The following is a 57,671-nucleotide window of genomic DNA, read 5'->3' on the forward strand; positions in this document are numbered from 1 at the left end:
ACGCACTTGATCGTTTCCAGCTCCTGTGCTTCCATGTGCGATATATTCGGCATCAATACTTTTTGCATATTCAATAATTTCGATTGCTTGAATAATACGTTCTGCGCTTACAGATAAAGGATAGGTGTTGTTCTTCAAAACATTTCCGAAGATTAAATACTTAATCACTTTATCATAATACGAGGCAATAGCGTCGATGTTCTTATAGGTCGACACGCCCATCTTGTAGGCATTTGCTTCAATGGTTTTAATTTCTTCATCAGAAAAACCACCAGTATTTACACTTACCGCGTGCACATCGTATCCAGCTTTACTTAAACTTACTGCGCAATAGGATGTATCTAATCCACCACTATATGCTATGACTAATTTTCCCTTTCTGTCACTTTGTGACATCTTTCCCAAAGGGAAAGCATTATCGGATTTATTCGCTTTTTTCATTCTTTTCTTTTTTTAGGAACATGGATTGCTTAATATTTTTCAATCTGGTCCATACTTTTTTATCATGATTATTCACTGCTGCCTTTGTTGCTTCCTTTTTAGAAGGATCATACAACATACCTGTACACAAGCACATTTTTTGCTCTGTTCTTGTCAAAACATCAAAGTTTTTGCAGGTCTGACAGCCATTCCAAAAGGATTGATCGTCTGTTAATTCTGAAAACGTAACAGGTTTATAACCTAAATCACTATTCATTTTCATAACTGCTAAACCTGTAGTAATACTAAATACTTTAGCCTCCGGAAACTTGGTTCTAGAATGCACAAATATTTTCTGTTTGATCTGCTTAGCTAAGCCAATGTTTCTAAAATCTGGATGTACAATTAATCCAGAATTAGCTACAAATTTGCCATGTCCCCATTGTTCGATATAACAAAAGCCTGCAAATTTATCGCCCTCTAAAGCAATAACAGCATTACCATTTTCCATTTTGGTAATGATGTATTCAGGCTTGCGTTTTGCAATACCAGTTCCTCTAACTTGAGCAGCATCAGCAATAGTATTACAAATAATATCTGCGTAAATACTATGTGATTTATCAGCAATAACAATTTCCATTGTAATTGAATTTTAAATTAAAAAATGTGATAATTTTTGTTTTTGAAAGCAGAACCGGACTCACCTTAGTTCTATAAATAGAAGTACACCCTAAGGGCGACGACGGAAAATTGGACGTATGGTTATCCTGTTACTATTTCTAATAACTGTATTTAAAAAAGAAACTATTTGTGTCGAATTGTTCACTGTCTGAAAAAAAATAAAAACTATTAACTAAAAGCTTAAAGTATGCGTATTAGCGACGTCGTCTGCGTAATAGCAAACTTGTGGGTCTTTCGTTTTTATTTAGTGTTGTAAACATGGTGTAAAACTATAAATTAATTTAATACAAACTAGTAAAATATTCAATTAGTGTGCTTTTTTATGAAATCTTTATTTTTAAGCCTAATAATTATATAAATCTCACTATTAGGCCTTTCTGAGTTGAAAAATTATAAAATATAATCTGTACTTACAAAGTTTGATGCTCTAGATTCTAACAATTCTTTTAAAATAGCATTGTTATAGTCGTTGTCTTTTGAAGCTACAAACGTCCGTATTGAAAAAGAACGTAACGCATCATGCACACTTAACGTTGCTACAGCAGAATCTTTACGCCCTGTAAACGGATATACGTCTGGTCCACGTTGACAAGAACTGTTTAAATTAACACGGCAAACTAAGTTTACTAACGTATCTATTAAAGGCGCCAACGTTTTTACGTCTTGCCCGAATAAACTGACTTGCTGCCCGTAATTAGAAGCAGCCATATCATCTAAAGGTTCTTCAATATCAGTAAAAGGAACAATAGGAATAACAGGTCCAAATTGTTCTTCCTGAAAGACACGCATATCTTTAGACACTGGATATAAAACCGCTGGAAAAATGTAGTTTTCTGTCGTTTCTCCTCCTTTTGCATTAATGATACTAGCTCCTTTTGCAGTCGCGTCATCAATTAACTCTTGTATATAGGCTGGTTTCCCAGGCTCAGGTAATGGTGTTAATTTAGCTCCATCCTCCCAAGGATTACCAAACTTAAGCGCATCCACTTTCGCTGAAAAGCGCTTATTAAACTCTTCTACAATATCTTGATGAACATACAATACTTTTAACGCTGTACAGCGTTGCCCATTAAAAGAGGTTGCCCCCGCGATACACTCGTCTATCGCCAAATCCAAATCGGCATCTTTTAAAACAATTGCTGGATTTTTAGCTTCTAAACCTAAAACCAAACGCAGTCTATTACTTTTTGGATGTTGATTTTGTAATGCATTTGCAGAAGTACTATTTCCTATCAAAGCCAATACATCAACTTTTCCAGACTCCATAATTGGAGAAGCCACAGTACGTCCTCTTCCATAAATAATATTAACGACTCCTTTTGGAAAACTAGTTTGAAATGCTTCTAGTAATGGTGAAATTAATAAAACCCCATGTTTTGCTGGTTTAAAAATGGTTGTATTACCCATAATTAAAGCAGGAATCAATAGTGCAAAAGTTTCATTTAAAGGATAATTATAAGGCCCTAAACACAATACTACACCTAAAGGTCCACGACGAATATGCGCATTTACACCTGCATTTTTTTCAAATTTAGCACTATCGCGGTCCATTTGTTTATAATCTTCAATAGTGTCATAAATGTATTCCACCGTTCTATCAAATTCTTTTTCCGAATCTGGTAAACTTTTCCCTATTTCCCACATTAATAACTTTACAACCTCCTCTCGCTTAGTTTTCATTTGCAATACAAATGTCTCCATACATGCAATACGATCCACCACTTTCATGGTTGGCCATAAACCTTGACCTTTATTATACGCGACACATGCGGCGTCCAAAGCCGCTAATGCTTCCTTTTTACCTAATGTTGGAATACTTCCCAATAAAGTAGGTTTGTAATCTTTAGTAGAAGAAATTGTTGAAAACACTTGTGACGTTTCTCCACTCCAAGGCATTAATTCTCCTCCAACCAAATAGGACGTTTGACTTGTTAATATTGTAATCTGAAATGCTTCTGGAATATTTGAAAAAGGTGTTTTCATTTGTGGACTATTAAAATATTATACAGCTAATTTCATACAAAAAAATAACGTAAACAATTATAAACAAAAGATTTAGATAATTATCACGTATTTAAACTTTTAAATATTTATAACTCATTACTAAAACGTTTTAGCAAAAAAATAATTCATTTTTAAAAAGGAAATACTATACTAAAAACTGAAATAAATCAGGCTTATCATTTAGATAATCTCCATAAAAATTGTGACGTTTCATTTTAGTAATTAATGGTTCAAGGTCGTTTGGAGATTTTAATTCAATTCCAACCACAGCTACATCATTTTCGCGATTTGCTTTTTTAGTATATTCAAAATGAGTAATATCATCTGTATCACCTAAAATATCAACAACAAAATCTCTTAATGCTCCTGAACGTTGCGGAAACTTAACAATAAAATAGTGCTTTAAATCAGCATGTAATAACGCACGTTCTTTAATTTCTGCAGTACGCGTAATATCATTATTACTTCCGCTAATAACACAGACTACATTTTTACCTTTAATTTCTTCTTTAAAATACTCTAAAGCAGATAAGCTTAAAACGCCTGCAGGCTCTGCTACAATCGCTTCTTTATTGTATAAATCTAAAATGGTTTGGCAAATCTTACCTTCATCTACGGTAACTACACGATGTAATGTTTCTTTACAAATGGCGAAATTTAAATCTCCAACACGCTTAACCGCAGCACCATCTACAAAACTATCGATCTCTTCTAACTCGGTGTTTTTATTATTTCTTATTGACGTTAACATCGAAGGTGCGCCTTTTGGCTCTACACCTATAATTTTTGTCTGTGGTGATAACAACTTAAAAACAGAGGATAAACCTGAAGACAAACCTCCACCACCAATAGGTACAAAAACGTAATCTATTGGATGAAACTCCGTTTGATCTATAATCTCTAAACCAACTGTTGCTTGACCTTCAATAACTTTTTTATCATTAAATGGATGGATAAATGCTTTGTTTAAACGCTCACAATCTTCCATTGCTGCATGATAAGCATCATCAAACGTATCGCCTACTAAAACCACCTCTATATAATCTTCTCCAAACATTTTAACCTGTTCCACCTTTTGATTTGGTGTTGGAGACGGCATAAAAATAGTCCCTTTTATTTTTAACAATTTACAAGATAACGCCACACCTTGTGCATGGTTTCCTGCACTTGCACATACAATTCCTTTTTTAGCTTCAGCTTCAGTTAAAGACGACATTTTATTGTAAGCACCTCTAATTTTATAGGAACGTACTTGCTGTAAGTCTTCACGTTTAAACATGATGTTTGCTTCAAATTCCTTTGAATACCGCATGTTTGAAATTAAAGGAGTTACAGTTGCAACTCCTCTTAATTTTTCGGCAGCAGCCTCGACAGCTTCTAAAGTGGGTCTGTATGTTGTTTTGGTTTCTTCCATGTGTGATGAGGTTCTGAACTCAATTCAGGATGACAATATTTTTGTGTTATAAATGAAACACTTCGACTGCGCTCAGTGTGACAAGCTAATTAGCTATTATGCTAAAACTGATGCTTCCGTCTTAACATCCGATTTTATAATCTTCATTGCTGTCATCGCAGCTCTTAATCGTTTTCCGACCGCTTCGATAGGATGATTTCTAATCGCATCGTTTACTGCTATTAATTCGATATTATCAACCCCTGTTGTTGCAGAAAATGATTTACCAATTATATCTGTTTTAACTGTTTTCATGAAATCTGTTAATAACGGTTTACAAGCATGATCAAATAAATAACACCCATATTCTGCTGTATCCGAAATCACTCGGTTCATTTCAAATAATTTTTTTCTAGCAATTGTATTCGCTATTAATGGTAACTCGTGAAGCGACTCGTAATACGCAGAATCTTCAATAATCCCTGCACTTACCATAGTTTCGTAAGCTAACTCTACACCAGACTTTACAAATGCTACTAATAACGTACCGTGATCAAAATACTCTTGCTCAGAAATATGATCTGGTGTTAATGCTGTTTTCTCAAAAGCGGTTTCACCAGTTGCAGCTCTCCATTTTAAAAGATTTACATCATCATTTGCCCAATCTTCCATCATCGTTTCTGAGAAATGACCAGAAATAATATCGTCCATATGTTTTTCGAATAACGGACGCATGATGTCTTTTAATTCTTCTGACAATTGGTATGCTTTTATTTTTGCAGGATTAGACAAACGGTCCATCATGTTTGTAATTCCACCATGTTTTAACGCTTCAGTAATTGTTTCCCAACCAAACTGGATTAATTTTCCAGCATAACCAGGTTCAATACCTTCTGCTACCATTTTATCGAATGATAAAATCGCGCCTGTTTGTAACAAACCACATAAAATGGTTTGCTCACCCATTAAATCACTTTTTACCTCAGCAACAAAAGACGATTCTAACACACCTGCACGATGCCCTCCAGTAGCAGCAGCATAGGCTTTTGCCTGAGCCCAACCTTTATTTCCTGGATCGTTTTCTGGATGTACAGCAATTAATGTTGGCACACCAAAACCACGTTTATATTCTTCTCTAACTTCTGTTCCTGGACACTTTGGAGCGACCATAATAACAGTAATATCCTCTCTTACCTGAGTCCCTTCTTCAACAATATTAAATCCGTGAGAATAACTTAATGTCGCGCCTTTTTTCATTAAAGGCATTATCGCTTTTACTACGTTTGTATGTTGCTTATCTGGTGTTAAATTCAACACTAAATCTGCAGTAGGAATTAACTCGTCATAAGTCCCAACAGTAAATCCGTTAGAATTTGCATTTTTAAAAGACTCGCGTTGCTCGTCAATTGCAACCTGTCTTAATGTGTACGAAATATCCAAACCAGAATCACGCATGTTCAAACCTTGGTTTAAACCTTGTGCGCCGCAACCAACAATTACAATTTTTTTCCCTTTTAATGCATTTACACCATCTTCAAACTCTGAAGCATCCATGAATCTACATTTACCTAATTGATCTAATTGATTTCTTAATGATAATGTGTTAAAGTAATTTGACATTGTATTATTTTTTTTTTGTTGCTTATGCTTGAAAAGCTTCTAGCATCGTTGATATTTTCATTTCTTCTTTAGAGACTGCAATACGTCCTGAACGTGTAAATTGCATGATTCCAAAAACCGTTAATTCTCTATGTAATAATTCGATTTCTTCTTTACGTCCTGATTTTTCAATCACAAAAAACTCACGATTTACTGTGACAATTCTTGCGTTGCTTTCTTTGATTATATTCTGAATTTGACGTTCGTCGAACAATAAAGTCGATCTCATTTTAAAGATGCAAGACTCTTGATAAATAATCTCGTCTTCTGTATGATAATAGGCTTTAATAACCTCGACTTGCTTTTCTATCTGACCAATAATTTTTTTGACATTATCTTCAGTCATATTTATTACAATCGTAAATCTAGACACACTTTCAATTTCTGAAGGAGAGGTGTTTAAACTCTCTATATTGATATGTCTTCTTTGGAATATTGCTGAAATTCTATTCAACAACCCTATATTGTTTTCAGTATAAACCGATACTGTATATAATTGTTTTTCTGCGCTCATATTATTCTAGTCTTACTTCTGAAACTGATGCTCCTGTTGGTATCATCGGGAACACTTTACCTTCTTTTTCTACACAAACCTCTAAAAAATAAGGGCCATCTGTATTTATCATCTTCTCTACTGCATCCTTTAACTCCTCACGTTTTGTTACTTTCTCTGCTGGAATAGAATAGCCTTTTGCTATAGCAACAAAGTCTGGATTTGTCATTTCGGTAGATGCATAACGTCTATCAAAAAATAGTTCTTGCCATTGCCTAACCATACCCAGAAACTCGTTATTTAAAACCACTATTTTAACGCCTGTTTTTTGCTGAAAAATGGTACCTAATTCTTGAATGGTCATTTGATAACCACCATCTCCAGAAATTGAAATGACCTCACGATCCGGAGCTGCCATTTTTGCTCCAATTGCAGCAGGTAGACCAAAGCCCATTGTCCCTAAACCACCAGATGTAATGTTACTTCTAGTTTTATTGAAGTTAGCATAGCGACAAGCGATCATTTGGTGCTGCCCAACATCTGTTACAATAGCTGCATCACCTTTGGTCTGGATATTAATTTCTTTTAAAACCTCAGCCATCGTCAACCCTTCCTTTGTAGGATGTAAATCGTGCTTTATGACCTTTTCATATTCAATAGCATATAAATCCTTGAATTTTTGATGCCATTCTGGATATGTTTTTTCTTCTAAAAGCGGTAATAAGGCGGCTAAGCTTTCTTTAGAATCACCTAAAACAGCCACATCTGTTTTTACATTTTTATCAATTTCGGCTGGATCAATATCAAAATGAATCACTTTTGCTTGTTTTGCATACGTAGATAAACTTCCGGTGACACGATCGTCAAAACGCATTCCGATTGCAATTAATACATCACAATCATTAGTTAATACATTTGGCGCATAATTACCATGCATACCAACCATACCAATGTTTAAAGGATGAGCGGTTGGAATTGCTCCTGCGCCTAAAATAGTCCAAGCAGAAGGGATTCCTGCTTTTTCAACTACTGCTTTAAATTCGGCTTCAGCCTCACCTAAAATAACACCTTGACCCCAAACAATCATTGGTTTTTTTGCTGCATTAATTAATTTTGCAGCAGCTTCAACCGAAGTCTGCTCTAATTTAGGAATAGGAATATAACTTCTGACCCCTTTACATTTTTCGTATTTAAAATCGAACTCTTCAAACTGAGCATCCTTTGTAATGTCTATTAACACAGGTCCTGGACGCCCACTTCTTGCAATATAAAAAGCTTTAGCCATTGCTTCTGGAATCTGAGACGCTTTGGTAACCTGACAATTCCATTTTGTAACTGGCGTAGAAATACCGACGATATCGGTCTCCTGAAAGGCATCACTACCCAATAAATGCGAAGCTACTTGCCCCGTAATGCAGACCATTGGCGTACTGTCTATTTGTGCATCTGCGATACCTGTAATTAAGTTTGTAGCTCCTGGTCCCGACGTTGCTATTGCAACACCAACTTTACCAGAAATACGCGCATAACCTTGTGCCGAATGTGTTGCACCTTGCTCATGACGTGTTAATACATGATGAATTTTGTCCTGATACTTATAAAGCTCGTCATAAACAGGCATGATTGCTCCTCCAGGATAACCATAAAGGATATCAACTCCTTCGGCTAACAAACATCTGATAACTGCTTCGCTACCAGAAATACGCTCTGTAGTTTGCGTTGTGTTTGTTTCTTTTTTTATTGTTTTTGTATCCATATTAATCTTGTTAGGATTATTATATTTTTCTATACAGAGACTCTTCGATACTTATACTGCGCTCAGCACAGGCTTACTCAGAGTAACATTAACTTTAATAATTATAATTTAGTGATTTTAAAACTCGTCAGTCACACATCCTTTTGATGCAGACGATACGGTTTTAGCATATTTATACAACACCCCTCTTTTAAATTTTAAATCTGGTGCTTTCCATGATTGCCTTCTTTTTTGTAATTCTTCTTCTGAAACTTCCAAAACAATACTGTTCGTTTCTGCATCGATAGTAATCATATCGCCATCTTTTACAAAAGCAATAGTTCCACCTTCTTGTGCTTCAGGCGTAATATGTCCAACAACAAAACCATGTGTCCCTCCAGAAAAACGTCCATCTGTAATTAGCGCGACATCTTTACCCAAACCTGCTCCCATAATTGCAGCAGTTGGTTTTAACATTTCTGGCATTCCTGGACCTCCTTTTGGACCTTCATATCTTATGACGACCACATCTCCTTTTTCTACTAATCCATCTCTTATACCATCATTTGCAGCATATTCGCCTTCAAATACTTTTGCTTTTCCGATAAAACTCAACCCTTCTTTTCCTGTAATTTTAGCAACACTTCCTTCGGTTGCTAGATTTCCATAAAGCATTCTTAAATGCCCAGAGATTTTAATAGGTTTCTCGATTGGTTTTATAACGTCTTGACCTTCTTTTAAGTCAGCAACATCTAATAAATTTTCTGCAATTGTTTTTCCTGTAACGGTTAAACAATCCCCATGAATTAAACCTTTCTTTAAAAGGTATTTTAATACTGCAGGAATTCCTCCAACAGCGTGTACATCTTCCATTAAGTATTTTCCGCTAGGTTTTAAATCTGCTAAAAATGGTGTAGTATCGCTTATTTTTTGAAAATCTTTTAAAGTGAAATCAATATCTGCTGCTCTTGCAATTGCTAAAAAGTGAAGCACTGCATTTGTAGAACCTCCTAAAATGGTTACTAAACGAATTGCATTTTCTAATGATTTACGAGTAATAATATCTGATGGCTTGATGTCTTTTTCTAACAACACACGCATCGCTTCTCCTGCTTTTACAGATTCTACTTTTTTAGCATCGCTTAATGCTGGGTTAGACGAGTTAAAAGGCAAGGTCATCCCTAAAGCTTCAATAGCCGAAGCCATTGTGTTTGCGGTGTACATCCCACCACAAGCTCCTGCTCCAGGACACGCTTTTTCAACAATGCTTTGGTATTCTGTCTCTTCCATGGTTCCGGCAACTTTACTTCCCCAAGCTTCAAAAGCAGAGACGACATCTAGTTTTTGTCCGTTATGACAACCAGAATCTATTGTACCACCGTACACTAAAATACTAGGACGATTTAATCTAATCATTGCAATTAATGCACCTGGCATATTCTTATCACAACCTACTACCGTAATTAAACCATCATAACTCATGGCTTGGACTACAGTTTCCATAGAATCTGCAATAATATCACGAGATGGTAATGAGTAGCGCATGCCTGGTGTCCCCATAGAAATACCGTCACTAACACCGATAGTATTAAAAATAAGACCAATAATATCTTCATTTTTTGTCCCTTCTTTTGTCAATTTTGCTAAATCATTTAAATGCATATTACAAGGATTACCTTCGTAACCTGTGCTTGCAATACCAATGATTGGCTTAAAAAAATCTTCTTTAGTTAATCCAATAGCGTGTAACATAGCTTGAGCAGCTGGCTGCGTTGGATCTTGAGTGACTGTTTTACTGTATTTGTTTAATTCCATTTATGGTCTACTTCTATTTAAATAATAATCTAAAGTAGAGGTTTGACATTTCACACCTAGTCTATTTTTAAAACACAGACTAAATTCAGGCTACAAAATAATAACTTAAATAGTTGATAATCAGTATTTTAAATATAATTTATTATGACACCCAAGATGTTTAATTTTATTCAATTTTTATAAAAAAGTATTTATAAATCTTGAGGACAATAAAAAAAGTGAATTAATTGCTTAATAAAACCTTTTTTTCGAGCGCTACAGTTAATTGCTTTGTATCCCTTTGGATGACAAGTTTAACCTTGTCAGGACGATTAGTACTTAGAATCTCACACCATTTTTGATCCGTCACATTTGTAAAATCTAAATCGTTTACACTTAAAATTTTATCATTAATCTTAAGACCTTTTTCTTCCGCTTCTGAATTTTCCGAAATTGAACTGATAAAAATGGATTCATTTTCAAGTCTAATTCCGTAACCATGACCACTAAATATAACTTGGTCATCTGCTACCTTATTTTCAATAAACCATGCTTTACGATCTTTCCAACTTAAAACCACTCTGTAATTTTTTAAAAATCCGGCACCGATAGTCCTTGATCCAAATTGCCCAAAAGACATCAGGGTACTTGGTACCTCAAAGTCGCCTGTTTTAAAATTATCAACAATTGCTCTATAAGAAGTTGACGTTTTTATATCTCCGTATACTCCCGCGACAGTACTCCCGCCATTAGATTTAACATATTTAATAGCAGCGTTTTCTTCTCTTAGTTTTTTAAAATCGTACGAAAAAAGAGAAATACCACCATCATAACCATAGTCTATCATAGTACTATATAATTTTTCCTTACCTAAATAAGCTGTGATTGCAGGTGTCGCGTCGTAACCAATAAAGATTTTAGTGTAAGGCGCAGCCTCTGGAATACTAATCGCGTCAATAGTATTTGCAAATGTAATCTCGTGCTTTACCATATCTATTTCCCAAACAGCATTTCGCATAAAATTAGCACCCAAAAAACCATCTATTCCTGTGCACTTAAAATCTTTTACCGCTTCAATATCAAGCACAGCTGCTCCAGTATCAAAAAAATTAATTCCATTAAAATTTATAGTATCTATTTTAACAAAATTTAAAATTTTAGAGGTATTTCCTAAATCATAAACCTCCTCTTGACCTATAATCTCTAAGTTTAATTCTTCCACCATTCTAGGTGAAATTGCAGTAACTGCTCCAGTATCAAATAATAAACGGTACTCCTTATCTTTAATTAACACCTTAACAAAAATAGCATTACCGTAAGGCTCATATTTAAATGTTGATTTAAACACTTTATCCTCAATACTACCTTTTTTTAGTAGCTTTTTAATATTCTGAGAGCTACAAAAAAAAGAAGATAGAAGCACTAAAAATAAAATAAAAACGGACTTGATACTTTTAAGATACATATACTAACTAGTGTTTAAATCTAATTGAATATTAATAAGATTACCTGATCTGTAATCAATTAGAGTAATTGTTTGGTATGTAAAACAAAACATTAAAAATGGATCGAAGAAATCCTTTAACATATATAAAACAAAAAAACCGATTCAAATTAATGAATCGGTTTTGATGGTGGTGCCACAAAGGTTGATACGAATTAAAAATATGAATAACAACGCGTTAACAGTTTTATTGGCATACTACAATGTTACTAAACCTTTTTTTATTATTAACTGGTGCGCTTTTGCAAAGCGTACCCATTGTTTATTCTTTTTGATCAAACGCTTTGTAAATGCTAAATACAATTAGATAAGCTTTGCAAAAGCTCGTCAGAGTAAGTGTTATATGTCGCGCGAGTTGCAGTTTTCCTATCTTAAATATTCTTGTTAATCAAAAGTCATATACAACTTAAAATGACCTTCTGTTACTTCTACTGTGTCTGAAGCATCCAAGGTATTATATAAGGTGAATGAAAATGTTCCTTCTAACAATTGACTTCTTGTTAATACTTGTGTCCCAAGGTATTGATTTGCATCTGTTGACGATGTTATCTCAAAACTATTACCATTTTGATTTTCAGTAAGTGAGTTATATAGCTCCATGCTTTCTGTAGAATTTGGTTGATAATGTAAACTAACAGCTCCTGTTGTTCCGGTAACTACACTACTACTAATCGCTGTTGGGTAAACACCTATGGGAAAAGAATCATTAAATGTTGCACCTGCTCCATCTCCTCCACACAAATAAAAACGGATAAAATCAAAATACATATTTGGCTGTGATTCGTTATTTAAATTTGGATAAACTCCCATTGCATAATTTAATCCTCCTGTATCTGGATAATAAGCACAATCTGTAGTTATAGAATTACCATAACCTGCTTGTGAATAATCTAAAACCGTAGCCTCAGCTTCCTGTCCATAAACAAACTGCTCTCCATTTATCTTACCTGTTATATAATAAAGATAATCTGAAGTTGCAATTGATACCTCTGTAGCATTACTATCACTACTATCATCACTACTACAACTAATTAATATCACAACACTTAATACTAATAATCCTAACTTTTTTATCATAATTGCTTTATTTTTATTGTTTTTTTATCCTTCATAGTTGGTAAAAGTTTTATGCTTTTTATATAGCATTACAAATATAAAACAAAATTAGACACGCTTTGCGAAAGCTCGCCAGAGTACATGTTATATGTCGCGCGAGTGGGTAATACATACCTGAAGGTCCCATAGAAATCCCATCCGAAACACCAATAGTATTAAATCCTAAACCGACTAAGCCTGCAATTTTACATTCTATTTTAACTTCTCCAGTTAATCCATTGAAATGCATATTATAAGGATTATCATCGTAACCTGTACTTGCAATACTTACTTGTGCTTTCTGCATATCTTAATCTGTCAAGCCTAATGCGTATAACATAGCTTGTAATGCCGGTTGAGATTCGTCTTGTGTTAATCTACTACTGTGCTTGTTTAATTCACTCATTTATGGTCGTCTTCTTTTTAAATATAAATCTAAATTAAAAGTTTGACTTTTTTATTAATGTAAAATTTAAATAGAGACTAAAGTCCATGTTAAAATTAACAAACTAAACACCTCTTAATCAACTATTTATAGGTACACGATTATGATGTTCAAAATATTTTTTTTGTAGAAAAAATTTACGAAATGTTTGAAAACAAAAAAACCGATTCAAATTAATGAATCGGTTTTGATGGTGGTCCCACATGGTCCACATATATACTTACTAAATTTTACTCTATTTTACTCTATTTAAGCACCTTAATCATTGATTTAACTAGGTTTAGCTATTAAACCAAATAAGGCTAAATTAAAGGGAATTAAAAAAATTCGTCCCCTCATTCGTCCCCTACATATCCTTTTTGAACTATATTTGTGTCATGGCTAAAGCAAAATTCATACTTAAAGAACCAAGCGCAAAGGAAGAAACTTTAATCTACTTAGTTTACAACTACCAATATAAAAGATTTAAATATTCTACAGGAGAAAAAATTAATCCTAAATTTTGGAATGCAACTTCACAAAGAGTAAAAGCAACTAAGCAATTTAAAGAGTACCCTGAATTTAATTCAAGATTAGACAAAATTGAAAACGGAATAAATAACACCTTTAGAAAACTTCTAAATGATGGAATTCAGCCATCTAATAATTTATTAAAAGAAGAATTAGAAAACGAATTATCTGATAATTTAGTTAAACCTAAAAAAATCACTTTTTTCGAATTTATTACCAATTACATTGAAGAAAGCAAACTAAACAAATCGACAGGAACTATAAAAGTTTATAATACTACTTTCAAATATTTAAAAACATACGCTAAAAAATATAAGCCTATTGACTTTGAAACAATATCACTCGAATTTTACAACCAATATTTAGGTTATTTAAAACTTGAGAATAACCTATCCTCTAACACAGTTGGAAAACACATAAAGACCATTAAATCATTTTTAAATGAAGCTACTGAAAGAGGGATTAATAAGAACCTAGAATTTAGAAACAAACGCTTTAAAACCCTAAGAGAAGAAGCTGATACCATTTATTTAAATATTGAAGAACTAGAAAAGATTGAAAAATTAAATCTTAAAGCAAACCCAAGGTTAGAAAAAGTAAGAGATTTATTTTTAATAGGATGCTATACAGGATTACGATTTTCTGATTTTACAGAAATAAATCCCGAAAATATAGTTTCAAACAATACTGTTATTCAAGTTAGAACAAAAAAAACAGGACAAAGAGTTTCAATACCATTACATAAAACTGTTAGAAAAATTCTTGAAAAATATAAAAACACCTTGCCTAAAGCTTACACTAACCAAACCATGAATGAATACCTAAAGGAGGTTGTTAGTTTAGCTGGAATAAAAGAATTAATAGAAACCACTATTACAAAAGGAGGTAAAGTAGAAAAAAATGTACTACCAAAATTCAAACTTGTTTCAACTCATACGGCTAGAAGAAGCTTTGCAACAAACCTATATTTAGCAGAAGTACCAAGTATCTCCATAATGAAAATAACAGGACATAAAACAGAACGCTCTTTTTTGCAATACATTAGAGTTACACAAAAAGAAAACGCAGACAAATTACTAACACACCCATTTTTCAACTAATGACTATAACATTCAACCAATTAAAAAAAGACTTTAATTCTCGTTCAAGCACAATCGCAAATCATAGACTTTTTATACAAGATGAAATAAAACAAATTGATTTTTTAATAACATACAAAGACACTTCACAACAAGCACATACACCTTTCAATACAGGTATGGGATTGGGCTTAAATGTAAATAGATACAGTTCCAAAATTAACATTTTAAATGAAATTTACAACGGAGTAAAATATGAATGGGCAACATTCATTACTACTTATGAACATTATTTATATAAAGAAGTAGAAAACGATTTTGAAGTAGGCACTAAACATAAAGAGATGTCGCAAGTTCTTTTTGATGAAGTCAACACTAAACGCAACAAAGCACATATACAGGCTGTGGAATTTGCAAAATATACTTTATGGCTAACTCAAAGTATTGATAAAAATGTTACTAGCGACAAAAAGAAACCCACACTTTCACACAAACAAAAAATGTTAGCACTTCATTATTTAGGATTAGATTTAAGCAAATACGATAATACAAAATCAGCAAAAATACTTTCTCAAATTTTAGACCTAAGCGAAGAAAACACTCGAAAATACATCTCCTACCTATCTGCAGGAAAAAATAATGTTAGAACAAAATCCAACCTTGAAAAACTATCGCAATTATTTGAACAGCAAGATTTTATTGACGTTTCAAACCAAATAAATAACGACATTAAAAAGATGTAAAAAAAAGGTTGTGGTTACCACACCACTTACCATACGCTAGTTCTTGATTCATATTTGCACCATTGTTAAACTAAAATAAAGTAAAATAATGGCAAAAATTGAATTGAATACTTTCGAATTCTCAGATTTCGAAAAAGCTTTTGACAACGCATTTAATAAAGCAATCAAAAGAGCAGTAGAGAACAAATTATTTCCTCCAAAAATTGGAGATATTGATTTGTTCTCGAGAGCAAACACAGCAAAAAAACTTTGCATCTCACTTCCAACACTTCACGACTGGACTTTAGAGGGAATAATTAAAGCCTATCGCATAGGTAGCAGAGTACTATACAAAAAACAAGATATAGAAGATGCTCTAACATTGATTAACCCAAAATTTAGAAAGGAGGGTCTGTCATGTTAAAAAAGAAAAATGATTACTCCGTTATTGTATTCTTAGAAAATGAAAAAAAACCAAAAAAATGGACATTTGTTCATAAACTGAATGGTTTCTCTATGTTTTTATCTAAAAAACACCCCACTTGGCTATACATGAATGTTTATAACAGACGAACAAGTCAATTTATAAAACAATTCAGGAAAGGCGTTTTCGTCCCTCCATTCATTGAGTAGGTTTTTCTTTTTTTTTTAACCTTTAAAATTAAAAACCTTTAAATAGAAACCTTTAATAAATAACCTTTTAATGGTTTTAATAATTGTACAACGATTCAGATTATGATAGTCAAAAACACATATGGTGTTAGTGTTGCTTTTTCAATTGCTAAATACGGAGTTGCACCAAAAAGCGAGTTTACAGGCTCCGCATTACAAAGAAAAAAACAAAAACCTTTAAAAAAATTAAAAGCAAAAAAAAAGGAAAGTAAAGACAAGGTGCGAAAAGAACGCACCTTGTCTAGGCGCTCGAAACAAAAGATTAGAAAAAAAATCACTTGTTTCTCTAGAACCCAAAAAAGACTAAGCTTTGTTACTCTTACTTTTTTAAACAAAGTATCAGATGAAGAAGCTGTAAATGTTTTAAGAAAGTTTATTGATAACGTAAAAAAACGAAGCGAAGATTTTCAATATTTATGGGTAGTAGAAAGGCAAACTAAAAATGACGAGTTTAACGGAAACCCTCATTTTCATATGATAACCAATAAGTATTGGAAAATTGATAAATGGTGGAATTACTGGTTAGCTCTGCAACAAAAAAACGGAATTACACCAAGAAACAAAGAGTTTAAACCCTCTTCCGCCTTTGATGTAAAACAATTAAACACCAATAACATTAAAAGAATATCTTCTTACGTCACTAAGTATGTAACCAAGAATAACGCAAAGTTTAAATGTCAAGTTTGGAATTGCTCTAGAAAAGTATCAGAACTATATACCGATTTTTACACCTCTACGAAGTTTACAGACCAATTTAAGCGACTTAACGCAGTAACCAAGGAGATAACAAACAGCGACCGAAACAACCCCGTTATTGACGTTAAAATGATAGATTTAAACAGAAGTACCTTGCCACTTTACAAAAGGCTTGACGATAAAAACAAAGCAATATAATTATGAAAAAAAATATAGACACAACCAACGGGTTAGGAAATTATTTATATGATATTAGTATAAAAAATATAATTTTCATTACTACAAATGAAAATAAGGTAAATAACAATGCTAAGCTTTATAAAAAATACACTATTGATATTAGAGATATTGAAAATTCTAAATATTATATTGGCGTTTATTCCTATAAGCAAGCCACCGTATTAAATATTATAGACAGTAAAACATCAAAAAATATTCAATTTTTAATTAACTCTAGAGAAGAGTTTGAAGATATTGAAATTGATGATTTAACAAATCATGTAAATAAACAAATAGCAGATTTTGTAGTAGGTTATTTTGAGTAGCAAAAAAAAGAGCCTATTATTTAAATAATAGGCTCCTTTTTTTTCATTGTAATCAGTGCAAATAATTTATTCCTCTTTAAGTTTTCGCAATTCTTCTCTTTTAATTTTATCTAAAACTAACGTAGCTCTTGCCCAACCTATCAGTCCAATAAAAAAGAAAACACCTCCAAGAGTTAAAAAATAAAAAGAATAATTACCAAATTTATCAGCTTGCAATAAAAGAAGATCTATCTTCTTTTTATCACTCTTTCTTTTGATTGATGAAATATCAAATTCTTTCTTTAAAACGATAATAGAATCTAAAGCTTTGTTATAATCTAAAACTATTTTTTGAGCCTTTTTTAAAGTCGACACTGTATTAACAGCTTTAAGACTATCAACTTCCTTAATATTACTAGCAGAGTTACTTCTTAATATTTTAATGTTTTTTTCTAGCTTTGAAATTTCAAAATTTAATAATTCAACATCTTTATTATAATCAATTCTTAAACGATCAATTTCATTTTTTTGTTGTAACGGATAGAACATACTGAGAATAACTAAGATAGTACCATTGATAAACAAAAACTTATATAAGCCCTCTGCACTGGATGATATATAATCAGATACCTGCACCATTATAAAATTGAATTAATTTTCTGTCTATCTATTTCTAATTCATCAATTGCCTGGTCTATTTTATCTAGACTTTCAGTGTTAACCCGCTTAAATTCGATTAAAGCATCTGTTGTCGATTCATCCACCCCATCAATAGAATCACTTCCCAAACTCAATGGGCCCAATAAGGCTGCTAACAAAATTAATGATTTACCGTTTAAAAACTTAAATTCAATTTTACCAGGAGATTGTAAATTTAATTTAATCGAACTAGCATCAATATCTTCACCTAATTGAAACTCACTATTTAATTTCTCAGTTAACTCTGTAATATTATTTATTAAATCTAATAGTGTCTTTATATGAACATCTTCTCTTGTTCCAATATCCAAAACATAATGACTAAAACCATTTTTCAGGAATAATGTTGATACTACTTTATCTATATAAGATTGATAACTTTTAATACTACTTATAGAATGTCTATTTATTTTAACTTGATAAAAAATACTATCCAGATCGTCAACATCCTTGTTTTCTAACCAATTAATTTTTCTTCTTTTATGAAAACTACAATCAGGGTCAACAATATCTGTAAATACATTATCATCTGCAACAACACCAAATGCTAACCTACTAGATCCATCACTTGGGATTATAACAAAGTCATTTCTTCTTAATTCTTTAAAAGCCTTTATTTTATTATAAATAGACGTTATCTTTCCTTTGTCTTTACTGTTCTCACTGTCTAGGCCTTCTTTTTGAGCTATTTTCATTTTAATGTCAAACTCATTCGACACCAATGTACTAATATCATGCATATTAATATAATCCCAACCAATGGCTATAATTTTTTTTTCATAAAAATGCTCAAAGTAAGCACCTCCATCTGTACGAACGAACCAGTAACCTTTCTCAGGAGCAATCTCATTTACTTGATCAAGAATATCATTAAAATCCATAGAAACAATTTATAATAAAAAAGAATATATTTCGATAAATGTACAACGAAATTCTTAAAAGTGACTGATTATCAAATCACATTTTAAAACAAACAACTTCACTAATTCATTTTTCAAATTAAATAATTCGTCCCCTAAATAGTCCCCTGAAACAAAAAAAGCCTCATAAACTAAACGTTTACAAGGCTTTACGATTTTAAAAAGTGGTCCCACCTGGGCTCGAACCAGGGACTTTCTGATTATGAGTCAGATACTCTAACCAGCTGAGTTATAGGACCCGAAATCGGATTGCAATATTACTACTTATTTTAAAGTCTTGCAAGACTTTTTTTAATTACTTAATCTCTTGGCACAACTCTATTAGCACACCGTTGGACGATTTTGGGTGTAAAAAAGCCACTAACTTATTGTCAGCCCCCTTTTTAGGGGTTTCATTAAGCACAATAAAACCTTCAGATTTTAATCGTAAAATTTCTTTTTTTATATCTGTAACAGCAAAAGCAATGTGATGAACCCCCTCACCTTTCTTCTCTAAAAACTTCGCAATTGGACTTTCTGCGGTCGTTGCTTCTAATAATTCGATCTTATTTGGACCTACTTTAAAAAAAGAAGTATTGACGCCTTCACTTTCTATAGATTCGACTTTATAATGAGGTGTACCAAAAAGCTTGGCAAAAAGCGCATTAGATGCCTCTAAATTTTTAACTGCAATACCTATATGTTCTATCTTTTCCATCTATTATTTAATTTAAGGTACAAAAATTGCTTAATTATGCCTTAAAAGTAATATATTCTTGTAATAACAACTATTTTTGCACCATGGAAGAAAGTCAAAGACAAAAAAAAATAGCTTCGGTTTTACAACGTGATTTAGTAGACATCCTTCAAGGTGCTGCTACACAAGGTGGAATGCGCGGTATAATTATATCTGTATCTAAAGTTAGAGTAACGGCAGATTTAACAGATGCTAAAGTATATTTAAGCATATTTCCTAACGACAAAGCTAAAACGCTTTTAGAAGGAATTAGAGCTAACAAACCAATGATTAGACATGAATTGGCACAACGTACAAAAAACCAACTCCGCAGAATGCCGGTATTAGAGTTTTACGTCGATGACAGTTTAGAGCATATTGATAAAATTGAAAAATCATTAAAAGGAGAAGATAATCCTATTCAAAATCCTGATTTACTAGATAATCGTAAAAAAGGATAATTGAATTTCTCGCTTTACATAGCAAAACGCTACATACGCAGCAAAAGCAGCAACAACGCTATTAACTTTATTACAATAATTGCTATTGTGGGTATTGTTTTAGGTGCTGCTTCTTTGTTTATTGTATTATCAGGTTTTGCTGGTTTGCGCGATTTTACTCTAGAATTCTCGAGTATCATAGATCCTGATTTAAAAGCAGAAACAACTATTGGAAAATCCTTTATTTTAAGTGATACTCAAGACCAGCAGTTGCGTGAAATTGATGGTGTAGCTGATTTTTCAAGAATTATTGAAGAGCGTGTCATTGCCTCTTCAGATGGTGTTAACCATCCCGCTTATATCAAAGGTGTAGACGAAAAATATAATAAAATAACGGCAATAGACTCGGTTATTCCTTACGGTAATTGGTTATATTCAGACACTCCTCAAATTGTGGTTGGTTGGGCCATTTCTAATCGTTTATCCGTTTTTGTAAACGATTACAGCAAAATTATCACCTTATCTGTACCAAAACCAGGAAAAGGTCAAGTTACCTCCCAAAGTCAAGCTTTAAACCAAGTCAACACGATAAATGTTGGTATCTATGATATTAATGAAGAATTAAATAACAAATACATCTTCGCTTCTATCAAAACCACTAGGCAACTTTTAAATTATCAGCCCAATCAAATTACCAGTTTAGAATTTAAACTGACAGACACCGCCGACGAAAACACCGTCAAAGCCAAAATTAAAAGTATTTTAGGTGATACCATGGTCATTAAAAATAAAGATCAGCTTAACGATGCCATCTATAAAATGCTAAACACGGAAAATTTAGCGGTATATCTTATTTTTACATTAGTACTCATCATCGCTTTATTTAACGTCATAGGCTCTATAGTCATGATGATTCTAGATAAAAAGAAAACCCTGAGCACCCTTTATAATATAGGAGCTTCAGTAACGGATATTAGAAATATCTTTTTTTACCAAGGCGTTTTAATGACGTTTATTGGAGGCTTTTTAGGTTTAGCCATTGGATATATTATTGTGCAATTACAAGCTAGCTTTAGTCTGATTATGATTACACCAAGCTTACCTTATCCCGTTGCCGTACATTTTAAAAACTTTATTATTGTAATGCTAACCATCTCTGTTTTAGGAATAATTGCTTCAAAAATTGCAGCCTCTAGAATTACAAGAGATTTAGTTAAAACAATTTAATTTTTTTGGCAAGTTGCCTTAACAGGCAAACAGGCTCGCGCAACTCACTCTCTTCGAGGAGCTCAAACACATTGCTTCATCCTTCTTGCACTTACTGTTGTAAATCGTTGCGCTTTGCTTAACGGCGTTATTTACTCTTGTTTTCTTAACCATCCTAAAACGTTATCATTTTTAATAACAAACATTCCGTTTTCTTTTATAAACTCTAAGACTACTCTAGAAGAACTAAAAGGCCCAGGGTTTTGTTGGATAATTTCTATAGCATTATCTAAAACCTTTGATACTATAGCAACATGACCGTATTTATTAAATAGCGAACTATTAAACACCAGTAAGTCATCGCACTTTGGACGTGTTTTACTATTGTTTTTAAACTGAATTAAATTTCGGTCTCTATTTAATGTGCCATCAATTAAGTCTGGATTAAAAAAATCCTTGGCGTGTCCATAAGTATTTGGCATTTGATGCTTTAAAGCCTCGTAATAATAACGCTTAACAAACTCTACACATTGGTATTTAAGTCCATAATTATAGCCCATTTTAGACAAGTGTCTTCCTGAGTTATTAGCTACACCGCCATTATAAAAAACATAGACACCATTTAAACTATCTAGCTTTTGACCAACGGTTTTTGTCATGTTTACATTAACTTTTTTTGACACAAAAAACCCAACTGCTATAATCTGCATGAGAAAAATAAAAAAAAGATGACTTGATTTTAATTTCATTTTGGTGTGTTTGTTTATGTTTCGTGAAGTTTTCAAACTCCCCAATTATAAACTATAAGCAAAAACCAACTCTCTTTAAATAAGAAAGCAGCTATCACTTGATATACTAACGAATACTTTTTCTGGTATTTGTTTTAAAACTTAAAATTTTGAATTTTATCTTACTATTCCGGAAACTGGAAATCTCCAAATAATTCTAAAACCTCATCAAAAGCAGCAAATACATCTACAGACGCATCACTAGTTACCATTTTCATGCGGTGTTCTTTAAAATGCGGAATGCCTTTAAAGTAATTTGTGTAATGACGTCTTGTTTCAAAAACACCAAGAATTTCGCCTTTCCAATCGATAGACATTTGTAAGTGTCTACGCGCCGCTTCTACACGTTCTTGCATCGTAATTGGCCTGTAGTGTTCTCCGGTTTCAAAAAAGTGTTTTACTTGCTTAAAAAACCAAGGATTACCAATAGTTGCACGACCAATCATACAGCCATCCAAACCATATTGATCACGCATTTCCATCGCACGTTCTGGTGTCGTGACATCTCCATTTCCAAACACAGGAATGTTCATACGTGGATTATTTTTAACGGCTGCAATTGGTTTCCAATCGGCATCCCCTTTATACATTTGTGCTCTAGTACGACCATGTATTGCTATGGCTTTACAACCGACATCTTGTAGTCGTTCTGCCACCTCAACAATTCTAATAGAATCATGATCCCAACCTAAACGTGTTTTTACCGTAATAGGAATATTGGTGCGTTTAACCATCTCTGCAGTTAATTGCTCCATTAAACAGATGTCTTTTAAGATCCCTGCACCTGCACCTTTACTAACTACTTTTTTAACAGGACATCCAAAATTGATATCAATAATATCTGGCTTTGACTCTGCTACTATATCAATGGTTTGTAACATACTATCCAAATTAGCTCCAAAGATTTGGATACCTACAGGACGTTCTTTTTCGTAAATATCTAATTTCATAACGCTTTTTGCTGCATTACGTATTAAACCTTCGCTACTAACAAACTCTGTATATACCACATCTGCGCCTTGCTCTTTACACAACGCTCTAAATGGTGGATCTGAAACATCTTCCATTGGTGCTAACAACAACGGGAAGTCTGGAAGTTCTATATTACCTATTTTTACCACAATACAATTTTGATGCAAAATTAGTGTTTTTATATCTAACTACAACACGTACCAAACCTAGCACTGTCAAGGTCTATTTTTTGATAAGCTATTACAATGCATTAAAATTTAGTTACATTTATAAAAAAATAACATGAAAAAAAACCTACTTCTACTTTTCGTCTCTTCTATGTTACTTTTAAATTGTGATGCGATTGACGAGTTAACCAAATTCGATTTAAACTATCAAACCAATTACTCTATTCCGTCAACAACGTTAATCGATACTCCTTTTAGTGTGTTAACTCCTGATGTTACTACAGAATCAGAATCCTCTTTTGAAAACAATGACACGCATAAAGATTTAATTGAAAGCATTAAATTAAGTAGCATTAAACTGACTATTGACGCTCCTGCAGATGGTAATTTTAATTTTTTAAAAGAAATACATGTTTATATTGAAGCAGAAGGTCTGGACGAATTAGAAATTGCAAATCTTTTTGATTTAGAAAATACGGATGCTACAACTCTAAACTTAAACACTACAGGACAAGAATTAAAAGAATTTATTAAAAAAGACAGTTATAGTTTACGCATCACCACTGTAACAGACGAAACCATTAGCGAAACTCACGATATAACCATAGACACTAAATTTAGAGTTGATGCTAAAATTTTAGGCTTATAATTTTATCTTAACTAGAGCCATTGAAAATCCCATTCAACCTTGAGCTTTTTGGTATTACCATAAATACGCATCTTGTTTTAGAATATCTCGCCTTTTTTATTGCGTATCGCTATTATGTGCTTTTAAGGAAAAGTAATACAGATACTATTAATTCAAATAACCGGTTATCCATTATTTTAGGTGCTGCTTTAGGTGCTTTAATAGGTTCGCGCTTAGTTGGCTTTTTAGAAAATCCTTTAATTGAATTATCTTTAAGAAACCTGATCCAATTATTTAATACTAAAACCATAATGGGTGGTTTATTTGGAGGTTTATTAGGTGTGGAATTGGCGAAGAAACTAATTGGCGAAAAGCAATCTTCTGGAGATCTATTTGTCTTCCCTATAATTTTAGGGATTTTTATTGGTCGCGTGGGCTGTTTTCTATCTGGTATTAACGAGTTTACTTATGGTAAGGTGACGTCTTCTGTTTTTGGAATGGATTTAGGTGATGGCCTTATGCGTCATCCCACGTCATTGTATGAACTCGTCTTTTTAACCTTGTTACTTATAACTTTAAGAGCCATAAACAATAGCTTCCAATTAAAAAACGGGGAGTTGTTTAAGATTTTTATGCTCAGTTATTTTGGCTTTAGATTTTGTATTGAGTTTTTAAAACCAAATGTATTTTATACTTTCGGTTTAAGTAGTATTCAACTATTATGTGTAATTTGTTGGTTGTATTACAGTCCGTTTATTGCTAGCCTTTTATTTAGTAGACAGGTGCGTTAGCGATAGAAACGGTATCCTTTTTTGAGGTACGAGAAAAAGATTTAGTGGATAGCGCGACCCTTGTGGTAACGCCCAAATAACATAAAAAATAGAAAATGCCAGTTAGAAATTATACCTATTACGATTTTACTTTAAGCTTGTGTCCTGAGTGTTTAAAACGTGTAGATGCCAAAATTGTTTTTGAAGATGATAATGTTTACATGCTAAAGCGTTGTAAGGAACATGGTAATAGTAAGGTATTAATTGCTGACGATATTGAGTATTATAAAAACATCCGTAACTACAATAAACCTAGCGAAACGCCCTATACTTTTAACACCAAAACCGATTATGGCTGTCCTTATGATTGTGGTTTGTGTCCAGACCATGAGCAGCACAGTTGCTTGACTGTTGTTGAGGTAACGGACCGTTGTAATCTAACCTGCCCGACGTGTTATGCGGGCTCATCACCAACCTATGGTAGACATCGTACTTTAGACGAAGTTAAAGCCATGTTGGACACTATTGTTAGAAATGAAAAGGAACCTGATGTGGTACAAATTTCGGGTGGAGAACCAACCATACATCCACAGTTTTGGGAAATTATGGATTACGCCAAAACGTTGCCGATTAGACATTTAATGTTGAACACCAATGGGATTAAAATTGCTAAAGATTTCGCTTTCGCGGAAAGACTGAAAACCTATGCTCCAGATTTTGAAGTGTATTTACAATTTGATTCGTTTGAAAACAGAGTATTGCGCGAGCTTCGTGGTGCCGATTTAAATGATATCCGTAAACAAGCTATCGAAAACCTGAATACATTAAACCTATCGACAACTTTAGTGGTTACCCTACAAAAAGGATTAAATGACGGCGAAATTGGTAAAATTATTGATTACGCTTTAAAACAGAAATGTGTTAGAGGGGTCACGTTACAACCAACACAAATTGCAGGACGATTGGATAATTTTAATCCAGAAACAGATCGGATGACTATTACTGAAGTCCGTCGAAAAATAATGGAACAAACCACTATTTTTAATGCGGATGACTTGCTTCCTGTACCCTGTAATCCAGATGCTTTGGTTATGGGTTATGCGCTTAAATTAGGTGACGAAGTATTTCCTTTGACGCGTTATATTAATCCAAACGATTTATTAGATAATAGTAAAAACACTATTATTTACGAGCAAGATGAAGCACTACAAGGTAAAATGGTGGAGCTGTTTAGTACAGGAAACTCGGTTGAGGTAGCGGAAGAAAACCTAAAATCTATCCTGTGTTGCCTACCAAATATTGATGCTCCAGAGTTGGGTTACGATAACTTATTTAGAGTGATTATTATGCAGTTTATAGATGCTTATAACTTTGATGTTAGAGCCATTAAAAAATCGTGTGTGCATATTGTGGATAAAGACAATAAAATAATTCCTTTTGAAACCATGAATTTGTTTTATCGTGATGATAAAAAAGCCCGATTAGAAGAACTTAGAAACGAGATGTAATTATGATAACACTTATTTTAGAAGCAACAGGCGGTGGAAATTACAACGGAATAGCTCTGTTTTTTGGAGCCATTATGTTTGGACCAGCCATTTTATTAGCTATAATTGGTTTAGCGATACTTAAAAGCAATAAAAAAGCAGCTAAAGTATTATTTATATTAGCTGTTGTTTATGTTATAGTAAGCTTAGGTATCTGTGGCAGTATGATGTAGCAGTACCCACAATCCATAAAACCCTAAGAATAGCTCTGCAAAAGTTCCGAATTTGTAACCAAACGTTGGGATACCATCTATTGCAAAACTTAACACTCTTCCAAAACCTAATCCAAGCATAAATATCATATTAGTCACTAGTGCCATTTTATGATAACTGGTTTTAAAAACACCTAAAATCCAAAGTATAGAAAACCCAAAATACAAGCCCATAACGGCCTTAAAAAAATTATGCTCATCTACAGTGTCTAAATGAATATCAAACTCTGAGCTTGGATTAAAACCATAAAAAAAAGACACGGGAACAACTATACAAACAGATATGATTAAGTGTATTTTTGTTATTATCTCTTTATTACTAATCTTCATTGTCGTTTATAAGGTAAACATTGATTTTAAGATGGTTTACTCGGAACAAAAGTCTCAATAAAACAAATTGATAATAATTGTAAAATCTAGAGTAATCCCATTGATCTTACACTAGATTATTTCTAGACGAATTTAACAGATTTGTTTATTGTTGATTAGGAAGACTAATTAATCTCTACTATTAATTCTACTACGTTCGCTATGACTTCGATCTTTCTCATTACTTTTTAGCGTACTATTACCAAACTTATAGCTAAAACCTAATTTAATATAACGATTATCTAAATTAGTAAATTGTGAGAAATTTTGATTTAAATAATTTGTAGACGTCTTAAAGTCTGCTTTATTAAATAAATCTGAAGCGATTAAAGATATGGTTCCTTTTTTATTCCAAATGGTTTTAGATATGGCAAGTTCAGATAAAAGCATCCCTTTAATTGTTTGAAGCCCTGATAATCTTTTACTAAGATAAGTTAATGAAAAATTTGTCGATAGACTGTTATCTTTTAAAAAGCTTATGTTAGTATCAAAGGCTGTATAATTACTCCATTGATCTAATGCCACGTTTACATTTTGGACCTTTGTCTCCTCCTTAGAATAGTACATTGCGGTTACAAAATATATAGACAGTTTATCAAATGCGGTAAAATAGGTCTCATAAATGAAATTTAATTCAGTAGTGTTTCCTATATTTTGAGGTGTATAAGTTATAATATTAGTGTCGTTATTTTGGAAACCTAACTCATTAAAATCACCCGTAGATGTTATCAAACTAACTTCAAATGTATGTGTATCATTTAAAATAGTACCTAACTCCAAACGGTTAGTAAATGCAGGTTGTAAATTAGGGTTACCGCTAACAATAATGTTATCATTTAAAAGAAACTGAAACGGATTTAGCGACTGATAATCAGGTCTTGAAATGGTCCTTTTATATTTAGCATACAAGCTTAATTTTTCAGTCGTGTTATGAGTCAAAACTACTGTGGGAAACCAATTTAGATAATTTTGTTTATTATTACTGTTAAGTGATATACCGTTAACATTAGTTTGTTCTGCACGCAACCCTCCGTTAAAAATAAAGTCTCCAAATTGATCTTCATAATCTACATAGGCAGCCAACACCTTTTCATCATAATCAAAAATATTAGAATTAGCAGTGTCTATAACTTCTTGACTACCCTCTATACTAAATCTTACGACATCATTATTAGTTTTTACAAAACCACCTTTAACACCAAGAGATAGCGAAGAATCATCATTAAAAGGAATATAATAATCTGCTTGTGAGCTTATAATGTTAATATCTTGACTAGAGTTGGTTTTAAAAGCAGTATCATAATCAAAAGTATCATCTGCTAAAAAGTAATCACTATTTATATTCTGAACTCGAAAATAATCAAAAGTTGTATAATTGGCATTTACAGATAATTTACTATCGTCTTTAAACTTACTTACGTAATCCGCATCAAAACCTAAATTATCTTTATCATACGTGGATAATGTTTTAGCGTTAAAACTAGATAGCAAATTGTTATTATCATCAGAGATTAACGTTCTGTTATTAGTTTCATAGTTAAAATAAGGGGTTAATACAATCCTTGAAGACAGACTAAAAGTGTTATTATCATTTATAAAATAATCAAAATTTATATTTGCATTATGAGTTTCGAGTCTCTTATTTCTTTTGACATTAGAGGCCCACAATTGCTCTAAAGCATTATCATTGTTTAAATAATTTATCTGATCATTATTTTCACGATTTAGCTTGTCTTTAGAAAAACTATAATTGGCAGATAAACTTATTTTATCTGTCTTATAGAAATTAGAAATTCCAGCTTCGTAATTAGGAAAAACACCTTGTTTATATTTACTAAACACACGTCCTCTGTATCCAATAATTAAATTTTTACTCATTATAATGTTTAATACTACCCCACTTGAGGCCTCATATCTAGCACCAGGTGTTGTAATTAACTCTATAGATTTGATACTATTTGCGGGTGAAGATTCTAGAAGCTGAATAACCTCTTCTCCAGATAAATTTACTTTTTTATCATTAATATAAATTGTTAGGTAACTATTTTTCACTTTGATACCTTCGTCCAAAATAAAGACGGATGGTGTGCTGCGGACAACATCAAGCATGCTGCCTTCTACTAATGCCGTATTTTCGACATTAAAAACTAAACGATCAGCTAGCTTGTTAATTGTTGGTTTTTTGACATTAACAGTTACTTCTGCAAGAGCTTCAGTTGATGTATTTAAAGTTATTACGCCTACATTTGTTATTTGAGTAAGTGAAACTGCTTTATTTACGGGTTCAAAACCTAAATAGGATAGCTTTAAAATATAATCACCGGTTTTTAAATTAGTAATAGCATATTCTCCTTCTTCATTGGTACTTGACCCTGTTATAATTTGGGATTCGTCCGATGTATATAGTATTGCATTGGCATATGCCACAGGCTGATTGTTATCATCTACCACCGTCCCAGAAAGGGTTAAATCCTGAGCATAGCCGACTATAGAGACACAAAAAAGTATTATAAAATTAAAGCGATTCATTAAGGGCAAGTTAAGAATGCAATATAATAATTGTTACACATTAATTGGTGTGGAAAAAACCGCAAATTTATATGCATTTGGATAACTAAGAAAAAAGAAAAAAAGCCCAATAATTACTTTATATTTGCAAGAACCTTGATTTATAAGGTGATTTGACTATGAAAAACATAAGAAATTTTTGCATTATTGCACATATTGACCACGGAAAAAGTACACTTGCTGACCGTTTATTAGATACTACAGGTTCTGTTACTGCAAGAGAACAACAAGCACAGTTGCTAGACAGTATGGATTTAGAGCGCGAACGTGGTATTACCATTAAGTCGCACGCCATCCAAATGGACTATACCTATGAAGGTGAAGACTATATTTTAAACTTAATTGATACTCCTGGCCACGTCGATTTTTCTTATGAAGTGTCCAGATCTATTGCTGCCTGTGAAGGTGCTTTACTTATCGTAGATGCCGCTCAAAGTATACAAGCACAAACTATTTCTAACTTATATCTAGCGTTAGAGAATGATTTAGAAATTATCCCTGTACTTAACAAGGTAGACTTACCAAGTGCAAACCCAGAAGAAGTTACTGATGATATTGTTGAATTATTAGGATGTGATCCTTCAGAAGTGATTCATGCTAGTGGTAAAACTGGATTTGGTGCAGAAGCGATATTAAAAGCTATTATTGAGCGTATTCCAGCTCCAAAAGGAGATCCAGACGCGCCATTACAAGCCTTAATATTTGACTCGGTTTACAATACCTTTAGAGGAATTGAAACTTATTTTAGAGTTTTTAATGGTGAAATTAAAAAAGGACAAAAAATTAAATTTGTCGCTACAGGTAAAGAATATAACGCGGACGAAGTTGGAACACTAAAACTAACACAAGTTGCTAAAAAAAGCGTTAAAACTGGAGATGTAGGGTACTTAATTACAGGTATTAAAACTGCTAAAGAAGTAAAAGTAGGAGATACAATCACAGATTTTGTAAATCCAACAACTAATATTGTAGAAGGTTTTGAAGATGTTAAACCTATGGTATTTGCTGGTATTTATCCAGTAGACACAGAGGATTACGAAGAGCTTAGAAATAGTATGGAAAAGCTACAACTTAATGATGCTTCTCTTGTTTTTGCACCAGAAAGCTCTGCTGCATTAGGCTTTGGTTTCCGTTGTGGATTTTTAGGAATGTTACACATGGAAATTATCCAAGAACGTTTAGAGCGTGAGTTTGATATGACTGTAATTACGACTGTACCTAACGTATCGTACAACGCCTTTACAAATAAGCACCCAGACATACCATTTATTGTAAATAATCCTTCTGATTTACCAGATCCATCAACAGTAAATCGTGTAGAAGAGCCTTATATTAAAGCCACTATAATCACTAAATCAGACTTTGTTGGTAACGTTATGAGTTTGTGTATTGAAAAACGTGGTATGATTGTAAATCAAACGTATTTAACACCAGAACGTGTTGAATTAACTTTTGAAATGCCATTAGCCGAAATTGTATTTGATTTTTACGACCGTTTAAAAACGGTATCTAAAGGGTATGCCTCTTTTGATTACCATCCTTTAGGAATGAAAACATCAAAATTAGTACGTTTAGACGTGTTATTAAATGCACAGCCTGTAGATGCACTATCTGCCTTAATACACGCAGATAATGCACACAACATTGGTAAGAAAATGTGTGAGAAGTTAAAAGAACTTATTCCACGTCAACAATTTGATATTCCAATTCAAGCGGCTATTGGAGCAAAAATTATCGCTAGAGAAACGGTAAAGGCATTACGTAAAGATGTGACCGCAAAATGTTATGGTGGAGATATTTCGCGTAAACGTAAATTATTAGAAAAGCAGAAAAAAGGTAAGAAACGTATGCGTCAAGTAGGTAACGTAGAGATACCTCAAGCAGCATTTATGGCTGTTTTAAAGTTGAATGATTAATTAGATAATTTTAATTTTTAATATAAAAAAACCTTCATTTTATAAATGAAGGTTTTTTTAGTTTTTACACTTTTTTACTGTTCCAACCACTTTCTAAACTCCGAAGTCGTCGCTGTACTTGTCATTACTTTTTCTTTTAAGCCAGTCATTTTAATTAGTAGTCTGTTTTTAAAATGATTCTCTAAATTTTCAATAAAATCTATACTCACAATTTCGCTTCTATTAATTTTAAAAAATTTAGTCGTTTGTAGTTGTTGATAAATAGACCCTAAATTTTGCGAAATGGCATGCCGTTTTCCATTAAAATCTGTTGCAATACAAAAATCTCCTGAGGCTTCAATAGTACTAATATCTACAACATTTAATAACTGAATCCCTTTTGCTTTTTTAATAACAAATCTTTTTTTATAATTATCATGTTCTTCTTTCAACGCCATTTTTAAATCAATAATAGTTTTCTGATTTAAAGTATTATAATCTCCTTGTTTAAAAAGCGATTGGTACTTTTCTATGGCTTTTTTAAAGTCCGTTTGCGTGTATGGTTTTAAGATATATGCAATCCCATTAGTATTAAATGCTTCAAACAAATATGCGTCGTGCGCAGAGCAAAATAGGATTGGTGTATCGATAGATATGTCATTATATAAATCAAAAGAGATCCCATCTAATAACTGAATATCTGATAAAATAAAATCGTATTTATTTTGTGTAAGTAGTACTTTTCCGTCTGCATTGGAACGCGTCCAATCATGCGGTATTGTTTCCTTAAAATAGTCATTTACAAAAGTGACTAATTTTTGGTATGCTGGAATTTCGTCTTCTAAAATTAAAATCTTCATCATTTTAGTTGTCTTCAATTAAATTAATGATTGGAATAGAAATAGAATATTCCTTATCTGTATTAATTATGATAATGGTTTTATCTGACAGTAATTTATAACGTGCTTTTAAATTTTTTAATCCGGTCTCAAACGATTCATTTTTAGATATAATGGCAGATTTAGTATTTATTACTTTAAGCACGTTATCTTCGATTAAAATGGTAGTTTCTATTGGTTGGTCGTTTTTTGGTTTATTATGCTTTACAACGTTTTCTAATAAGGCTTGGATAGCACCCGTTGGGATAAACTTGTTTGAAATATCGGTATTTATTTCGATATTAAAATTATATAGTTTTCTGCTAACTGAATTTCTTCAAATAACTCCATAACCTCAACATCTTTTGTTTTAATAAGATAGCGATAAATTGAAGACAATCTATTAACGTACTCTTTAGCTTTTGTTGCATTCCTATCAATTAAAGCATCTAATGTATTTAGATTATTAAACAAAAAGTGAGGATCTATTTGAGAACGTAATAATTTAAGTTCGTTTTCTTTTTGTTGCTTTTCAATATTAATAATCTCATTTCTACCTTCATAGAATTTTTTTGTAAAAAGTATTCCTAATAATAATCCAATATCATTTGAGGAGGTGTAAATTCCGTTTAAAATAACTCTATCCCATTTTGGTAATTTATCTAATGAATTTCCTCCGCTCCAAAACCCTAAAGTATCTGCAATAGTGCCAAAAAAAGTTAAAACAACTAATGCTAATAGTATAAAAGCAACATACTTTTTTTGAATCAAATATTTAGGAATCAAAAAGTACATGAAAATAAGAATAACAATAAACGAAGTAATAATTGTTGTAGGAATATCTACAATATATTCAATAAGAGCATTGTCACTATTATTATAATCTATAATGTTTAAAATTGAAGACACACTGTAATAAATTATAAGAACAATATAATCTGATTTGTTAAGCTTACTTTTCATAATTTTGATATCACCAATTTACTAATCATTACCATCAATTCTGTTCTCTTCATCTCTTGATGAATTACTTCTACTTTTCTTTTTACCAAATTTAGAACCAAAACTATAGGATAATCTAAGTTGTACATTTTGTCTTGACTCATTACTTTCTACTGCTGCAAGACCGTTTCCGTAATCTATATTACCTATAAATCCTCTGTTTAGCATTTTGTTAAATCCAAGATTTGCTTTAAGTTTATCGTCTAAGAATTTTTTACCAAAAGAAAAATCTAGTTCTGCAAACCAATCGACTTCAATTTGACCTTCTAAAGCACCAGTTCCATAATTACCGCTTAATTCAAAATCGATATCCCAAGGTAACTCGTAACTAGCCTCTAAAAACCAGATAAAATTCCACTTATTTAAATCGACATTATAGGTTGGGGATTGGTAGTCTGTATTAGTTACAATGATACCTGTATACCCTTCTAAACCTTGAGCAAACTCAACCGGAGCATATAATCTAAAATTCCAATTCGCATTATTCTCTACGTTTACTTGTTGCTGTCTAATTTGTGCTGTCGCATTGTCTTGCGAGATTAATTCAAAAATAACATCGTCTGTTTTACTATAACCCACTATAAAAAAAGGTTGGCCATCGTAGGTTAAATTAAACTGATAATTATTAGTATAAGATGGTGTTAAATTAGGGTTTCCTTCTCCTGCCGAAAAAGGATCTAAAAACGTAGCAAAAGAGTTTAAACTACTATAAGAAGGTCTTTGTATTCTATAACTATAAGACAAACTAGCCCCTAAAACATCCGTTAGCTCTCTACTAACTGACGCACTTGGAAATAGCTTTTTAATGGGTCTTTTCTGGACTTGAGAGACTAAACTACCATTGTTTAAAAATGTAGACGTACCGTCTGTATTACTATCTTCATAACGCAATCCTCCTGAAAAGGACCACTTACCTTGCGTTGCACTAATCTTTGAGTACAATGCAAAAATGGTTTCGTCAATAACAAAACGACTACTTTCATCATCTAACAAATCAAAATTACCATTATTGTAAATTAAAGATTCTAAATCGTTATCTGTTTTAACATCCGCATAGCGTGTACCTGCACTTAATTTTAAGTTATCAGAAAACGTTCTGGAATAGTCAACGCGATAGGTTTTAATATTATACGTTCCGTCTTGATTATAGCGTCTATCTGTAAAATCAATAGTACTTCCTGCGACATCAGATAAGGTATTGGTATTAGTGTTTGTAAAATCAACGTAATTAAAATCGACAACCAATTTATTAACCTCGGTTTTATACTCGTAATAAGGATTGATATTAAAGTTAGAGCGGTCTCTATCAAAGTAGTTTTCAGAAAATAGCGTTTCTGTCGTATTGATATCAGAAATTATAGTCTCACTGCTTATTGTTCTTGTAGAGTTTCGGTTATTAAATCTTCCGCCGATTCCAATAGAGTGGTTTTCGTTTAAATAATAATCTAAACTTCCGCTAATCGTAATGTTTTTAGGATCATACGGCTCTTTAGTTACTTGATCATACGTTTCTGTACCAACCGTTCTTACTAAAAACAAATCTTCACGCCATGTTGGTTCCGAATAATTAACACTAGACTGCCAATTTAATTTGTTTTTATAACTCGCTATAGAAAATCCAGAACCCCATTCTAAGCCTTCGTCCTCTCCTATCCAAGATGTCACACTACCATGCGTGCCTAATTGGACGTTTTTCTTTAAAATAATGTTTATAATGGCTCCAGAACCTGATGCTTCATACTCTGCTCCTGGTTGTTCTATTAATTCTATTTTTGAAATATTGTCTGCTGGAAAATCTCTAAGTAATGTTTCAACATCCATATACTCCGTTGTTTTTCCATTAATAAGAATCTTTACTCCTGTTTTTCCTGCTATCGAAATCCCGTTATTAGTCACTAAAACTCCAGGAATTTTACGCATCACATCCTCTAAATTGGTGTTAATCATTTCTGATTTTTCCAAATCTACTATTAGTTTTTCTGCGGTTTGTCTTATTACAGGACGTTTACTTTTAACAACAACCTCATCTAATGTTAGGTTTTCCTCTTCTAAAATAAAGTCAAACGTTTTATTGGATTGAAGCTCAAATTTATCAGATAATTTAGTCTTAAACCCAAGACTCGACACTTCTAAATAATACGTATCTGACGTCGTATTTTTTAAATGATAAACGCCTTCTTTATTAGTAACTACTCCCGTAACAACAGATTTAGTTGCTTGATTATAAAGTATCACATTGGTAAACTCTAGGGGTTGCCCATTTTGATCAGCAATAGTTCCAGAAATATCGTGCTGTGCAATACTAGTAAAAGAGTAAAAAAGAAAGCATAAAATACGTAGTGATTTTAAAGTCATAACTGTTTGATTTTGATTGATAAGCTAAAGATATACTTATCAGTTAATTATAAAAAACAGTTTGTGCTCAATGGGGATAAAAAAGAGATGAATGGGGTATATCTTATACTGTATCTATTTTTTCGACATCTAAAGGTTTTCCTAAATACACTAAATAATACCCTTCTTTTGCGTTTTCAATATCTGTGTTATAAGATGAAATAATATGCAGTTCGCCTTCATCATCTTTAATAAATAAAGGAATGATATCTCTATCTGCATTTGTCGTTTTTATTAAATCTAACAAATGTTCTTTATCAATAATTTCAATTTCCTGAATGCTCGGAAATTTTTTTGTAACCTCTGTTAATCTATTAAAATCATCCTTATGCGAAAATAAACCTTCCTGTGGATTATTATTGTCATCCAGCATTTCTTCAGTCGAGACTAATCTAAAAGCACCATTCTCTCCAAACTGTTTAGAAAACTTAGTAATCGCATACCTATTAATTTCATTATTACCTGTAAGCGCCATTAAATACCCGACATCATTAAGCTCTATATTATCGCTAAGCGTTTCCGAATAAATATTAGTATTAATAGCTTCCAAACCTAACTCTTGCGCTTTATTAATGTTATTTTGATTACTATCAATCAACACCACATGTCTTCCATGAGATTCTAAATAATGACCAATTAATCGTGATACTTTTGAGGCACCAACAATTAAAATCCCATTAGATTCTTTTAAGAAGACGCCCACTAATTTAGCAAAAATTCTGGCGGTCGTTGCATTTAAAAGTACCGTTCCTAAAACGATAACAAATACTAAAGGTGTAATGTACTCGGCTCCTGTTATGCCTTTACTAGCTAATTTTAAGCCAAAAAGAGAAGCAATCCCTGCAGCAACAATACCACGTGGTCCAACCCAACTGATAAATAGTTTTTCGTTAAACTTAAGTTTAGAACCGTGCGTGCTTAAAAACACACCAATAGGTCTGATAATCAAAATTATTACGGCAAAAAGTGCTGCTGTTTTCCAATTATAAATTAATAATAACTCACTATAATTAATATTTGCTGCTAGTAGAATAAACAATATAGAAATCAATAAAACACTCAACGATTCTTTAAAATATAACAAGTCTTTTAAATACGGTGATTTTGAGTTACCCAAAACCATTCCCATAACTACTACCGCAAGCAATCCTGACTCATGTGCAAATACATCAGACAGCACAAAAACACCCAACACAGCTGCTAATGCAAATACATTTAGCAAATAATGTGGCACCCATTTTTTATTAATAATAAAGTTTAAAGCATGCGCAAACGTAAAGCCAAAAGTAGCTCCAAATAGTACAATTTTACCAAACTCAATTAACGCCGTTTTAGTAAACTCGCCTCCAGCATCTACGCTTATAAATTCAAAGACCAATACCGCGACTAAAGCGCCGATAGGATCAATTAAAATCCCTTCCCATTTTAAAACAGTAGAGATATCTTTTTTAAGTGGTATGTTTCTTAAAATAGGAGTAATTACAGTGGGTCCCGTAACAATTATTAATCCAGAAAATAGAAATGCAATTTCCCAAGTCAGACCAAAAATATAATGTGCAGCAGCACCAGCTCCAAAAAAGGTTACTAAAGAACCTAATGAAATAAGTTTTGTAATCACAGGTCCTACATTTTTAATTTCACTCATTTTTAAGGTTAAACCACCTTCAAAAAGAATGATACTTATCGCTAAGGACACAAAATAAAATAAGCTTTCTCCAGGAAACAAGCCCTCTTCACCATTCCAAATGGGTTCTATCCACTTGGTTCCGTCTTCACTTAAAAACTCAGCAGCAATTGGGCCAACTAATAAACCGATTAATATCAAAGGTAAAATAGCAGGTATTTTTAATTTCCATGCCATCCATTGTGCTAGTATCCCTAAAATGATGATTCCTCCTAATTCTAACATTCAGTTTACGTTTTTTGTGAAAATACTAATTCTTTAATTCTACGTCTATATTTTAACCCAAATTTAGAGTAAAAAGTTGAGTTTTGAATCTTAAGCCTCCTTAGCTCTCAATTTTTTTAAACTTAAAAAAAGAGTATCTTACAATTTTTCAAAAACCATTAATAACTCAAGTGTCTTTAAAACCTTTTAAAACTATCGGAATTGGTGTCGCGTTTTCGCCTAACCTAAAAGCAAATCTTTATGAGGCTGCTAGGCTATCCCTATTTTTTGAGGCTAAATTGGTCATGATTCATATTGGAGAGCAGTCTGAAGATAAATTAAAAACTTTAAAAATTATTTTAAACACTTTTAAAAAAGATCATCTTGAGTATGAAGTCGTTTTTAAATCCGGAAATCCTGTAGATGCGATTTTAAGTACATCTCAAGAAAAAAACTTTGATTTACTTATTATTGGTGCAGCCAAACGTGAAAATTTTGTAAAATACTACGTCGGGTCTATTGCTAGAAAAATTACTAGACAAGCTAAATGTAGTTTGTTACTGTTAATAAATCCTTCTATTGAAAGGTTACCGTGTCGACATATTGTAGTTAACGGATTGGAAGATCCTAAAACGGAACAAACCATTGCTTCTGCTTTTTATGTCGCTTCCAAATTAAATGCCGAACAGTTGACTATTGTTGAAGAAATTAAACAAAACGAAATTGATATCAAAGTCGATGATGACAAATCATTAAGACACGCAAACATTATAAAAGCAAGGATTAGTAATCGTGAAACGTCACGAATTAATCATATTATCGAAAATCTACCAAAAGCACATACTAACAATATTGTTATAAAATCGCAACCCATTTTTGGAACTCAAGGATATTCCATTGGCCACTATGCGCAAATTAAACGCGCGGATTTATTAGTGATGAATGCGCCAACAAAAATGACCTTTTGGGATCGCTTATTCCCACACGATATAGAACATATTTTAACCGAACTTCCAACAGACGTCTTAATTATTCAATGAGCCCAAAACAGAATAACATAAAGACCTTTTTTAAAGCATTACCTAAAAATATTTTTTCTGGTTTTGTGGTCAGCCTTATCGCTTTGCCTTTAGGTTTAGGACTGGCTATGGCTAGTGATGCCCCTCCGATTTCTGGTGTAATTGCTGCCGTAATTGGTGGTATTGTGGTTTCTATTTTAGGCGGTAGTAATGTTACTATTGCTGGTCCAGGAAATGGATTAGTGGGTGTTCTTTTAGGCACTATAGCCACCCTAGGACTAGAAAGCGCTTATGCTGCCATAATTTGTTCCGGTGCCTTACTATTAGTATTAGGTTTTTTAAGATTAGGAAAATTAGCAGATTTCTTTCCATCTTCAGCAATACAAGGTATGTTGGCTGCCATTGGATTAATTATTTTAGGAAAACAGTTTCATATTATGCTGGCGCATAGGATAAAACGTGAAGATACTATTGACTATCTTTTTGAGATTCCGTTTACCTTAAATGATGCCATTCATTACCAAAATACAGGCTTAATTTATGCAGCTTTAGCCGGAGTTATTAGTTTTTTAATTATGATATTTTATTCTAAAATCAGAAATAAATATCTACAACTTATTCCGGCACCGATGTGGATTGTTATTCTATCTATAGGTTTTAGTTATTATTTTGAATTAGTAGCGCACGAAGCCAACCCAATCGCTATTAAATACATGATTTCTGGTATACCAGAATTTTCAGAAATCGTCTCTCAAATTCCAACCGTTAACTTTAGTAAAATAGGTACATTTCCATTCTGGACAAGTGTTTTAGCACTAACACTTATTGCGAGTATAGAATCCTTATTAAGTATCAAAGCTGTGGATAAATTAGATCCTGAAAAACGCAGAAGTAATGTTAATCGTGACTTAAAAGCTTTAGGTTTAGCGACTGTAGGAAGTGGCTTTTTAGGAGGTCTTAACGTAGTAACTGTTATTGCAAGAAGCTCTGTTAATGTCAATAATGGCGGTAGTAACAGGTCCTCTAACTTTTTTCACGCTTTATTTTTAGTGATTTTTATTGTACTGTTTAGTACGCAATTAACACGTATTCCGTTGCCCGCTTTAATGGCTATATTGGTTTACACAGGGTATAAATTAGCCTCTCCCGAAAACATTAAAAAGATTTTCAGAATTGGTAAAGAGCAATTAATTATCTTTTTTGTAACATTAATTGTAACTCTAAAAATTGGATTAATCTCTGGTATTTTATCAGGTGTGTTTATTACCTTTATTATACATATTGTTATTAATAAAAACGTCACTTTATTTGCTAAAAACTGGCTAAAACCAAATGTCTTAATGTTTCAAGAAGATGCTCATTATTACGTAAGTGTCAAACATTTTTGTAGCTTTTTAAACTTTTATAAATTAAAAGCAAAACTAGACGCTATTCCAGAAGACGAAGATGTGATCTTAGACTTTTCGTTATGTCAATTTGTAGATCACACCGTCATGGAGAATCTAAATAATTACCAAGAACTGTTTACCAAACGTGGTGGTCATTTTGAAGTGTTAGGATTAGATTTACATGATACTGAATCTGAGCATCCTTTTGCACTGCGTCGCTTATTACCAGTACCAAAACTTATTAAAAATAGCTTAACACGTCGTCAAACGACTATTGAAGAATTGACTACCGATTTTGATTTAAATTACGATTCTAAAAAAGAACGTGAGACCGTATTTTTAAATAACTTCTTATTTTTTAGAACGAAGAAAATCAATTACATATACAACCAAATCCATAATAAAGATAACTCCTTAAACCTATTTGATATCGAATTTTCTGAAGGTGAATTTATTGCCAAAGAAGTCGTGCGTAGTACCATGCTTCATATAAAATTAGATAAAGATATTCCCGAATTTACTTTAGACAGAGAAGGTTTTTTAGAAAAAGTATATGCGTTTGCTGGTTTTAAAGATATTCCTATTAAAAATCATACGGATTTCTCTAATCGCTTTTATTTATTAGGTGAAGATTCTGAAGCTATACAACGCTTTTTTACAAATGAAATTACACACTTTTTTGAAAGTAACCCGTATTATCATATAGAATCTAACGGTAAAGATTTACTAATCTTTGGAAGAGAACGTCTAGCTAGTATTAAAGAAATTAAAGCGCTTTATGACTTCGGAAAACGACTTAAACAAGTGATTTCTTAATAAAACCTTAATATTATAACCCATCTCTTGGTTATTTAGTAATTTGCAGAGCCTTTTTAAATTCAATTTATAATGAAATTACATCCAATACAAGCAGGTCATTTTAAATTAGATGGCGGTGCCATGTTTGGTGTTGTCCCTAAATCTTTATGGATCAGAACCAATCCTGCAGATGCTAATAATATGATAGATATCGCAGCCCGCTGTTTATTAATTGAAGACGGTAATCGTCTGACGTTAATCGATACGGGTATGGGAACCAAACAAAGCGATAAGTTTTATGGTTATTATAACTTATACGGAGATGACACATTAGAAAAATCTTTAAACACTGCTGGTTTTTCTTCAAATGATGTCACAGATGTCTTTTTGACACACCTTCATTTTGACCATTCAGGTGGTGCTTTTAATTATAATAAAGATCGTACAAAGTTAGAATCTGCTTTTAAAAATGCACACTTTTGGAGTAATAAAGACCATTGGAAATGGGCAACAGAACCTAACCGTCGTGAAGTTGCTTCGTTTTTAGAAGAAAATATACTTCCAATGGAACAAAGTGGTCGTTTAAAATTTACAGATATTCCGCAGGATGATATTTTGAAGAACTCAGCATTGGGTTTCGATATCTTTTATGCCAATGGACATACAGACAAACAAATGATTCCTATGATTAATTATAAAGGAAAAACCATTTGTTTTATGGCCGATTTATTGCCAACAGCTGGTCATTTACCATTACCCTTTGTAATGGGTTACGACACAAGGCCACTATTGACCTTAGACGAAAAAGAAAAATTTCTCAATTTAGCTGCAGACCACAATTATTACTTATTTTTGGAGCATGATGCTAATAATGAAATTATCACTGTACAACATACAGAAAAAGGAGTGCGACTAAAAGACACTTTTACCTGTAATGACATTTTTAACTAATTAACTAACTAACTAATCAAAATAAATTATAATGAAGATTACCTACAAACCAATTGTATTGTCTGCTTTCGCAGCATTAGTATTATCTAGTTGTGGTGGAAGTTTATTATCTACACCTATAGAGAATATTGACAATGCACCAATGAAAGAGTCTCCCTTAACGGACATCGAAGCTCACAATTGGGGTCATTTAGACTTAGCAAAAGATACCATTCCAGGTATGAGTATTGATAAGGCTTACACCGAAATAATTAAAGGTAGAAAAGGACAGCAAATTATAGTTGCAGTTATAGATTCTGGAATAGACATTACACACGAAGATTTAGATGGTGTTATTTGGACTAACCAAAAAGAAATTCCTGGAAATGGAATAGATGATGATTATAATGGATATATCGATGATATTCATGGATGGAACTTTTTAGGAGATGCTTATGACGAACAGTTAGAAATGACTCGTATAGCAGCAACATTGGATACAAGTCTTCCAAGATACGCAGAAGCTAACGCAGAATTAGAAGAAGCATATCAAAGTGCTTTAAGTGGAAAAAAACGTTATGATCAAATTTATGCAAAGGTTAGTAGTGCTAACAAAGTCTTAGCTGCACATTTTAAAAAATCTGATTATACACCTGAAGAAGTAAATGCTATAACTACAACAGAAGGATCTGACTTAGCAACAGCAGTTGCTGCAGCTAAATTTATGTATGCTAATGGGATGACCTCTATGCCTGATGCAGAAGAACAAATGAAAGCTGGTGTAGAGTATTTTACAGACCAATTAAACGCAAACCTAAATAAAGAATTTAAAGGACGTAAAACAGGAGATAATCCTGACGATTTTAATGATAAAGTAGGTTATGGTAATGCTAATGTTATGCCAACTAAAAAATCAGAAAGTCATGGGACCCACGTTGCTGGTATTATTGCTGCAGAACGTAATAATGGTTTAGGTGTAAATGGAGTTGCTAACAATGTAAAAATTATGGCAATTAGAGCAGTACCAAATGGAGATGAATACGATAAAGATATTGCACAAGCTATTAGATATGCAGTAAATAATGGTGCTAAAATAATTAATGGTAGTTTTGGAAAAAGCTATTCTATGCATCCAGAATGGGTAAGAGATGCTATCAAATACGCTAGTGATAATGGTGTTATTTTTGTTCATGCTGCAGGTAATGATAGTAAAGATGTTGATACAGCAGCAAACTTTCCTGATGATAATGTAAACGATGTAGAGCTATCAAATACTTACATTCGTGTTGGGTCTTTAGCACCTAAGTATGGTAGTAAAATGGTATCTAGTTTTTCTAACTACGGTAAGAAAAATGTAGATGTATTTGCTCCTGGCTCTGAAGTGTATTCTACAGTTCCAGAAAACGAATACAAATCAATGGGGGGAACAAGTATGGCATCTCCTGCTGTAGCTGGTGTTGCTGCTTTAGTTTGGTCTCAATATCCAAAATTAACAGCTCCTCAGGTAAAACAAATTATAATGGATTCTGGTTTAGTTATTCCTTCTAAAGTCGTTGTTGGTGGAGATGCTAGTAATGTTCAACCATTTGCCAATTTAAGCAAATCTGGTAAAATTGTAAATGCTTACAATGCTTTAATTATAGCATCACAAGTTCCTAAATATTAAACCAATAATTAAAAAAGCCTCAACCTGCTACGTTGAGGCTTTTTTGTTTCAATTTAAATGCAATGAAAAAATTACTTCTTTTAGTTACTGTTTTTAGTTTTTTTACAGCCTGTAAGTCTACTAAACAAACTGTTCCTACTTCAGGAAACACGATGAATTCTAAATCTACTTATTGGCAACAACATGTCGATTATAAAATGGATATTGATATGGATGTTAATACCTATCAATACAAAGGGAAACAAACGTTGGTGTATACCAACAACTCTCCAGATGTTTTAGATCGTGTGTATTACCATTTATACTTTAATGCCTTTCAACCGGGTAGCGAAATGGATGTACGCTCTCGCACCATTGCTGATCCAGACAAACGTGTTGGAGATCGTATTAGTAAATTAGCAACAAATGAAATTGGTTATATCAAAGTAAACAGCTTAAAACAAAACGGTAAAACTTTAAATCACGATACGGTGGGGACCGTTTTAGAAGTAGATTTAGCTAAACCAATCCAACCAGGTGAAAGTGTAACTTTTACCATGGATTTTGACGCACAAGTACCACAACAAATTAGACGTTCTGGACGTGATAATGCTGAAGGTGTAGCATTATCTATGACACAATGGTACCCTAAATTAGCAGAATATGATTTTGAAGGATGGCATACAGATCCATACATTGGACGTGAGTTTCATGGTGTTTGGGGAGATTTTGAAGTTAACTTAACTATTGATAAAAATTACGTTGTTGGAGGTACTGGTTACCAACAAGGAGACGCTGAAATAAAAGGAAACAAAAAAACATTACGTTTTAAAGCACCAAAAGTACATGACTTTACATGGGCTGCAGATCCTGATTATATTCACGATACTATGCAAGTACCTAATGGTCCTATGCTTAACTTTTATTATAAAAAAGATTTACCCGCTGAGAATTTACAGTTTTGGAAAGATTTACAACCTAAAACAGTCCAATTAATGCAGTATTATTCTGAAAACGTTGGTCAGTATCCTTACGATCAATATTCTGTTATACAAGGTGGTGATGGTGGTATGGAGTATGCCATGTGTACATTAATTACAGGTAAACGTAAATTTGGTAGCTTAGTTGGTGTAACAGCACATGAAATGGCACATACATGGTTTCAATTTTTATTAGCTTCAAACGAAGCTAAACACGAATGGATGGACGAAGGTTTTACAAGTTATATTAGCGACTATGCAATGGATGCCATTAATAATACTAAATTAAAAAATCCAGCAGCTAGTGCTTATAATGGCTACTATTATTTAGTGAAATCAGGAAAAGAAAAACCACAAACAACACATGCCGATCGTTACGAAACTAACATGGCTTATGGTATTACAGCTTACAATAAAGGCTCTGTGTTTTTATCTCAATTAGGTTATGTTATCGGAAAAGAAAACTTAAAGAAAACAATTAAAAAATATTTTGATGATTTTTCTTTTAAACACCCAAGACCAATTGACATTATTCGTACTGCAGAAAAAGTTTCTGGTTTAGAATTAGATTGGTACTTAATGGATTGGACACAGACTACTAATACAATCGACTATGCTATTACTTCAACAGAAGAAAATAATAGCATTACAACTGTAAATTTAGAACGTAAAGGTTTAATGCCAATGCCTATAGATATAACAGTAGAATATACCGATGGGACTACAGAGCAATTCTACATACCTTTACAAATGATGCGTGGAGAAAAGCCCGTAGCAACAACTACTAAAATATTAAACGATTGGGCTTGGGCGATACCAACCTACAGTTTTAGCATCAGCAAATCAAAAAGTTTGATTAAATCTATTTCTATAGATCCAAATCAATTAATGGCAGATATTGATAAAACAAACAATACAATAAACTAATTTTAGTTTATACTATAATAAAAAAAGCTACAACTGAGGTTGTGGCTTTTTTATTTTTGAAACAGTTATATTTGAATTAACTTAATTTTTAAAATCCCTTAAATGAAACACATCACAATTGTATTACTCTGTATTATTGCACTTAGCTGTAAAGAAGAAAAGAAACAAATAGCAACTCCAAAAAACACAAAAACAGAAACGACAACCAGCAATCAAAAAAAAATAAAATCGGTTGAAACAGTAGACAAAACGGTAAATATTGCATTTTTAGAGAATGTTAAAAGTTTAAAAAACGACACCTCTAGTAATCCAATAGCAACATTTAAGACAGAAGCCTCTACCTCTGCTAAAGAAATAATACATTTAAATAAAGCCAACATTAGTGCTGCTTTAGATAAAGCCAAAAATTTTAAATATGCTGTTATTACAGTGGAAGACCACACCATAGTAAAATTAGATTTACACGATTGTAAACCGTCTGGTTCTTGGAGTGCTTGTATGCCCAAAGCAGAAGGTTACATTAAAAAAGGAGAGCTAATCTATCAAAATGATTATGCTAATAATATTATCGGTTTGCCTGGTAGACAAGACTGTCAATTGTATTTATTTTAAAACAGTACAAATTTATAATTTCCTTTAATTTGTATATTCGCATTTAATTAGTGTCTGAAGACACTTACGTCCTAAATTTTGCTAAAAATTAGTACTAAAAACTAAGACAAGCGATACTAACAATAGCCCTAATACACTATACCATAATGCCTTTTACTTATAACAAGCATGAGAAGCTAAAAAGCCAGAAAGCAATTGAGAAATTGTTTGTGGAAGGTAATTCCGTTTCGGCTTATCCTTTACGTTTGGTCTATTCAAAAAATGAAGACTCGCTAAAAGTTGGTGTATCTGCTAGTAAACGTAATTTTAAAAAAGCGGTAGACCGTATTCGTGTAAAACGACTACTTAGAGAAGGCTACAGGCTTAATAAAAAACTGTTAATAGACCAGAATATTGGGCAATACACGCTGATGATTTTATATATTAGTAAAGAAATGCCAGATTTTGAGACCATTGACAAAAAAATGAAGGTGCTTTTTAATAAGTTCACAGATCAAATTTCTAAACTATAAAGTAATCAAATTGAGCCATTTCTTTATACACAGAAAAAAAAATATAGCATGAAAAATAGATTTAAACGACGCCTATTAATTCCAATATTTGCCATTACCATATTATTTACTGGAACTGCCTTTAAAAGTGATTTTTTTGAAATTGCAAAGCAAATAGAAATATTTACTACGCTTTTTAAAGAATTGAATATGAATTATGTTGACGATATTAATCCAGCTGACTTAATGGACCACGCCATTAAAAATATGCTTAACGATTTAGATCCTTACACCAAATTTTATAACGAGCAGGATGTAGAAGCAGAACGTATCCGTCGCACAGGAGATTACACAGGTGTTGGTGCCAGAATTAGAACCTTAAAAGACAAATTAGTAGTCATAGAGCCTTATAAAGATTATCCTGCCGATAAAGCAGGTTTAAAAGCGGGTGACGAGATTATTACTGTAGATGGTGTCTCAGTATCTGGTTATGACGGTGATGCCTCAGACCTTTTAAAAGGGACTGCAAACTCTAAGTTAGAAGTCACTTACAAACGTCAAGGAAAAACAAATAACGCCACTGTAACACGCTCTGAAATAGAAATTGATGCTGTACCACACTTTTCAATGATTAATGAAGAAACTGGTTATATTGTACTTCAAAAATTTAATGCTAAAGCTTCTGCTCAAACGGGATATGCTTTAAAAGATTTAAAAACGCAAGGGGCTAAACAAATAATATTAGATCTTAGAGGTAATCCTGGTGGCTTATTAAACGAAGCAGTAAATGTTGTTAACTTATTTGTTCCAAAAGGCCAATTGGTAGTTACTACCAAGTCCAAAGTAAAAAAATATAATAAAACATATTATACTAAAAAAGAACCTATCGATACAAATATTCCTGTAATTGTATTAATTAATGGTCGCAGTGCCTCAGCATCAGAAATTGTTTCTGGTACCCTCCAAGATTTAGACAGAGCTGTTGTTGTAGGTTCTAGAAGTTTTGGAAAAGGATTAGTACAACGTCCTAAAAAATTAACTTACGGAACACAGCTTAAAGTAACTATTTCTAGATATTATACACCTTCTGGACGTTGCATCCAAGCTCTAGATTACTGGAATAGAGATGACAACGGAAATGCAGTACGTGTTAAACAAGAAAACTACAATGTCTTTAAAACCAAAAACGGAAGAAAAGTATTTGATGGTGGTGGTGTTTTTCCTGATGAAGCTATAGAGGTTACTAAAAATACAGCGATTACTGATGCCATACTAAACAGTCAAAGTATCTTTGACTTTGCTACTAAATACTATTACAATCATAAAATAGAAGCTATTAATAAATTTAAGTTATCTGATGCAGATTTTAATGCCTTTAAAAGCTATTTAAACACCACTGGTTTTAAGTTTGAAACCGAAACAGAGAAAGCACTTAAAAAAGCATTAGAAGTCTCTAAAACAGAAAATTTAGACGACGATATTAGCAAAGATTATAAAACATTACTTACTAATTTAGATAACTCTAAAGCTAAAGCAGTAGAAGATAATAAAAAGCAATTAATGAATTTATTAACAGACGAAATTGTTAAACGTTATGTCTACAGAGAAGGTTTGTATGAGTACTATAAAAGTAATAATGAAGAAATAAAAACAGCTACCCAAATTTTATCAAACACTTCAAAATATAACAGATATTTAAACTAAAATCTATATATTTTTTAACCTCTATAATTTTTGGTATATTTAATGCTACTCTCAGGTTATGAAACACTTATTATTTTTAATATTATTTAGTACATCAATGGTTTTTTCGCAAAGCGAATTAACGCATGATGTGTATTTTAATACCGATGAATACGATGTCCCATTAACGGAAGAAAATCGTATTCTACTATTTATCTCCAACTTAGACAGTATTCCCATCCAAAAAATATCTATCTACGGTTTTACAGATGATAGAGGTAGTAATGATTACAATCTAGACCTTTCTCAAAACAGAGCAAATACTATAAAAGAATTATTTTCTGGTTACGGAATTGACGAAAATTTAATAACTAACGTCAATGGTAAAGGTGAAATTTTATTAAAGGTTTTAAACGAAAACGAAGTCCATAAAATTAGAGGACTAAATCGTAAAGTAGAAATTATTGTTACCCCTAAATTACCCGAAGTTACCGTTGAGGAGCAGCCCGAAGAAGATTCTGAAGTTGTAGAACAAGAAGTTATAAAGGAAACTTCTATTGGTCCAAAAACAACGGATGACATTGCTAAAGGCACTATAAAAAAAGGAGATAAAATAACTTTACAAAACATCTATTTTAAAACAAGTTACAGCTATGTAACCTCAGATTCAAAAAAAACATTAGAAAGTTTAGCTAAGCTAATGCTAAAAAACAAACACCTTTATTTTACTATCCAAGGTCACGTGTGTTGTACGCAAATGAGTCGCGATGCCATCGATAAAAAAACTAAAAAACGTAATTTATCAGTAGCTAGAGCAAAATTTATATATGATTATTTAGCACGAAAAGGTGTAGACAAAAAACGTATGAAATACATGGGTATGCGTCGTAAGTTTCCGCTAGGTGGTGCGCCAGAACTTGATAGACGAGTTGAAATTTTAATTACTTACGTTGGTAAAGCAGAGTAGACTTTAAACCATATACTATTATAAAAAAAGGAGGCTTATAACAAGTCTCCTTTTTTTTTTATATGATAATTAGAGTTATAAACAACGATTAACTTAAGTAATCTAAGCAACGGTTTATCATAAGAAACTGCCGCTTATCTAAAATCTTGCATTTAAACCTTGAATAAGTGAAATTAAACAGAGAATTTTTATTTAACCCTAATGGTATTGTATGTTTGCAGTGTAATAACAAAATAGTTTAGCTATAGTATAGCAAAGTTATTAACAAGACATATTTCTAAGTTAGGTTAGTTTGGTTAACCTTCTTATAAAACCGCTTCGTGCCGAAGCGGTTTTTTTATTTTTTATAAATCATCCCAATATGCGGGATACCATCTTCAAGATACTCGTCGCCAATTTCTTTAAATCCTAAATTTCCATAAAAACGTTTCAAATAACATTGCGCAGAAATTTTAATCTCAGTTTGATTATAGTGTGCTTTTACAGCCTCGATAGACGCATTCATAATATCATAACCATACTTATATTGACGTTGTGCTTTATCAACAATGACGCGTCCAATGCTTGCTAATTCAAAATAATCTCCTGGTTTAAAGAGTCGTGTGTAAGCCACAATTTTTTCATCTTTAAAACCAATAACATGTAATGCTTTTTGATCTTTACCGTCAATATCCTGATACACACAGTCTTGTTCGACCACAAAAACTTCGCTTCGTAATTGCAGTACATCATACAATTCTTGTGTCGTTAATTCGGCAAAGGTTTTTACTTTAACTTCTATCATAATTATTAATTAGTCTATTCTTTTAATCTTGTACAATGACATCTTTAACATCATCTTTTCCATATTCTGGTTGGATGTTAACATGGTTAATATCAAATTTATTAAGCAATAAATTTTCCACTTCATGTAATATTTTATCAAATTGTGTTAATGTAATATCATGTTCAAAATCGATATGCGCTTCAAAATGAGTTTCATCTTCATTTAATTGCCATACATGTATATGGTGCACGTTTTTAATTTCTGCGAAAGCGTTAATCTCTTTTACAATTTGATCTATAGGAATCGTCTCTGGTGTAAATAACATTAATACTTTAGTAGACGTTTTTAATAAATCAAAGCCCATCCAAATTAGATAAATAGCTATAGCTAAGGTCAATGCACTATCAATCCAATAGACTTGATAAAATTTCATTAATAAACCACCAATCAATACAGCAACACTTGCTAACATGTCTGTTAATAAGTGTAGATAAGCACTACGCATGTTCATATTAGCTTGGCTATCCTTTTTTAATAATAAGACACTAAAGCCATTAGCTAAAATGCCTAAAATAGATAACCATATAACTAGGTTACTTTGTATTTCTTGCGGATCTTGAACACGTTTAGCAGCCTCGATTATTAATAAAATAGCGACTATTATTAGGGTAGCAGCATTTATAAATGCAGCTAAAATTTCGGCACGTTTAAAACCAAACGTCCGTTGTAAAGACGCCTCTTTTTTTGATAATCTATTAGCAATGTAACTTACAATTAAAGAGAGTACATCACTAAAATTATGTAATGCATCACTTAACAGTGCCAAACTTCCTGATAGTAAACCACCAATAACCTGAGCTACCGTAATGACTATATTTAAAAGTATAGATATAATAAGATTACGACCTTTTAAGTCGTTGTGATTATGCGTGTGACTATGTGCATGATCATGTCCCATTATTAACAGCCAACTGGTATTTTATCCACACGATTTTGATGACGTCCGCCTTCAAATTTAGTTTCTAAAAAAGTATCCACCATTGCTACTGCTTGTTGTACTGACGTATATCGTGCTGGGATACATATAATGTTAGCGTTATTATGTTGTCTAGTTAACTCCGTAATCTCTTTTGTCCAACAAACACCAGCTCTAACTTTTTGATGTTTATTAGCAGTCATAGCAACACCATTGGCGCTACCACAAATTAAAATTCCAAAATCAGCTTTATCATTAGCCACATCGTCTGCAACTGGGTGTACAAAATCTGGGTAATCTACACTGTCATTAGCGTCTGTTCCATAGTTATTAACAATGTAACCCTTTGATTCTAAATGTTTAAGAATAACAAATTTATAATCTGTACCTGCGTGGTCATTTCCTATCGATATTTTCATAGTAGTAGTGTGTTGTTTGTTTAATTTTCAAAGTTAATAATTGATTACAACTATTAATAAGTAATAGGTATTAACTTATTGATAAAATTTAATTTCGTCTTTATTTTAAAAATGAACACGTTACAATCAATTGTTAACTACTCGTGTTTAATTATTAATTACTTGTTAATATCTTCCGATTGTTTTTTAAAACTTTTATTAGGATTATCCAGATAATTTTCTAAACAAAAATTGGTTATTAACAACCAAAAAAGTTAGCACTTATTTTTTGGAGACTTATCATTATAAAAATGATACATACAAACATGAAAAATAAAAATACTTATTAAAAATACATTGTCAACATACGTTATTAACAGTTGTTGATAACCTAAGTATTTTGTTTATTATCAAACAGTTTAGAGTATTAATAACTTGTTAATAGAGTCCTTTAGTAAACATATCAAATCAAAAGCTTAAAAAGTTATACCGCTATTAACACGCAATAATAAGCACTATTTTTTTTTAAAATTTTAAAGAAAGAATAATAGTATATATATAATATGTGGATAACTCTAAAAAAGAGATTTAATAATAGTTTAATATTGATTTAATATTAAAAACGTAGCTTTGTATAAACTTAATAACCAATCTTCTCCTTTTATTAAGATATAAATAACCGAATTTCACTTAACTTAGAGATTCAATAGATTACAAATTAAATGACAAAAAAGAAACACAGGAAACCTTCAAACAATAAGATTTCCAACCTTACAAATACAATTCTTAGTATTTTAAAAAAAGATAGAAACCAAAGCTTTAACTATAAGCAAATTGCTGCCAAATTAGGAGTCAATGACGCTAGTAGTAGAAATCAGATTATCAAACGATTAGCTAAGCTTAAAGCTAATGCCGAAATAGAAGAAGTAGATCGTGGTAAATTTAAAGCGATTGCTAATAACGAATATCATACAGGAATTTTTGATGCTGCACAACGTGGTAACGGTTACGTTATTTGCGATGCTTTTGAGAATGATATATACATAGCCTCTAACAATGTTAATAAAGCATTGAATGGGGATGAAGTAGAATTATACGTTTACAAACGCAGAAAACAAGGAAAGCTCGAAGGTGAGATTACTAATATTATCAAACGTGCTAAAACAGAATACGTTGGTATTATCCAAATACACGAAAAAAAGAATTTTGCTTTTGTAGTAGTGGATGGTAATAAAATGAAAACTGACATTTTTGTGCCTATTAACAAAACATTAAAAGCCGAAGATGGTGATAAAGTGGTTGTTACTATGGAAGAATGGCCAGATAAGGCAGATTCTCCAAACGGTCGCGTGATTAAAGTTTTAGGAAAAGCAGGTGAGCATAATACTGAAATTCATTCCATTTTAGCAGAATATGGTTTGCCATACGAGTTTCCGGAAGACGTAGAAGCCTATGCTAATAACATTGATTTAAACATTCAGCCAGAAGAAATAGCAAAACGACGTGACATGCGTAAAGATTTAACCTTTACGATTGATCCAAGAGATGCTAAAGATTTTGATGATGCCTTATCATTTACCGTTTTAGACAATGGTTTATTTGAGATCGGGATCCATATTGCAGATGTATCGCATTATTTAAAAGAAGGTACCGTTTTAGATGACGAAGCCTATGAGCGTGCAACCTCTGTGTATTTGGTAGATCGTGTCGTACCTATGTTACCAGAGATTTTATCAAACGGAGCATGTTCTTTGCGTCCACTCGAGGAAAAATACACTTTTTCTGCAGTATTTAAATTAAATGATAAAGCAGAAATTAAAGACCAGTGGTTTGGACGTACAGTAACGTACAGTGATGCACGTTTTGCTTATGAAGAAGCTCAGGCAATTATAGAAAATAATATCGGGTTTAATAAAGCTGAAACTATTTCTAATCCAGAAAAGATAGATACTAATATTCCTGCAGAAGTGTCCATAACGGATAAAGCTTATAATACAACACCAGAAATTGCACAGGCTGTTTTAAAATTAGACGAACTGGCTAAAAAAATGCGTGGTAAACGTATGCAATCAGGAGCAATTAGTTTTGATAAAGTAGAGGTTAAATTTACTTTGGATGAAGAAGCTAATCCAATAGGCGTACATTTTAAAACAAGTAAAGATGCTAATAAGTTAATAGAAGAATTTATGCTTCTAGCTAACAAAAAAGTATCAGAGTTTGTATCAAAAATGACACCACCTAGGACGTTTGTATATCGTGTGCATGATGAGCCGGATGAAAGTAAACTAGCGTCTTTACAAGGTGTAGCTGCTAGATTTGGTCATAAATTAGATTTTAAAAGTAAAGCAGGTGTTGCAGCCTCTTTAAACCAGTTATTATCTGATGTACAAGGTAAAAAAGAACAAAATTTAGTAGATACTTTAGCAATTAGAACGATGTCTAAAGCAGAATATACTACCAAAAATATAGGACATTACGGATTAGCATTCGGAGATTACTCTCATTTTACATCACCAATTAGACGTTATCCTGATGTGATGGCACACAGATTGTTACAACGTTATTTAGATGGTGGAAAAAGTGCTAATGCTGAAGAATTTGAAGAGAAATGTAAACATTGTAGTAACATGGAATATTTAGCGACCAAAGCGGAACGCGATTCGACTAAATACATGCAGATTCGATTTATGCAAGATCATCAAGATGAAGAATTTGTTGGTGTTATTTCTGGAGCTACAGATTGGGGAATTTATATCGAAATTATCTCAAACAAATGTGAAGGTATGGTCCGAATTAGAGATGTAAAAGGTGATTATTACGAATTTGATCAAGAACAATATGCTATTATTGGTCGTGATACTAAAACCATGTATCAATTAGGAGACGAAGTGATTGTTAAAGTAAAAAATGCAGATTTAGTAAAACGTCATTTAGATTTTGATTTAATAGGAAAATACGAACCTAAAGAAGTTTCAGAATAATCTATAATGGACATTATTAACGTTCATACTACTATGAATGTGCAAATAAATAATGAAAAATTGTATCAAAGACTTTTAAAGTTGTGGTACAATTTTTCTATTTTGATAATAATTAAGACATCAGAATTATAAGTAAATCTTGTAAGATTTCAGGAACATTTTAACTAATAAACAAATAACCATGATATTAACAACAACAAACTCTATAGAAGGGTTTAGAATAGTAGAGTATAAAGGTATCGTAACGGGCGTAAGTGTTAATACTAGAAAAGCTTCATTTTCCTTTAAAATGGATAAATATTATGCTTCCGTTGAGGCTACAATGAATGATGCTAAAGAAGATGCTTTTCAAAAATTAACAGAAAATGCTAAAAAACTTAACGCAAATGCAGTGGTAGGAATTAAGTTAGATTTAGAAACTAACCCTAATTTAGCTATGACTATGGTTTCCGTAACAGGAACTGCAGTTAATGTGGCTACAGATAAATAATTGTTAATAAGTGTAACATTCCATAAAAAGAATGCTCTTTATTAAAACAAAACCTTTTAAGATGAAAAATTTATTACTTGCAGTTTTCTTTTTAAGTACTACTTTTTTAGTAGCACAGAATCCTATAAATAAAAATGTTGGAGATTTTAATGAAGTAAAAATCTTTGATTTAATTAAAGTTAGCCTGGTTAAATCTGACGAGAATAAAGTTATGATTACTGGCGAAAGTGCTGATGATGTAGAAATTATTATCAAAAATAACTTGCTTAAAGTACGTATGAAGATTGACCGTAGCTTTGACGGAACTAAAACATTTGTAGCTATACATTACACAGATATAAATCTTATTGATGCTAATGAAGGTTCAAAAGTGGTGGGTAACGAGTTGATCACACAAGACAATATTGAGCTTCGTGCACAAGAAGGAGCATCTATCATTGTTGGTTTAGATGTCGATAGAGTAACTGTAAGGGCTGTTTCTGGTGGAATTGTAGAAACTAGAGGTAAAGCCAAGTCTCAGGATATTACGCTTAATACAGGCGGTATTTACGAGGGACGTGATTTTGAAACTAAAAACACGACGGTTAAAGTAAGAGCTGCAGGAGAGGCAGAAGTAAAAGCAAGTAATTCTGTGGATGCACGTATTACTGCAGGTGGAACCATAGATATCTACGGAAACCCTAATACGGTTACCAAAAAACAAACTTTTGGAGGTAAGATTAGAGTAAGAGATAATTAGTAATATCTCATCGAGTATAACTTCAAAAAAGCCTCAAAATATATTTGAGGCTTTTTTTATTTGTAGCTATAGTACTATGTGTTAAGTAAATATTTTCTTTACTTTGTAATAAACTCAACTAAAAATAATGTTCGACGATATACTTACAGCTATTCCTTTTGGTATTATTCTTTCTTTTACCGTAGGACCTGTTTTTTTCGTATTATTAGAAACTAGTGCCACTAAAGGGGCTAGAAGTGCATTAATCTTTGATGCTGGTGTTATTTTTGCCGATATTTTATTTATTCTTGTTGCTTTCTTTAGTACTGAAAAACTGGTTGGTAAAATAGAAAATGATCCTAATTTTATCATTTTTGGTGGGGTATTGTTAGTAGTCTATGGATTAATATCATTTATAAAAACATCTAGATCGTTTCGTTCTATAGTGAAAGAGTATCACAAAGTAGAAATTCAGAAAGATTACGGTAAACTTTTTATAAAAGGGTTTCTACTAAACTTTATTAACATTGGTGTGTTACTAGGATGGTTAGGATTTATAGTTCTTGCTAATAAAATTACAACCTCAGAAAACGGGGTTATAGTGTTTATAACTACTATGATTGTATCTTATTTTGTAACAGATTTATTCAAAATTGTTGCTGCAAAACGTCTAAAAAATAAACTAACACCTAGATTAATTTTTAAAACTAAAAAGATAATAGCTTTAGTTATTTTAGGATTTGGTATTTTAATATTAGCCCAAGGATTTTTTCCAGAAGAAAAAGAAAAGCTTAAAGAAAGATTTGAGCAGATTAATCCATTATAAATAGTTTATTTTTTGAATACTATACAATCTAAAACGTTCGGATTACTACTTCGTGTTTGTATCTCTGTTTTATTACTGGGGGCTTTGTTTAAAATAATGCATTGGCCTTATGCGACTATAGTAATGCTACTATCTATTTCTGGAATTTTAATATTGTATCCGCTTAGATTTTGTTTTATTACAGAAAAATCGACTATGGATTATGTTAAATTAGCACTAGTCGTATTATGGTGTTTAAATTATTTAACAAAGGTATTTCACCTGTATCAACTGCCTCTATTTTTTAATATTGTATTACTGCTACTGTTTATCTGGTGGTTTATTAACGAAGGCGGAACTGCACTTAGTTTTAGAAACATTAAGATTAAAGGTGTTTTAAAACTGTTTTATATGGCTATAGTAATTTTCGCTTTTGGTTGTATTGTATTGGGTGCTGTATTTAAAATCCAACATTGGCCTTACAGTAATTTATTATTTGTGATAGGAGTGACACTCACTTCAATTTTAGTGACTGTAGATCATTTTGTAAGAGCCTAACATAATAGCATGGCTAAAACACAATATCATATTTATGTCGTCGAGTTATCTAAAAAAGTATTCAGTCAGAATACTAAGTTTAGAATAGCTAATCCGCAATTTAATGGCGTTTTAGAGTGTTTATATGTTGGTATGACTAGCAAAACACCTAAAGAACGATTTTTACAGCATAAAACGGGTTATATTAATAAAAAAGGACATAAACTATCGTCTAACATTGTTGAAAAATATGGGTCTTATCTAAGACCCAGCTTATATAATCATATTGGACCAATAAGTACTAGAGCGGAAGCTTTAAAAATGGAAGAAACTTTAGCTTTAGAGTTAAGGCGACAACGGTATGCGGTTTGGTTTAATTAATTACTAATAGTCATTGCGAGGGACGAAGCAATCTCATACTAACTATCTTTTAGTGCGATAATAAGCGATAAAACAAAACTCTTACTGAAGGTTTTATTATCGCGAGGTACTATTAAATTAGACTATAATTTCCATTTAAAACAAGACATAAAAAAAAGCGCTACTTATAAAGTAACGCTTTCTTGAGGTGTCGAGCGGATTCGAACCGCTGTAGATGGTGTTGCAGACCACTGCCTAGCCGCTCGGCCACGACACCCTTAATAGAACAGCAAATATAAAAATAATTACCGTTTTACCCTATTTCTGTTAGTTTTTTCTTTTTTCCGTCAATTCTATGGTAACCATCTGTACGTCACCACCAATTGGAGGATTTATTTTACTTACAGCCACTGTTGCTACAGTAATTAATTTGTCTTCTTTAAAAATACGGTCTAAAATACGCTTAGCAACATGCTCTAAAAGCGCACTTGGTGTCGCCATTTCTTCAACAACAACTTTGTTTAAAAATACATAATCAACTGTATCTTCTAAGTTATCTGATGCCGTACTTTTCTGTAAGTCTGCTTTTACTTTTAAATTTACTAAGTATTCACTTCCTATAGCAGTTTCTTCTTTTAAACAACCATGATGAGCAGTTACACGTATATTTTCAACTTTAATTATTCCCATTTTCTATAAAATTTTGAGCAAAAATA

General features: G+C 32.3%; 53 protein-coding genes, 2 tRNA genes and 1 pseudogene (1 of these 56 only partly in view). 27 read left to right on the forward strand and 29 right to left on the reverse strand.

Annotated features, from left to right (window positions below; translation table 11 throughout):
• From H0I26_RS02750 to H0I26_RS02800, 11 genes and pseudogenes are all read right to left on the reverse strand, one after another.
• A protein-coding gene (locus H0I26_RS02750; RefSeq protein ID WP_218702018.1) for an argininosuccinate synthase crosses the window boundary here: on the reverse strand, nt 1–396 show its beginning. Its footprint begins 801 nt before the window's first position; only the first 396 of its 1,197 coding nucleotides appear in the window; the start codon lies at nt 394–396; the stop codon falls past the left edge of the window.
• Nucleotides 397–424: 28 nt separating this feature from the next.
• Entirely contained in the window at nt 425–1,060 is a 636-nt protein-coding gene (locus H0I26_RS02755; protein ID WP_218700911.1) for a GNAT family N-acetyltransferase, read from the reverse strand.
• Between the two features lie 431 nt (nt 1,061–1,491).
• Nucleotides 1,492–3,084: an NADP-dependent glyceraldehyde-3-phosphate dehydrogenase gene (locus H0I26_RS02760; protein WP_218700912.1), complete on the reverse strand. Its 1,593-nt coding sequence runs from the start codon at nt 3,082–3,084 to the stop codon at nt 1,492–1,494.
• Nucleotides 3,085–3,250: 166 nt separating this feature from the next.
• Nucleotides 3,251–4,519, reverse strand: coding sequence for a threonine ammonia-lyase IlvA (gene ilvA, locus H0I26_RS02765; protein WP_218700913.1), 1,269 nt, complete (start codon nt 4,517–4,519; stop codon nt 3,251–3,253).
• A 96-nt stretch (nt 4,520–4,615) separates the two neighbouring features.
• Nucleotides 4,616–6,118, reverse strand: coding sequence for a ketol-acid reductoisomerase (gene ilvC / locus H0I26_RS02770; protein ID WP_218700914.1), 1,503 nt, complete (start codon nt 6,116–6,118; stop codon nt 4,616–4,618).
• A gap of 22 nt (nt 6,119–6,140) precedes the next feature.
• A complete protein-coding gene (gene ilvN, locus H0I26_RS02775; protein WP_101015734.1) occupies nt 6,141–6,671 on the reverse strand; it encodes an acetolactate synthase small subunit in 531 nt (176 codons plus the stop codon).
• A 1-nt stretch (nt 6,672) separates the two neighbouring features.
• Nucleotides 6,673–8,406 carry a biosynthetic-type acetolactate synthase large subunit gene (ilvB, locus tag H0I26_RS02780; protein WP_218700915.1) on the reverse strand — a complete coding sequence of 578 codons (1,734 nt, stop codon included), beginning with the start codon at nt 8,404–8,406 and terminating at the stop codon, nt 6,673–6,675.
• Nucleotides 8,407–8,523: 117 nt separating this feature from the next.
• The gene (gene ilvD, locus H0I26_RS02785) at nt 8,524–10,200 is read right to left on the reverse strand and encodes a dihydroxy-acid dehydratase (RefSeq protein ID WP_218700916.1); all 1,677 of its coding nucleotides are present in this window, start codon (nt 10,198–10,200) and stop codon (nt 8,524–8,526) included.
• Nucleotides 10,201–10,423: 223 nt separating this feature from the next.
• Nucleotides 10,424–11,644, reverse strand: coding sequence for an aspartyl protease family protein (locus tag H0I26_RS02790; protein ID WP_218700917.1), 1,221 nt, complete (start codon nt 11,642–11,644; stop codon nt 10,424–10,426).
• A 423-nt stretch (nt 11,645–12,067) separates the two neighbouring features.
• Entirely contained in the window at nt 12,068–12,760 is a 693-nt protein-coding gene (locus H0I26_RS02795; RefSeq protein WP_218700918.1) for a hypothetical protein, read from the reverse strand.
• Between the two features lie 136 nt (nt 12,761–12,896).
• Nucleotides 12,897–13,184, reverse strand: a pseudogene (locus tag H0I26_RS02800) (dihydroxy-acid dehydratase); the annotation flags it as partial.
• 416 nt (nt 13,185–13,600) lie between these two features.
• On the opposite strand from H0I26_RS02800, the gene H0I26_RS02805 reads away from it, so the two are divergent.
• The 5 genes from H0I26_RS02805 to H0I26_RS02825 all read left to right on the forward strand — a co-directional run bounded on the left by H0I26_RS02805 (nt 13,601) and on the right by H0I26_RS02825 (nt 17,447).
• The gene (locus H0I26_RS02805; RefSeq protein ID WP_218700919.1) at nt 13,601–14,833 is read left to right on the forward strand and encodes a site-specific integrase; all 1,233 of its coding nucleotides are present in this window, start codon (nt 13,601–13,603) and stop codon (nt 14,831–14,833) included.
• Entirely contained in the window at nt 14,833–15,555 is a 723-nt protein-coding gene (locus H0I26_RS02810) for a hypothetical protein (RefSeq protein WP_218700920.1), read from the forward strand. Before H0I26_RS02805 ends, H0I26_RS02810 begins: the two co-directional genes overlap by 1 nt.
• An 88-nt stretch (nt 15,556–15,643) precedes the next feature.
• Nucleotides 15,644–15,958, forward strand: coding sequence for a helix-turn-helix domain-containing protein (locus H0I26_RS02815; RefSeq protein WP_218700921.1), 315 nt, complete (start codon nt 15,644–15,646; stop codon nt 15,956–15,958).
• A 311-nt stretch (nt 15,959–16,269) separates the two neighbouring features.
• Nucleotides 16,270–17,100 carry a hypothetical protein gene (locus H0I26_RS02820; protein ID WP_218700922.1) on the forward strand — a complete coding sequence of 277 codons (831 nt, stop codon included), beginning with the start codon at nt 16,270–16,272 and terminating at the stop codon, nt 17,098–17,100.
• A gap of 2 nt (nt 17,101–17,102) precedes the next feature.
• The gene (locus H0I26_RS02825) at nt 17,103–17,447 is read left to right on the forward strand and encodes a hypothetical protein (RefSeq protein WP_218700923.1); all 345 of its coding nucleotides are present in this window, start codon (nt 17,103–17,105) and stop codon (nt 17,445–17,447) included.
• Nucleotides 17,448–17,513: 66 nt separating this feature from the next.
• Here the strand turns inward: H0I26_RS02825 and H0I26_RS02830 are convergent, their stop codons facing one another.
• The 4 genes from H0I26_RS02830 to mce all read right to left on the reverse strand — a co-directional run bounded on the left by H0I26_RS02830 (nt 17,514) and on the right by mce (nt 19,742).
• Entirely contained in the window at nt 17,514–18,065 is a 552-nt protein-coding gene (locus tag H0I26_RS02830) for a hypothetical protein (RefSeq protein ID WP_218700924.1), read from the reverse strand.
• Nucleotides 18,065–19,006, reverse strand: coding sequence for a hypothetical protein (locus tag H0I26_RS02835; RefSeq protein WP_218700925.1), 942 nt, complete (start codon nt 19,004–19,006; stop codon nt 18,065–18,067). Before H0I26_RS02835 ends, H0I26_RS02830 begins: the two co-directional genes overlap by 1 nt.
• Nucleotides 19,007–19,210: 204 nt before the next feature.
• Nucleotides 19,211–19,284, reverse strand: a tRNA-Ile gene (locus H0I26_RS02840).
• Between the two features lie 56 nt (nt 19,285–19,340).
• On the reverse strand, nt 19,341–19,742 hold the full coding sequence (gene mce / locus H0I26_RS02845) for a methylmalonyl-CoA epimerase (RefSeq protein WP_218700926.1): 402 nt from the start codon (nt 19,740–19,742) through the stop codon (nt 19,341–19,343).
• An 83-nt stretch (nt 19,743–19,825) separates the two neighbouring features.
• Here mce and rbfA point away from each other — a divergent pair, with 83 nt between their 5' ends.
• On the forward strand, nt 19,826–20,221 hold the full coding sequence (rbfA, locus tag H0I26_RS02850) for a 30S ribosome-binding factor RbfA (protein WP_101015739.1): 396 nt from the start codon (nt 19,826–19,828) through the stop codon (nt 20,219–20,221).
• A complete protein-coding gene (locus H0I26_RS02855; protein ID WP_218700927.1) occupies nt 20,222–21,427 on the forward strand; it encodes an ABC transporter permease in 1,206 nt (401 codons plus the stop codon). It begins immediately after the preceding gene.
• A gap of 131 nt (nt 21,428–21,558) precedes the next feature.
• On the opposite strand, the gene H0I26_RS02860 is transcribed toward H0I26_RS02855, so the two are convergent.
• Together H0I26_RS02860 and dusB are read right to left on the reverse strand one after the other, a co-directional pair.
• Nucleotides 21,559–22,155 carry a CHAP domain-containing protein gene (locus H0I26_RS02860; RefSeq protein WP_218700928.1) on the reverse strand — a complete coding sequence of 199 codons (597 nt, stop codon included), beginning with the start codon at nt 22,153–22,155 and terminating at the stop codon, nt 21,559–21,561.
• Between the two features lie 164 nt (nt 22,156–22,319).
• Nucleotides 22,320–23,315, reverse strand: coding sequence for a tRNA dihydrouridine synthase DusB (dusB, locus tag H0I26_RS02865; RefSeq protein ID WP_218702019.1), 996 nt, complete (start codon nt 23,313–23,315; stop codon nt 22,320–22,322).
• A gap of 133 nt (nt 23,316–23,448) precedes the next feature.
• Between dusB and H0I26_RS02870 the strand changes: the two genes are divergently transcribed.
• The 4 genes from H0I26_RS02870 (at nt 23,449) to H0I26_RS02885 (ending at nt 26,451) form a co-directional block, all read left to right on the forward strand.
• Nucleotides 23,449–23,982, forward strand: a complete 534-nt coding sequence (locus H0I26_RS02870) for a hypothetical protein (RefSeq protein ID WP_218700929.1) — start codon at nt 23,449–23,451, stop codon at nt 23,980–23,982.
• 20 nt (nt 23,983–24,002) lie between these two features.
• Nucleotides 24,003–24,752: a prolipoprotein diacylglyceryl transferase gene (locus H0I26_RS02875; RefSeq protein WP_218700930.1), complete on the forward strand. Its 750-nt coding sequence runs from the start codon at nt 24,003–24,005 to the stop codon at nt 24,750–24,752.
• 95 nt (nt 24,753–24,847) lie between these two features.
• On the forward strand, nt 24,848–26,239 hold the full coding sequence (locus tag H0I26_RS02880) for a radical SAM protein (protein ID WP_218700931.1): 1,392 nt from the start codon (nt 24,848–24,850) through the stop codon (nt 26,237–26,239).
• Nucleotides 26,240–26,241: 2 nt separating this feature from the next.
• Entirely contained in the window at nt 26,242–26,451 is a 210-nt protein-coding gene (locus H0I26_RS02885; protein WP_256935237.1) for a hypothetical protein, read from the forward strand.
• Here the strand turns inward: H0I26_RS02885 and H0I26_RS02890 are convergent.
• Both H0I26_RS02890 and H0I26_RS02895 read right to left on the reverse strand, forming a co-directional pair.
• Nucleotides 26,425–26,820, reverse strand: a complete 396-nt coding sequence (locus tag H0I26_RS02890; protein WP_218700932.1) for a DUF4345 domain-containing protein — start codon at nt 26,818–26,820, stop codon at nt 26,425–26,427. The two genes, H0I26_RS02885 and H0I26_RS02890, sit on opposite strands and share 27 nt — an antisense overlap.
• Nucleotides 26,821–26,988: 168 nt before the next feature.
• On the reverse strand, nt 26,989–29,388 hold the full coding sequence (locus tag H0I26_RS02895; RefSeq protein WP_218700933.1) for a TonB-dependent receptor domain-containing protein: 2,400 nt from the start codon (nt 29,386–29,388) through the stop codon (nt 26,989–26,991).
• 158 nt (nt 29,389–29,546) lie between these two features.
• On the opposite strand from H0I26_RS02895, the gene lepA reads away from it, so the two are divergent.
• The gene (lepA, locus tag H0I26_RS02900) at nt 29,547–31,343 is read left to right on the forward strand and encodes a translation elongation factor 4 (protein WP_101015748.1); all 1,797 of its coding nucleotides are present in this window, start codon (nt 29,547–29,549) and stop codon (nt 31,341–31,343) included.
• 74 nt (nt 31,344–31,417) lie between these two features.
• Here the strand turns inward: lepA and H0I26_RS02905 are convergent, their stop codons facing one another.
• The 5 genes from H0I26_RS02905 to H0I26_RS02920 form a co-directional block, all read right to left on the reverse strand.
• A complete protein-coding gene (locus H0I26_RS02905; protein ID WP_218700934.1) occupies nt 31,418–32,185 on the reverse strand; it encodes a LytR/AlgR family response regulator transcription factor in 768 nt (255 codons plus the stop codon).
• 1 nt (nt 32,186) lies between these two features.
• Complete coding sequence (locus H0I26_RS19615) at nt 32,187–32,366, reverse strand: hypothetical protein (protein ID WP_256935238.1); 180 nt, start codon at nt 32,364–32,366, stop codon at nt 32,187–32,189.
• A gap of 125 nt (nt 32,367–32,491) precedes the next feature.
• Nucleotides 32,492–33,163: a histidine kinase gene (locus tag H0I26_RS02910; RefSeq protein WP_256935239.1), complete on the reverse strand. Its 672-nt coding sequence runs from the start codon at nt 33,161–33,163 to the stop codon at nt 32,492–32,494.
• A 21-nt stretch (nt 33,164–33,184) separates the two neighbouring features.
• Nucleotides 33,185–35,557: a TonB-dependent receptor domain-containing protein gene (locus tag H0I26_RS02915; RefSeq protein ID WP_218700935.1), complete on the reverse strand. Its 2,373-nt coding sequence runs from the start codon at nt 35,555–35,557 to the stop codon at nt 33,185–33,187.
• 103 nt (nt 35,558–35,660) lie between these two features.
• Nucleotides 35,661–37,505, reverse strand: coding sequence for a cation:proton antiporter (locus tag H0I26_RS02920; RefSeq protein ID WP_218700936.1), 1,845 nt, complete (start codon nt 37,503–37,505; stop codon nt 35,661–35,663).
• A gap of 170 nt (nt 37,506–37,675) precedes the next feature.
• On the opposite strand from H0I26_RS02920, the gene H0I26_RS02925 reads away from it, so the two are divergent.
• From H0I26_RS02925 to H0I26_RS02965, 9 genes are all read left to right on the forward strand, one after another.
• Nucleotides 37,676–38,524, forward strand: coding sequence for a universal stress protein (locus H0I26_RS02925; protein WP_218700937.1), 849 nt, complete (start codon nt 37,676–37,678; stop codon nt 38,522–38,524).
• Nucleotides 38,521–40,707, forward strand: coding sequence for a SulP family inorganic anion transporter (locus H0I26_RS02930; protein WP_218700938.1), 2,187 nt, complete (start codon nt 38,521–38,523; stop codon nt 40,705–40,707). The genes H0I26_RS02925 and H0I26_RS02930 overlap by 4 nt, the downstream gene beginning before the upstream one ends.
• Before the next feature lie 72 nt (nt 40,708–40,779).
• Complete coding sequence (locus H0I26_RS02935; RefSeq protein WP_218700939.1) at nt 40,780–41,640, forward strand: MBL fold metallo-hydrolase; 861 nt, start codon at nt 40,780–40,782, stop codon at nt 41,638–41,640.
• 31 nt (nt 41,641–41,671) lie between these two features.
• Nucleotides 41,672–43,285 carry a S8 family peptidase gene (locus H0I26_RS02940; RefSeq protein ID WP_218700940.1) on the forward strand — a complete coding sequence of 538 codons (1,614 nt, stop codon included), beginning with the start codon at nt 41,672–41,674 and terminating at the stop codon, nt 43,283–43,285.
• 62 nt (nt 43,286–43,347) lie between these two features.
• Nucleotides 43,348–45,171 (forward strand): M1 family metallopeptidase, encoded by a 1,824-nt coding sequence (locus H0I26_RS02945; protein WP_218700941.1) that lies wholly within the window; start codon nt 43,348–43,350, stop codon nt 45,169–45,171.
• 102 nt (nt 45,172–45,273) lie between these two features.
• Nucleotides 45,274–45,783, forward strand: coding sequence for a hypothetical protein (locus H0I26_RS02950; RefSeq protein ID WP_218700942.1), 510 nt, complete (start codon nt 45,274–45,276; stop codon nt 45,781–45,783).
• Between the two features lie 146 nt (nt 45,784–45,929).
• On the forward strand, nt 45,930–46,295 hold the full coding sequence (gene rnpA, locus H0I26_RS02955) for a ribonuclease P protein component (RefSeq protein WP_218700943.1): 366 nt from the start codon (nt 45,930–45,932) through the stop codon (nt 46,293–46,295).
• A gap of 48 nt (nt 46,296–46,343) precedes the next feature.
• Entirely contained in the window at nt 46,344–47,978 is a 1,635-nt protein-coding gene (locus H0I26_RS02960) for a S41 family peptidase (protein WP_218700944.1), read from the forward strand.
• 58 nt (nt 47,979–48,036) lie between these two features.
• Nucleotides 48,037–48,924, forward strand: coding sequence for an OmpA family protein (locus H0I26_RS02965; protein ID WP_218700945.1), 888 nt, complete (start codon nt 48,037–48,039; stop codon nt 48,922–48,924).
• A gap of 337 nt (nt 48,925–49,261) precedes the next feature.
• On the opposite strand, the gene H0I26_RS02970 is transcribed toward H0I26_RS02965, so the two are convergent.
• Genes H0I26_RS02970 through rpiB form a run of 3 tightly spaced genes read right to left on the reverse strand, consistent with a single transcriptional unit; the run spans nt 49,262 to nt 51,085 of the window.
• Nucleotides 49,262–49,708 (reverse strand): GNAT family N-acetyltransferase, encoded by a 447-nt coding sequence (locus H0I26_RS02970; RefSeq protein WP_218700946.1) that lies wholly within the window; start codon nt 49,706–49,708, stop codon nt 49,262–49,264.
• A gap of 22 nt (nt 49,709–49,730) precedes the next feature.
• On the reverse strand, nt 49,731–50,648 hold the full coding sequence (locus H0I26_RS02975) for a cation diffusion facilitator family transporter (protein ID WP_218700947.1): 918 nt from the start codon (nt 50,646–50,648) through the stop codon (nt 49,731–49,733).
• A gap of 2 nt (nt 50,649–50,650) precedes the next feature.
• Nucleotides 50,651–51,085: a ribose 5-phosphate isomerase B gene (rpiB, locus tag H0I26_RS02980; protein ID WP_218700948.1), complete on the reverse strand. Its 435-nt coding sequence runs from the start codon at nt 51,083–51,085 to the stop codon at nt 50,651–50,653.
• Between the two features lie 701 nt (nt 51,086–51,786).
• On the opposite strand from rpiB, the gene H0I26_RS02985 reads away from it, so the two are divergent.
• From H0I26_RS02985 to H0I26_RS03010, 6 genes are all read left to right on the forward strand, one after another.
• Complete coding sequence (locus H0I26_RS02985) at nt 51,787–54,045, forward strand: ribonuclease R family protein (RefSeq protein ID WP_218700949.1); 2,259 nt, start codon at nt 51,787–51,789, stop codon at nt 54,043–54,045.
• Between the two features lie 181 nt (nt 54,046–54,226).
• On the forward strand, nt 54,227–54,535 hold the full coding sequence (locus H0I26_RS02990) for a YbjQ family protein (RefSeq protein ID WP_218700950.1): 309 nt from the start codon (nt 54,227–54,229) through the stop codon (nt 54,533–54,535).
• 61 nt (nt 54,536–54,596) lie between these two features.
• A complete protein-coding gene (locus H0I26_RS02995; protein ID WP_218700951.1) occupies nt 54,597–55,274 on the forward strand; it encodes a head GIN domain-containing protein in 678 nt (225 codons plus the stop codon).
• 127 nt (nt 55,275–55,401) lie between these two features.
• Nucleotides 55,402–56,079 carry a LysE family translocator gene (locus H0I26_RS03000; protein ID WP_101015768.1) on the forward strand — a complete coding sequence of 226 codons (678 nt, stop codon included), beginning with the start codon at nt 55,402–55,404 and terminating at the stop codon, nt 56,077–56,079.
• A gap of 12 nt (nt 56,080–56,091) precedes the next feature.
• Nucleotides 56,092–56,616, forward strand: a complete 525-nt coding sequence (locus H0I26_RS03005; protein WP_218700952.1) for a GldL-related protein — start codon at nt 56,092–56,094, stop codon at nt 56,614–56,616.
• A gap of 9 nt (nt 56,617–56,625) precedes the next feature.
• Nucleotides 56,626–56,976 carry a ribose-5-phosphate isomerase gene (locus H0I26_RS03010; RefSeq protein ID WP_101015770.1) on the forward strand — a complete coding sequence of 117 codons (351 nt, stop codon included), beginning with the start codon at nt 56,626–56,628 and terminating at the stop codon, nt 56,974–56,976.
• A gap of 185 nt (nt 56,977–57,161) precedes the next feature.
• On the opposite strand, the gene H0I26_RS03015 is transcribed toward H0I26_RS03010, so the two are convergent.
• Together H0I26_RS03015 and folB are read right to left on the reverse strand one after the other, a co-directional pair.
• Nucleotides 57,162–57,232 (reverse strand) — tRNA-Cys (locus H0I26_RS03015).
• A 50-nt stretch (nt 57,233–57,282) separates the two neighbouring features.
• Nucleotides 57,283–57,645 carry a dihydroneopterin aldolase gene (folB, locus tag H0I26_RS03020; protein WP_101015771.1) on the reverse strand — a complete coding sequence of 121 codons (363 nt, stop codon included), beginning with the start codon at nt 57,643–57,645 and terminating at the stop codon, nt 57,283–57,285.
• Between the last annotated feature and the right edge of the window lie 26 nt (nt 57,646–57,671).

Source organism: Olleya sp. HaHaR_3_96 (assembly GCF_019278545.1).
In the GTDB taxonomy this organism is placed as follows: domain Bacteria; phylum Bacteroidota; class Bacteroidia; order Flavobacteriales; family Flavobacteriaceae; genus Olleya.

What these genes read in the sequence shown, in the direction of transcription:
- H0I26_RS02755 (WP_218700911.1), bottom strand. Translation starts at nt 1,060, where the DNA reads ATGGAAATTGTTATTGCTGATAAATCACATAGTATTTACGCAGATATT.
- rpiB (WP_218700948.1), bottom strand. Translation starts at nt 51,085, where the DNA reads ATGAAAATATCGATAGGAAATGACCACGCAGGTACAGATTATAAATTT.
- rbfA (WP_101015739.1), top strand. Translation starts at nt 19,826, where the DNA reads ATGGAAGAAAGTCAAAGACAAAAAAAAATAGCTTCGGTTTTACAACGT.
- H0I26_RS02910 (WP_256935239.1), bottom strand. Translation starts at nt 33,163, where the DNA reads ATGAAAAGTAAGCTTAACAAATCAGATTATATTGTTCTTATAATTTAT.
- ilvC (WP_218700914.1), bottom strand. Translation starts at nt 6,118, where the DNA reads ATGTCAAATTACTTTAACACATTATCATTAAGAAATCAATTAGATCAA.
- H0I26_RS02830 (WP_218700924.1), bottom strand. Translation starts at nt 18,065, where the DNA reads ATGGTGCAGGTATCTGATTATATATCATCCAGTGCAGAGGGCTTATAT.
- H0I26_RS02990 (WP_218700950.1), top strand. Translation starts at nt 54,227, where the DNA reads ATGATATTAACAACAACAAACTCTATAGAAGGGTTTAGAATAGTAGAG.
- folB (WP_101015771.1), bottom strand. Translation starts at nt 57,645, where the DNA reads ATGGGAATAATTAAAGTTGAAAATATACGTGTAACTGCTCATCATGGT.
- mce (WP_218700926.1), bottom strand. Translation starts at nt 19,742, where the DNA reads ATGGAAAAGATAGAACATATAGGTATTGCAGTTAAAAATTTAGAGGCA.
- lepA (WP_101015748.1), top strand. Translation starts at nt 29,547, where the DNA reads ATGAAAAACATAAGAAATTTTTGCATTATTGCACATATTGACCACGGA.
- H0I26_RS02760 (WP_218700912.1), bottom strand. Translation starts at nt 3,084, where the DNA reads ATGAAAACACCTTTTTCAAATATTCCAGAAGCATTTCAGATTACAATA.
- H0I26_RS03010 (WP_101015770.1), top strand. Translation starts at nt 56,626, where the DNA reads ATGGCTAAAACACAATATCATATTTATGTCGTCGAGTTATCTAAAAAA.
- H0I26_RS02795 (WP_218700918.1), bottom strand. Translation starts at nt 12,760, where the DNA reads ATGATAAAAAAGTTAGGATTATTAGTATTAAGTGTTGTGATATTAATT.
- H0I26_RS02965 (WP_218700945.1), top strand. Translation starts at nt 48,037, where the DNA reads ATGAAACACTTATTATTTTTAATATTATTTAGTACATCAATGGTTTTT.
- ilvB (WP_218700915.1), bottom strand. Translation starts at nt 8,406, where the DNA reads ATGGATACAAAAACAATAAAAAAAGAAACAAACACAACGCAAACTACA.
- H0I26_RS02950 (WP_218700942.1), top strand. Translation starts at nt 45,274, where the DNA reads ATGAAACACATCACAATTGTATTACTCTGTATTATTGCACTTAGCTGT.
- H0I26_RS03000 (WP_101015768.1), top strand. Translation starts at nt 55,402, where the DNA reads ATGTTCGACGATATACTTACAGCTATTCCTTTTGGTATTATTCTTTCT.
- H0I26_RS02835 (WP_218700925.1), bottom strand. Translation starts at nt 19,006, where the DNA reads ATGGATTTTAATGATATTCTTGATCAAGTAAATGAGATTGCTCCTGAG.
- rnpA (WP_218700943.1), top strand. Translation starts at nt 45,930, where the DNA reads ATGCCTTTTACTTATAACAAGCATGAGAAGCTAAAAAGCCAGAAAGCA.
- H0I26_RS02860 (WP_218700928.1), bottom strand. Translation starts at nt 22,155, where the DNA reads ATGAAATTAAAATCAAGTCATCTTTTTTTTATTTTTCTCATGCAGATT.
- H0I26_RS02985 (WP_218700949.1), top strand. Translation starts at nt 51,787, where the DNA reads ATGACAAAAAAGAAACACAGGAAACCTTCAAACAATAAGATTTCCAAC.
- ilvN (WP_101015734.1), bottom strand. Translation starts at nt 6,671, where the DNA reads ATGAGCGCAGAAAAACAATTATATACAGTATCGGTTTATACTGAAAAC.
- H0I26_RS02890 (WP_218700932.1), bottom strand. Translation starts at nt 26,820, where the DNA reads ATGAAGATTAGTAATAAAGAGATAATAACAAAAATACACTTAATCATA.
- H0I26_RS02915 (WP_218700935.1), bottom strand. Translation starts at nt 35,557, where the DNA reads ATGACTTTAAAATCACTACGTATTTTATGCTTTCTTTTTTACTCTTTT.
- H0I26_RS02810 (WP_218700920.1), top strand. Translation starts at nt 14,833, where the DNA reads ATGACTATAACATTCAACCAATTAAAAAAAGACTTTAATTCTCGTTCA.
- H0I26_RS02790 (WP_218700917.1), bottom strand. Translation starts at nt 11,644, where the DNA reads ATGTATCTTAAAAGTATCAAGTCCGTTTTTATTTTATTTTTAGTGCTT.
- H0I26_RS02905 (WP_218700934.1), bottom strand. Translation starts at nt 32,185, where the DNA reads ATGATGAAGATTTTAATTTTAGAAGACGAAATTCCAGCATACCAAAAA.
- H0I26_RS02870 (WP_218700929.1), top strand. Translation starts at nt 23,449, where the DNA reads ATGAAAAAAAACCTACTTCTACTTTTCGTCTCTTCTATGTTACTTTTA.
- H0I26_RS02930 (WP_218700938.1), top strand. Translation starts at nt 38,521, where the DNA reads ATGAGCCCAAAACAGAATAACATAAAGACCTTTTTTAAAGCATTACCT.
- ilvA (WP_218700913.1), bottom strand. Translation starts at nt 4,519, where the DNA reads ATGGAAGAAACCAAAACAACATACAGACCCACTTTAGAAGCTGTCGAG.
- H0I26_RS02880 (WP_218700931.1), top strand. Translation starts at nt 24,848, where the DNA reads ATGCCAGTTAGAAATTATACCTATTACGATTTTACTTTAAGCTTGTGT.
- H0I26_RS02940 (WP_218700940.1), top strand. Translation starts at nt 41,672, where the DNA reads ATGAAGATTACCTACAAACCAATTGTATTGTCTGCTTTCGCAGCATTA.
- H0I26_RS02895 (WP_218700933.1), bottom strand. Translation starts at nt 29,388, where the DNA reads ATGAATCGCTTTAATTTTATAATACTTTTTTGTGTCTCTATAGTCGGC.
- H0I26_RS02885 (WP_256935237.1), top strand. Translation starts at nt 26,242, where the DNA reads ATGATAACACTTATTTTAGAAGCAACAGGCGGTGGAAATTACAACGGA.
- H0I26_RS02920 (WP_218700936.1), bottom strand. Translation starts at nt 37,505, where the DNA reads ATGTTAGAATTAGGAGGAATCATCATTTTAGGGATACTAGCACAATGG.
- ilvD (WP_218700916.1), bottom strand. Translation starts at nt 10,200, where the DNA reads ATGGAATTAAACAAATACAGTAAAACAGTCACTCAAGATCCAACGCAG.
- H0I26_RS02945 (WP_218700941.1), top strand. Translation starts at nt 43,348, where the DNA reads ATGAAAAAATTACTTCTTTTAGTTACTGTTTTTAGTTTTTTTACAGCC.
- H0I26_RS02805 (WP_218700919.1), top strand. Translation starts at nt 13,601, where the DNA reads ATGGCTAAAGCAAAATTCATACTTAAAGAACCAAGCGCAAAGGAAGAA.
- H0I26_RS02970 (WP_218700946.1), bottom strand. Translation starts at nt 49,708, where the DNA reads ATGATAGAAGTTAAAGTAAAAACCTTTGCCGAATTAACGACACAAGAA.
- H0I26_RS02820 (WP_218700922.1), top strand. Translation starts at nt 16,270, where the DNA reads ATGATAGTCAAAAACACATATGGTGTTAGTGTTGCTTTTTCAATTGCT.
- H0I26_RS02960 (WP_218700944.1), top strand. Translation starts at nt 46,344, where the DNA reads ATGAAAAATAGATTTAAACGACGCCTATTAATTCCAATATTTGCCATT.
- H0I26_RS02995 (WP_218700951.1), top strand. Translation starts at nt 54,597, where the DNA reads ATGAAAAATTTATTACTTGCAGTTTTCTTTTTAAGTACTACTTTTTTA.
- H0I26_RS02825 (WP_218700923.1), top strand. Translation starts at nt 17,103, where the DNA reads ATGAAAAAAAATATAGACACAACCAACGGGTTAGGAAATTATTTATAT.
- H0I26_RS02935 (WP_218700939.1), top strand. Translation starts at nt 40,780, where the DNA reads ATGAAATTACATCCAATACAAGCAGGTCATTTTAAATTAGATGGCGGT.
- H0I26_RS02975 (WP_218700947.1), bottom strand. Translation starts at nt 50,648, where the DNA reads ATGGGACATGATCATGCACATAGTCACACGCATAATCACAACGACTTA.
- H0I26_RS02815 (WP_218700921.1), top strand. Translation starts at nt 15,644, where the DNA reads ATGGCAAAAATTGAATTGAATACTTTCGAATTCTCAGATTTCGAAAAA.